A 55,439-nucleotide genomic window follows, 5' to 3' on the forward strand; every position below is an offset into this window, starting at 1 on the left:
GGCTTCTGGACCTTCAGTTGCACCTGGAACCTGGGCTCCATCTCGTTGCTCCTCTCGCTGGGGTTCGGCCGGACAATATGTTATAGAATTATAACATGTCGAGGGCGGAGCGGGATGACCTCATCTTCAAGGCGCTGGCGGACTCGCGGAGGCGGGCGATGCTGGACTTGTTGAAGGAGGCGCCGCGGACGACGGGGGACCTGTGCGAGCGGTTCGAGGGCTCGCTGGACCGGTGCACGGTGATGCAGCACCTGAAGGTGCTGGAGCGCGCGGGCCTGGTCATCGCGGTGAAGGAGGGGCGCACGCGCTGGAACTACCTCGACGTCACGCCCTTCCAGGAGATCCACGAGCGGTGGATCTCCCCCTATGCACGGGAGGCGGTGGGCCTCCTGTCGAAGCTGAAGCGGGACGTGGAAGACGACTGACGCCCGCTGGACTCGCGGCTACAGGCTCTTGAGGAACTCCACCAAATCACCCCGCTGCGTGGCGTCCTGCACGTAGACGGGGTGGGGTGCCTTGTCGCCGCGCGCGGGGTCCAGCAGCGAGTCCAGCCCGGCCACCTCGCTGTCGTGGAGGAAGCGGTCCTTGCGCCCCAGGTCCAACAGCAGGGGCAGGGCGGAGCCACGCGGCTCACCGCGGCGGCTGGCCTCCACGATGACCGTCTTGTCGTCGAAGATGGTGGTCGGGTCGTCCTGGATGGGCGCGAAGGCGATGGTCCGGATGCCGGGCTCCACGGGGCGCTCGGCGAGCACCGTCGGGTTGTAGCCCGGGTAGATGCTCTTCATCGGCACGATGAAGGACGGGACGCGCTTGCTCTGGTCCACGTTGTGGCAGTTGGTGCAGCGCGCGGTGAACTGCTCGCGCCCACGCGCGGCGCGGGTGGCGTCGAAGGCGACCGGCGCGGGCGCCTGGAGGCTGTCGGTGTACGCGTTGAGGTCCCTCAGCGCGCTCTCGTCCACGCGCAGGCCCACGGGCGCGGCCTCGGTGCCGACCTGGTCGGCGGGGACGGCCGTCGCGGTGATGTACGGGAAGCCCTCGCCGACCACGCCTCCCTTGCCCACCACCTGCGTCTCCTTGAGGATGGCCAGGTAGTCGTCCGCCAGCTCGGTGCCCGCGGCCTTGCCGCCCAGGGCCTGGAGGAAGGTGCGCCCCCCGGGCGTCACCAGGCTCGTGAGGTCCAGCAGCACGGTGTAGACGAGGTTGTTGAAGTTCTCGAGCCGCGCGATGTCGCCGGGCGTGCCCCAGGGCGCGGCCAGGTCCGTGCGGAAGAACGACGCGATGTGCTGCTGCGCGCCCGTGCCGTCCGGCGCGTCGTCGAACGAGCCCAGCGGGTAGAAGGCCGGGTTGCTGACGAAGGCGTCGACCTCCGCCTCCGTGGACTTCTCCGTGAGGCCCTGCTCCGAGGGCGCGCGGCCGATGGACTTGTCGCCGTTGGCGGTCAGCTTCACCTGGAGGAGCGGGTAGAGCGCGCGCGTGTTGGCCGCCACCGCGAAGATGCCGCCCACGTTGAGGTTGTGCGGCGTGGGGCCGTCGATCTGCTTGCCGACGGAGCCGCCGCCCAGGTTGTTCGGCGACTTCACCACCGAGCCATCCGTGATGGCGTGGCACAGCGCGCAGGACACGCCCACCTTGTCGCCGCTGGCGACGTCCAGCTTGCCGTCCCCGTTGGTGTCCTTGACCACGACGCCAATCACCGCGTTGGCGTTGATGAGCGCCACGGTGGTGGCCGGGTCATTGAGCAGCGGACCGCTGGTGCCCTGGGAGGCCAGCTCCGCCGCGACGGCGGCCTTGGTGGCGTCATCGAGCGCGTCCACGTTGACGCTGAGGCCCGCCTGCAGCGCCTGCACCGGGGTGAGCCGCGCGGCGACGATGCCCGCGGGCAGGCGCACCGCGTCCGTCCAGAAGCCCTCGTTGCCGAAGGTCTCGAAGCGGAACACCTGCTGGCCCCGGGTGCTGTCGCCACCCGTCAGGCGCGGCAGGTCCGGGCCCTGGTCCGCGGGGCCGTCCTTCGTCTGGTTCTGGTTGATGTTCGGGCCGCTGTCCTTGCTCTTCGAGCAGGCCCCCTGCGCCATGGCAAGACTGGTGGCCAGGAACACCCAGCCGACCTTCCCACGATTCTTCTTCATCCTTGTTCCTCCAATGCTGACGCGCTTCGAAGCGCGCAGCTATTGAGGTCACTCGGGCGCGCGTGGCACGTGCATTCCGCGCGGGAGTTGGTGCCTGTCGCTTCGGCGACACCCGGGGTGATCGCCTGTGCTCACTCGGGCGCGCGAGCGTCGGGCGCCGTGCTTCCGGGTGCGGGGCACTCAGCGCGAGACGCTGTCACGGGCGAGCGTGCACTCCTCGCAGCCGGCGTCTGGCCCGCAGAGGAAGACGAGCGGGTCCGCGGCGAGCTGCTCCAGCGCGACGGCGACGATGTCCCGCGCGTCCGCCAGTCGCGCGTCGGCGTGGCCCACCTTGCCTTCACGTTGCAGTCCCCGAGCCCGGAGCCACGCGTCGGCGCGGCGGAAGCCGATGCAGCAGTGGTCCGTCTCGGCGATGTCCACCGTGCTCGCGACACCGTCGACCTCGACGACGCAGGGATGGGAGATGGAGTAGGGCACACCCGCGAGCGACTCGGCGAGGTGCAGCGTGGTGTCCTCGCTGTGCGTCACGCCGAGGAGCAGGACCTGTCCACCCAGCGCGTGCACCTGACCCACGGGGCTGTCGGGGCCGTGCGGCGGAGACAGGGGCTGGGGACGGCAGATCTCCACCGCGTGGGGACCCGCCGCGGCGAACGAGCCGCCCGGATGCGTGCTGCGCACCACGCCCGGCTGGCGCCAGAACAGCTCCGCGGTGATGCCCATGTCCGTGGTGGGCGTGGAGCGCGGGTCGAAGACGGACTCGCCATCGGTCATCGTCGGCATCACCAACGTCCCGCGAGGTCCGAGGGCCGCGCGCAGGGCGGCCACCAGGCCGAGCGGACCGCCTTCCACGGGGCGCACGGCCCGGAAGGACGTGTGGACCAGGAGCACGCCCGCCTCGCGCACGCCGAGCGCGCGGAGCTGCTCCACCATCTGTTGCTGGGTGATCTCGTCGGACATGGGGCTCGAAGGCTCAATGGGGCTTCATCGTGAGCGCCGTCGGAACGTGCTCGATGAGGAAGTCTTGCATCGCGACCACGCGGGGCGCGAGGGGGCGCTCGGGGAGGGTGACGAGGGAGAGTGGGGTGCCGGGGAAGGTGAGGTCCGACAGCACCCGAACGAGCGTTCCCTGCGCCACGTCCCGCGCGGCGAGGAACGTGGGCAACAGCGCCACGCCGCCCGCGTTCCGGGCCAGCTCCAGCAGGGCGCCGAAGTCCTCGCACTCGACGGCCGCGGGAGGCGAGTCCTTCTTCGCGGCGAAGCTCTTGCGCCCCGGTTGGGTGGAGGGCCACAGGCCGTCATGCCGGGCCAGCTCGCTCATGGACTTCATGCTCCCGCGTGAGGCCAGGTAGCGGGGCGAGGCGAAGAAGCCCGCCTCCAGGGTGCCCAGCTTGCGTGCCTTGTACGGCCCGGGGCGCAGCGCGCCCACCCGCAGGGCCAGGTCCGAGCGCGTCGCCGCGAGCGCCACCACGGAGGACTCCAGGACGAGCCGCACCCGGACCAGCGGGTAGCGCGCGCGGAAGGCGGCGACCAGGGGAGCCACCACGGTGCGGCCCAGGTCCGGCGTCGTCGTCACCGTCACCAGCCCCGAGGGGGTCACGGGCCGGTCCTCCAGCGAGGTCGTGGCGGATTCGAGCGCGGCGAGGGGCTCGGCGATGCGCGAGAGGAGCTGCTCTCCGGCGACGGTCAGCGCCACCGCGCGGGTGGTCCGGGTGAGCAGGACCACGCCCAGCTCGGTCTCGAGCGCGCGGACCACCCGGCTCACGTGCCCCTTGTCCACGCCGAGCCGCTTCGCGGCCTGGGTGTAGCCGCGCGTCTGTGCCACCGCGAGGAAGACGGTCAGGTGGTTGAGGTTCATCGTTGTGGATTCTACAACGATGGGTTGCGTTTCCTCTCATTGTTGATGGGGGGAGGGCGGACGCATGGTGGGGCTCGCGCATGTCGCGCCATCGAGTCCGAAGAGGTTGCCTCCCATGAAGCGTTGGGTCGTCGTCGCGTGGTTGCTGTTCACCTTTGCTTGCGCCAGCACCGTTCCGGGCGCGTTGCCCTTGCGCGCGGAGAAGGGGCCGGAGCCGGAGGTCACGTTGTTGTGGGTGGGCGAGGCGCAGGCGGAGCGCTTCGAGGAGGGGGCATGGAAGCGGGTGCCGGCGTTCGACTACGAGTTCACGGTGGAGCAGCGTCGCTTCGGGAACCACTGGGAGTCGGTGAAGCACCTGCGTCGGCGGCACCCGGACTATGACGGGAGCGCGGGTCCGCGTGAGCAGACGATGTTCTTCCGGGTCGACCTGGGGGCGGTGGAGTCCTCGGGGAACGTGGCGCTGAAGCTGGTCTCCACGCTGGGCCCGGGCGAGGGGACGACCGACCGCGCGTTCCGGGAGGCGAAGCTGGTGTTCCACCCGGAGCTGAGCTCCTTCGCGCCCTTCGATACCTACCGCATCCAGCAGCATTACGAGTACGAGCAGGGGCTGTTGAAGGAGACGGTGTCCCTGGACAAGGGCGAGCGACCCTGGGTGCGCAACCACGAGCGGGCCGGGCTCTTCGCCCCCCACCGCTTCGAGTCGCCCCCGACGACGCGGTGACGAGGGGGGCGTCCGAGCCCTCCTGCGTTTCCCGTGCACGGGAGCGCGCCCTGCGTTAACGCAAGGGCTTTCCGGGGATGGCGCCGCCCGGGACGGGACGGGCCCGTCCCTCGTTGCGCGTGCGCGCCCTGAGGTCCTCCGATGATTCCCTTCTCCGTTCTCGACCTCTCCCCCATCCGCCAGGGCAGCGACGCGGCGGACGCCCTGCGCTCCACGCTGGACCTGGCCCGGCACGCGGAGCGCTGGGGCTACCGGCGCTTCTGGCTGGCCGAGCACCACAACATGACCGGCATCGCCAGCGCGGCCACCGCCGTCGTCATCGGCCATGTCGCGCAGGGCACCTCGAGCATCCGCGTGGGCGCCGGCGGCATCATGCTGCCCAACCACTCGCCCCTCGTCATCGCCGAGCAGTTCGGCACGCTCGAAACCCTGTACCCCGGTCGCATCGACCTGGGCCTGGGCCGCGCCCCCGGCACCGACCAACGCACCGCCTCCGCCCTGCGCCGCAGCCGCGTGGACACCTCCGACGCGTTCCCCCAGGACGTCGCCGAACTCCAGGCCTACTTCCAGGACCCCGAACCCCAACAGGCCGTGCGCGCCGTGCCGGGCATGGGGCTCAAGGTGCCCCTGTGGATCCTCGGCTCCAGCCTCTTCGGCGCGCAGCTCGCCGCCGTCATGGGCCTGCCGTACGCGTTCGCCTCGCACTTCGCGCCCCAGCAGCTCTTGTCCGCCCTGCGCGTGTACCGCGCCAACTTCCGCCCCTCCGCGGCGCTCGACAAGCCCTACGCCATGGTCGGCCTCAACGTCTTCGCGGCCGACACGGAGCCGGAGGCCCAGAAGCTGTTCACGTCACTCCTGCAGGCCTTCATCAACCTGCGCCGCGGACGCCCCGGCCAGCTGCCGCCTCCGGTGGACAGCATGGACGGGCGCATCACCGAGTACGAGCTGGCGGAGGTGGAGTCCATGCTCGCCTGCTCCATCGTCGGCAACCCACAGCAGGTCGAGGAGGGGCTGCGCTCCTTCATCGCGGAGGTCCAGCCCGACGAGCTGATGGTCACCTCGCAGATCTTCGACCACACCGCGCGGCTGCGCTCCTACGAGCTGCTCGCCCAGGCCCACGCCCGCCTCTCCAGCGGCGACGCGGCACAGCGCTCCGCGGGCTGAGCCGGGCTCCCTCCTTCGCGAGCGCTCCCCTGGATGCCTGCCCTCGGGCGTCCTCCCTGGGGGAGCGGGCGAGGAGGCTGTCCTTCCGGGCAGGGGCGCCACCGAGGGCGCGCATGGCCAATATCCCCTGGGACTTCCATGGGATGAGGACTGCGCGATGGTCTTGCCGGGCAAGGGCATGGGATGGCTGGAGTTCTTCAAGCTCCTCAAGGACGAATGGAAACGCGATGACGTGGGCGACGTCGCGGGAGCGTTGACGTTCCGCGCCATCCTCGCGCTGTTCCCGTTCCTGCTGTTCCTGGTGTCACTCGCGGGCGTCATCATCGACCCCAACCAGGCGCAGGTGCTCATCCAGGAGCTGGGCAAGGTGGCCCCCAAGGAGGTCACCGCCATCCTGAGCCAGCGCATCGAGTCGCTCGCCAGCAGCAACCCCGTGGGCCTGCTCACGGTGGGCGGCGTGGGCGCCATCTGGGCGGCGTCCGGTGGCATCGTCGCGTTGATCAACGCGCTCAACACCGCCTACGGCGTCGAGGAGACGCGGCCGGTGTGGAAGCTGCGGCTCATCGCTGTCTCCACGACGCTGATCGCCGCGGTGGTCGCCATCGTCGCGGCGCTGGCGGCGGTGGCCACGCCCGCGCTGGCGAGCAAGCTGCCCGGGCCCGTGTCCACCGTGGCGCTGTGGCTGCGCCTCCCGGTGGCGGGCCTGCTGATGATGTTCCTGTGGGCGGTGCTCTATTACGTCCTGCCCAACGCGAAGCAGAAGTTCCGGTTCATCACCCCGGGCTCCGTCGTGGGCGTGCTCATCTGGGTGGCCGCGTCCTGGGCCTTCTCCAAGTACGTGGCCAACTTCGGCAAGTACGACGTGAACTACGGCGCCATCGGCGGCGTCATCGTGCTCCTCCTGTGGATGTGGCTGTCCTCGCAGGTGGTCCTGTTGGGCGCCGAGATCAACGCCATCCTCGAGCAGCGCTCTCCGGAGGGGAAGGCGCCGGGCCAGCACGTGCCGGGGCAGGGCAAGGCCCTGACGGCCACCAAGACGGAGCTGGAGGAGGGCGGCGCGGGCCTGCCTGGCTCGCGCGACTTCCGCCCCCAGCTGGACCCCGCCACGGGCCAGCCCGTCGCCAACACGCCCCCGAAGCTCGGGCAGACCCCCCTGGCCGCCGCCGCCAAGTGGGCCGCCGGCCTGGGCCTGGGCGTCTTCTTCCTGCGCAAGACGTCTCGCTGAGGCCCGTCCGGAAGCGGGCGGACGCCCCGGGGCCGGGGTTTGCCGGGTTGCACGCCGCCAGGGCGGACGATAGGTAACCTGGAGGTGTCTGCATCCCAGCCCGGAGGGTGAGTGAACAGCCGATTCACCATGGCGGCGCACATCGTCGCGATGCTCGCGAAGTGCTCGGCGAAGGCGGAGGGTCCGCTCACGTCCGAGGTCATGGCGCGCAGCATCCAGACGAACCCCGTCGTGGTGCGGCGGCTCCTGGGCGACCTGGCGCGCTCGGGGCTCATCGAGACGAAGCGCGGCGCGCGGGGCGGCGTGACGCTGGCCCGCAGCCCCGAAGCCATCACCCTCCGCGACATCTACGAGTCGGTGGAGGAGGGCGAGCTCTTCGGCCGTCACCCCGTGGGCCCCGCGCCGGACTGCACCATCGGCCCGTGCGTGGCCGAGTACCTGGAAGGCGTCTTCGGCCGCGCGGAGGCCGCGCTGAAGAAGAGCCTGGAGGGCACCACCGTCGCCCAGATGTCCGAGGAGCTGGAGGCCCGCTTCCGCGCGCTCAATCCCTCCCTCGGGCAGTCCGGCTGAGCCTCAGTGCGGCAGCGCGCTCAGGTCCATGTGGATGACCTCCCAGTGATGGCCATCCGGGTCGAAGAAGCTCCAGCCGTACATGAAGCCGTGGTCCTGGGGCTCCCCCGCCGTCGAGCCGCCGGACGCCACCGCCGTCCTCACCATCCGGTCCACGTCCTCGCGGCTGGAGGCCGACAGCGCGAAGATGCCCTCGGCCGTCGTGCACGTGTCGCACAGGGCCTTCTTGCTGAAGTCCTGGAAGCGCGCCTCCGTGAGCAGCATCACGAAGGCCTCTTCGCTGACCACCATGCACGTCGCGTGGTCATCACAGAAGCGGGCATCGAACGTGAAGCCCAGCTTCGTGAAGAACGCATTCGTGCGCTTCAGGTCCTTCACGGGCAGGTTGACGAAGAGCTTGCGCGAGCCGGTCATGGCCATGGATGCCTCCACCTCGGGTGGGTTCCCTGGCATGGACGGACAAGGGGGCCCGGAATCATCGGTGCCCCCCAGAAAAAGGCCCGGGCCCTCAGCGCGCCGGCAGGAAGGGGGGCAGCCCGAAGCGCGGGAAGAGCGTCTTCGCGTCGAGGAAGTAGTTGAGCCCGACGATGCGCTCCCCCTCGATTTCGAGCACGTTGAGCGCCCACGGGGTGAGCGTCCCGTCCGGGCCGCCCGGCTTGTACTGGCCGAACGCGGGGGCCCCGTTGGCGGACACAGGCACCAGCCGCGAGCCCCGGCACGCCGCGCCCCGTCCCTCCATCCACAGGGCCACCTGCTCCGGGCCGCGCACCCAGAGCGCGAGCGGAGGCATGGACATGTTGACCTCCTGGTGGAGCAGGGCGGTGAGCGCGGCCATGTCGTAGCGCTCGAACGCGTCCACGTACCGGTCCACCAGCGAGGCCTGGTTCTCCGACAGCGGCGCCCTGGGCGTGCTCACGTCCTTGGTGGCCAGCGTGGCGCGGGCCCGCTGCAGCGCGCTGTTGACGGCGGGCACCGTCAGCTCCAGCGCGTCGGCGACCTCGGCGGCGGACCAGTCCAGCACCTCCGTGAGCAGCAGCGCCGCGCGCTGCCGGGGCGGCAGGTGCTGGAGCGCGGCGACGAAGGCCAGCCGGATGCTCTGGCGCATCATCACCAGCTCCGCGGGCGTGGCGTGGCTCGGCACCACGAGCGCGTCCGGCACGGGCTCCAGCCACTCCTCCCCGGGGCGCTCGCCCAGGGGCGCGTCCAGCGGGCCCGGCGGCCCCAGCTCCATGGGCCGCACGCGGTGGGCGCGCTCCTGGAGCACGTCGATGCAGCGGTGGGTGGCGATGCGGTACAGCCACGTGCGCGCGCTGGAGCGCCCCTCGAAGTGCTCCAGGTGGCCGAGCGCGCGCACGAAGGTCTCCTGGACGGCGTCCTCGGCCTCGGCGATGGAGCCGAGCATCCGGTAGCAGTGTCCGGTGAGCGCGGTGCGGTGCTCCTCCATCGCGAGGAGCGCGGCCTGCGGTGCGGGGGAAGGGCCTTCAGCCATGGCCGGGCCTCTATCAAGCCTCCGCGGGGCGGGCCAAGCGCCGGGGTGTGAGGGCCCCGGCGCTTCGACTCGAAGAAGCGGTGCGTCAGCGGCGGTGGGCCGTGACGTCCGCGTGCTTTTCGCGGAACTCCGAGTAGGGGCCGTTGAAGTCGAGCACCTCCTGGCCGGCCTGGAGCGACCAGATGCGCGTGGCCACCTCGGAGATGAGCTCCTGGTCGTGCGTCACGACGATGACGGTGCCCTCGTACTTCTGCAGGCCCTCGGCGAGCGCGGAGATGGACTCCAGGTCCAGGTGGTTGGTGGGCTCGTCGAGCACCAGGACGTTGTCCTGCATGATCATCAGCTTGGAGAGCAACAGGCGCACCGTCTCACCACCGGAGAGGGTGTCCGTGTTCTTCATGCGCTCCTCACCGGAGAAGAGCATGCGGCCCAGCACGCCGGAGATCTCCTCGTTGGTGAGCTTGTCGTGCAAGTCGCGCAGCCAGCCGAAGCAGGTGGTGCCCTTGCGCACGACGCCGTGGTGGTCCTGCGGCAGGTAGCCCACGGAGGCCTGGTGGCCCCAGCCAATCTTCCCCGTGTCCGGCTCCAGCTGGCCGGCGAGCATGCGCACCAGGGTGGACTTGCCCACGCCGTTGCGGCCGATGACGCAGACCTTCTCGCCCTTGCACACCAGCGCGTTGAAGGGCCGGATGACGGCCTGGCCGTCGAAGGACTTGCTGATGCCCTCCACCATGAGCGTCTGCTTGCCGCTGACGACCTTCTGGTCGAAGCGGATGAACGGGCGCGCGATGTTGGAGCGCTTCAGGTCATCGGTCTTGAGCTTCTCGATCTGCTTGATGCGGCTCTGCACCTGGGAGGCGCGGGTGCCGGCGTGGAAGCGCGCGACGAAGTCCTGCAGCTGGGCGATCTTCTTCTTCTTCTCCGCCGTCTCGGACTCCACGCGGGTGCGCAGCTGGGCCTTCTGCCGCACCATGTCGTCGTAGCCACCGTTGTACTGGATGATGGCCTCGTAATCGATGTCCGCGATGTGCGTGCAGATGGAGTTGAGGAAGTGCCGGTCGTGGCTGATGGTGATGAGCACGCCCTCGTACTCGTGCAGGAAGTTCTCCAGCCAGCGGATGGAGTCGATGTCGAGGTTGTTCGTGGGCTCGTCGAGCAGCAGCCCCTCGGGCTTGCCGAACAGCGCCTGGGCGAGCAGCACGCGCAGCTTGAGGCCGCCCGTCAGCTGGCGCATCTGGCCCTCGTGGAACGACTCCTCGATGCCCAGGCCCGCCAGCAGCGTGGCCGCGTCGCTCTCCGCCGAGTAGCCATCCTCCTCCGCGATGACGCCCTCCAGCTCACCCAGCCGGTTGCCGTCCTCTTCGGTGATGTCGGACTTGGCCAGGAGCTGGTTCTTCTCCGACATGGCGTCCCACAGGGGCTTGTTGCCCATCAGGACGACGTCGAGGACGCGGTTCTCCTCGTAGCGGAAGTGGTCCTGGCGCAGGATGCCCAGCTTGCGCGGGCGCACGACGTTGCCCATGTCCGCTTCCTCGTCTCCGGCGAGGATCTTCATGAACGTGGACTTGCCCGCCCCGTTGGGACCGGTCAGGCCGTAGCGACGGCCCGGGGAGAAGGTCACGTTGACCTCCTCGAACAGCTTCTTGGGCCCGTAGGCCTTGGAGACGTTGATGACGTTGAACATGGCGGCGGCGTTGTAGCGGAATTGACGCGCAGCGGCCAAGGAAGCGTGGAATCGCCTCCGGACCGTCTCGCGGTGACCTGAGGAAACGCCTGCCAGGTGACGAAAAATGCCCTGGAATGGCGGGGCCTTGGGGCCCCGTCCGGCCGGCAGGTGGGGGAACGGGCGACAGGGATGGACTGTCGGGCGGGATTGGCGGGTATAAGGCCCCGCCCATGGCCGTCCGTTTCGAGCTCGTCACCACCGACCCCACCGGCGCCCGCGCCGGCATCCTCCACACCCGGCGCGGCAGCTTCCGCACGCCCATGTTCATGCCGGTGGCCACCCACGCCGCCTTCCGGCACCTGGCCATGGAAGAGGTGAAGGAGACCGGGGCCAGCATCCTCCTGGCCAACACCTACCACCTGATGCTCCGGCCCGGCACGGAGGTCTTCAAGCGCTTCGGCGGCATCCATCCCTTCATGCAGTGGGATGGCGGCGTGCTGACGGACTCGGGCGGGTTCCAGATCTTCTCCCTGCCGGAGGACCGGCTCATCACGGAGAAGGGCGCGCACTTCCGCAGCTTCTACGACAACAGCCGGCAGCTGCTCAGCCCCGAGTCCAGCATCGCGATGCAGCAGTCCATCAACTCCGAAATCATGATGGTGCTGGACGTGTGCATCGACTCGCGCACGGACGAGGCGGGCACGCGCGAGGCGATGGAGCGCACCCACCGCTGGGCGGTGCGCAGCCTCGCGGCGAAGAACCAGGTGGACACCGGGCAGGCGCTGTTCGGCATCGTCCAGGGCGGCGTGTTCCCGCACCTGCGCGACGAGAGCGCGGCGTTCCTGACGCAGCTGCCGTTCGACGGGTTCGCCATCGGCGGGCTGGCGGTGGGCGAGACGAAGGCGGAGCGCGAGACGATGACGTTGCGCACCACCGCGTCGCTGCCCGCGGACAAGCCTCGCTACCTGATGGGCGTGGGCACGCCGACGGACCTCATCGAGGCGGTGCTGCGCGGCGTGGACATGTTCGACTGCATCATCCCCACGAAGATGGCGCAGCAGGGCTACGCGTACACGTTCCAGGGGCTGGTGCGCATCACCCGCACCGTGTACCGGCTGGCGGACGAGCCGCTGGACGCCGAGTGTGATTGCTACGTGTGCAAGCGCTACACGCGCGGGTACCTGCAGCACCTGATGCGCGGCAAGCACCACCTGGGCTCGCGCTTCCTGTCGGTGCACAACGTGCGGCACTACCAGAAGCTGATGGGCCGCATCCGCGAGGGCATCCTCTCCGGCACGTACGACCAGGTGGCGCGGGAGCTGAAGGCCGCCATCGCCACGCCGAAGGACCTGAAGGAAGAGGCGGCGGCGCGCGACGTGACGCTCAAGGAGGTCGGGTGAGCCAGGAGGCCAACCCGCGCGACGGGGACTTCGAGCTGGTCACGCTGCGCAACGGCTCGCGCGCGGTGCGGCACCTGGGCCATGGCGAGGTGATGCACCCGTCGGTGGGCCCGTGGAAGGAAGCGCTGGGGCTCTACGTCGAGCAGCCGAGGCTGGCGGAGCGGCTGTCCCAGCCGGGGCCCACGCTGGTCATCCACGACGTGGGGCTGGGCGCGGCGACGAACGCGGTGGCGGCGCTGACGTGCGCGCGGGAGCTGGGCGCGGCGCGGAGGCGGGCGCTGGAGGTGGTGAGCTTCGAGGTGGACCTGGCGCCCCTGCGGCTGGCGCTGGCGGACGCGGCGGGCTTCCCGTTCCTGCAGCCGTTCCGCGCGGCCGTCGAGACGCTGATGCGGGACGGGGTGTGGGAGGAGGAGGGCCTTCGCTGGCGGCTGCACCTGGGGGACGCGGTGCCGTTCCTGGACGGGGCGCTGCCGGTGGCGGACCTGGTGTATTTCGATCCGTTCTCTCCCGCGTCGAACCCGGACATGTGGACGGAGGGCGTGCTCGCGCGGGTGCGTCGGCACTGCCGCGAGGACGGCGAGGGTGCGCTGTTGCTCACGTACAGCGCGGCGACGCCCACGCGGGTGACGCTGCTGCTGGCGGGGTTCTTCGTGGGTGCGGGCTCGTCCACGGGGACGAAGGGTGAGACGACGGTGGCCTCCACGCGGCGCGAGTCGCTGGTGGCGCCGCTGGGGCAGCGGTGGGTGGAGCGGTGGACGCGCTCCTCGTCGCGGGCTCCGCACGGTGGAAGCCTGACGCCCGAGGTCGAAGCACGCGTGCTCGCACATCCGCAGTGGCGGTGAGCGGGCCCGCCCGGTCCCCAGGTGCGAGCGTGGCCCCTGGGACGAGGGTGCAATGGGTTGTGATGGACATTGGGGTTAGGTGTGGAGTCCCCGCGCTCAGGCCTGTCGCGGGCTGGGAGCTCCCTCATGTCTGCCATTCGCGCGCGGCTGATGTCGTTGTCCTCTCTTCTCGCGGCGCTCGTCCTGTATGCGGGGCCCGCGAGCGCTGAACCCGTCACCCTCAACTGCCCGGGCACCATGGCGGTGAACTACTCGCCCGGCATGACGAACACCCCGCGCTTCATGACCATCTCCGGGACGGGCACGTTCGGTCCGTGTGTGGGATTGCCGCTCGGCATCCTCTCCGCGGACTATTCCGGCGTGGCGCAGGGGACGACGAGCTGTCTGACCAGCTCGACGACGGCGAACCTGACGTTGACGTGGAACGACGGCACCGTGAGCACGCTCTCCATGACGCAGACCCTCAACACCCGGCCGACGGGACAGGTGGTGTCTGTCTATGCGGGCACGGTGACCTCGGGCCGCTTCCAGGGCGCCACCGCGACGGGGACGCTGACCCTCCTCCAGACGGACCTCCTGGGGTGCTTCACCGAGGAGGGGGTCACCGCCACGGCGGGTCCGGCCGTCATCACCCTCATCGGGCTGCTCTGAGGCTCCGTTGGGAGCCGGAACACGTCTGTCCTGGGAGGAAGCATGTCATATCGTTCGTGGTGTCGTGGTGCGTGGGGAAGTCTGTCTCTGCTGTGGGTCGTCGTCGCGCTGGGCTGGGCCTCGCCTTCGCGCGCCGAGGCGGTGCTGTTGACCTGTCCCGGTACGCTCCAGGCGCGGTACTCGCCGGGCATGACCAACACTCCGCAAACCATCGCGACGAGTGTGAGCGGGACGTTCGGCCCCTGTGTCGGTACACCGCTGACGCTCCTGTCCGCGTCGCTCCAGGGCGGTGGAACGGGGCAGCTGAGCTGTCTGGCCGGTTCGACGCAGTCCATGTCGACGCTCACGTGGAATGACGGCACCACCAGCACCGTCAGCGTGAGCATCCTCGTCTCCGCCCGGCCGCTCGGCGAGGTGGTGGTGACGTACTCCGGCACCGTGTCGAGCGGGCGGTTCGCTGGAGCCGATGTGCTCATGGTTCTCGTCCTGGCCCAGACGCAGGTCACCGGATGCTTCACGGACGAGGGCGTCACCGCCACGGCGGGGCCCGTGGTCCTCACCCTCACCGGCGCCTGAGGCCCGGCTCAGTGGGGCGGATGGGACGTGGGGTCCGCTCCCGGGGGGCGCCGCAGGGGAGGCTGCTCTCGCGGGGGCACCTCATCCGAGGAGGGGCGGGCCGCCCGCGCGAGTGCGTCCTGGCGTTGCTCGTCACGAATCTCCCGGCCGAGGAAGTAGTTGAGGGCGGTCCGGATGGCGGCCACCGCGGCGACCTGGCCGATCTGCTCCCACGTGGGCGCGACGGCCGTGCGCAGCAGGTCCGCGCCGAGCTGGAACTCCAGCCCCAGCGCGAGGAACCGGCCGAGGGTGAGGCGGATTCGGGTGAAGGAATCGGTCCGCTCCTTCTGGACCGCCGCCAGGATGAAGCGCACGAAGCCGATGGCGGCGCCGGTGAAGATGACCAGCGCGGCGGCGACCTCCACCAGACGCACCAGCAGCGTCACCACGCCGTGCAGCCAGGCTTCGTTGATGAGCTCGTCCATGGACCCGGGGCTCCTCCGTCTTGGAAGATGGACATCGCCAGGGGGCGCTGGTCCTGTTTCTCCGGATGCTCGGGCGGGCGCGCGAGGGGCCGCCGCCTGCCTGCATCTCGTGGACACCCTGGGGAGCTGTCGTCGAGGCAGACAACCGGGGCTGTTCGGGATATCCGGGAGGGGCATGAGCGAGGCCCTTCAACTGGATGACTGGGGCGGCACCGGCCCCGTGCTGCACCTGGCGCACGCCAACGGATTTCCCCCAGGCACCTATCGCCAGCTCATCGAGCGGCTGAAGCCTCGCTTCCACGTCGTGACGGTGCGCTCGCGGTGCCTCGTCCCCGGCTCGGATCCGCTGTCGATGCGGGACTGGAACGACATGGCGGATGACCTCATCGGCGCGCTCCGCGCCGCGAAGCTGGAGGGCATCGTCGGCGTGGGGCACAGCATGGGCGGCGTGGCGACGCTGCTCGCCTCCGTGAAGGACCCGAGCCTCTTCCGCGCCGTCGTCACCCTGGACCCGGTGCTGTTCTCCGGGATGCGCAAGCTGGTGTTGGACGTGCTGACGCTGCTCGGACAGCGAAGCCGTGTGCCTCCCGCGAGCCTGGCGCGCCGCCGTCGCGCGCACTGGCCCACGCGTGAGCTGGCCTACACCGTCTATCGCAAGAAGCCGCTGTTCGCGGCCTTCGACGAGGCGTGCTTCCAGGACTATGTGACGTATGGGCTCACGGAGGCTCCCGAGGGTGGTTTCCAGCTGACCATCCCGCGGGAGTGGGAGGCCCGCGTCTTCGAGACGACGCCGAAGGGGATGTGGCGGTCGCTGCGCTCCATCTCCGTGCCCACGCTCATCGTTCGAGGGGCACGCACGCGCACGTTGGCCGCCTCGGCCTTCGCCAAGGCCCGGCGGGTCATCCCGGGTGTCCGCCTGGAGGAGGCTCCCGGCGGGCACCTGTTCCCGTTGGAGGACCCGGCGGACTGTGCCCGGCGCATCCTCGCGTTCCTGGACTCACTCGAGGCTCCTGGCGAGCCGCTGCGTCAGGCGCGTTAGGGGGCGGTGTCGTCCGCCACGGGCGTCGGGAGCGCGTCGGGCGACTCCGAGGGCTGCTGGGCCTCGAGCTGGAGGAGCGCCTCGAAGGCCGCGGCCTTGGGGCTGGTGGTGGTGCTCTTGACGACGTGCTGCCAGGCGCCACCCGGGAGGCGGTGTGCGTAGCCGCCCCAGAGCAGCTTGCCCTGGAGCCCGACGAAGACCTCGTCCTTCTCGAAGCGCTGGTCGGCGGTCCGCTGCATCAACTCGAGGAGCTTCACGCGGTCCGGGTTGCTCACCTTCTTGAGGTGGGTGGAGCGCGCGGTGATGACCCTGATGCCCTGGTCCTTCACGGCCGCGGAGGCGGCGGTGACGGACATGGACGTGTGGCCCGCATCCTCGAACGCGGACTGAAGCGCCTCTTGGAGGGCGAGGTCCTCGGCCTGGGCGTGGAAGCGCTGGTCGAAGCCGTGGCGCTCTTCCTGGACCTCCGTGCCGTCCTGCGTGCCGGTGACGGCGGAGGTCACCGCGCCGACCACAGGGAATCCGACGCAGCAGAAGAGCAGGGCGCCAAGGGGGAAGAGACCTCCCAGGCGGTGCAGCACGGGCTTCGTCGGCACGTGGCCGATGGACTGCTCCGGCACCTCCGAGTGCAGGTTGCAGCGGGAGCAGGCGAGGACGTACTTCGTCCTCAGGGAGAAGAGCGGGAACCAGAAGACGTGGGCGACGCTGTAGTGCCGCTGGAGTCGGTGGGGCGTCTCCCGCTGGCAATCCCGGCAGAGGGCGGGACGCTCCCCGAGTTCCTGCTGCTTCGCCGAGCTTCCGTAGATGATGAACATGCCTGACTCCGCTCGGGGTGGAGTCCGTCCCATACCGCGACGTTGATACAAGCGTCCACCGTGACACTCTGTCTCGGTGGCCCCTTGTCCCCGTGACAGCCTGTTCGGGCGCGAGGTCCCGGGCCGCGCGGTGATTCCGCGCGGGTCCCTCTGAAGGCCGGGAGGTGGAGCCCTCCTGGCCTCGTGCTTGCTCAGTCCCTGCTTCACCCCTGGAGGGGAGGAGGTCGGGCCCGATGAGACATTGGTTGGAGCGGCACTCGTGGTGGTTGCATGGCGCATTCATCCTCGCGGTCGCGTTCCTGCTGTCGCGCATCGTCCACGTGTTCACCGAGTTTCATCTCAGCGCGCCTGTTCCTGGCTGGGAGGCGTCGAGCGCTCGCCCCATCCGGGTTACTCCAGGGGCGGCACGCGCACCGCTGAGTGAGGACACGCTGTCGAGGCTGCTGGGAGTGGCCCTGCCGACGCCCGGTGTCCCCGGGGGAGATGCAGGCCCGCCGCCTGGCGCACGGCGCGCGAGGCTGGTGGGGACGTTGATGTCACGCGAGGCGCACTGGTCGCTCGCGTCGGTGGAGGACCTGGAGAGTCGGCGGGTGCGCAGCCTGCGCGTGGGCGATGTGCTCCAGGACTCGGAGGTCGTCGCCATCGAGCGTGAGTGCGTCATCGTCACGGTCCAGGGGCGACGCGAGGTCATCGACCGGGGAGGCCCCTCGGGCGCCGCTTCGCCGATGCCGCGTCCGCCCTCGACCGGAGCCGCGGACATCCGGCGCGTGGGCGAGCACACCTACGAAGTCCCGGGGCGGTATCTGGAGCTCGACCGCTGGACGGGAGGCTCGACGCTCTCGGACGCGCGGATGGTGCCGGCGTTCAAGGACGGGAAGGCGCAAGGCTTCAAGGTCCTCTCCATCCGGAAGGGCTCGCTCTACGAGAAGCTCGGCCTCCAGAACGGGGACGTCCTCCAGCGCATCAATGGCATGCAGCTCGACTCGCTGGAGAAGGCCATGGAGACGTACATGCTGCTCAAGAGCCAGCGGCGCCTGGAGGTCGAACTGGAGCGGGGTGGGGGGCGGGTGCGCAACGTCTACGACGTCCAGCCCTGAATGTCAGGAGGCCGGGCGAGTCGCGTCCCCCCGCGAGCCATGACCATCCGCCCCTTCCAGCCCTCCGACACCGACGCGCTCGTGGACATCTGGAGCCGCGCGGTCCGCAAGACGCACGACTTCCTGAGCGACGCGGACTTCGAGGACATCCACCGCAAGCTCGGGCCCGTCTATCTCCCCGCCGTCGAGGTGCACGTCGCCTGTGAGGACACGCGGCCCGTGGCCTTCATCGGCATGAGCGGACACCACGTGGAGATGCTGTTCGTCGACCCCCAGGTCATTGGAGGCGGACTGGGGCGACGACTCCTCGCCCACGTCTCCACGCGCGGACCGCTCACCGTCGACGTCAACGAGCAGAACCCCCGCGCCGTGGGCTTCTACCTCCACTGCGGCTTCGTCCAGACGGGCCGCAGCCCCACCGACGGCGAGGGCCGGCCCTATCCGCTCCTCCACCTGGCCATGCCCCGTCCCGTGACGTCGTAATCGCTGGAATTTCAGACAGGCTGGAGCTTGCTCCGAGGTCCGTCTAACCTCGGGAGTCACCCGCGTTGCCTGGAGTGATTCCATGTCCGAGTCCAAGCCCCGCCTCAAGCGTCCCGTGGAGAACGTCCGCGCCGAGCTGCTCGCGGACCCCGACACCCAGCGCATCGCGAAGTCCGTGGGCATGGAGCTGGCCGCCTACGTCGAGCTCGTCCTCGACTACGCCCAGCACCCGGAGAAGGAGCCCGTCCTCCAGGTCGTCCCCGACGAAATCCTCAAGCAGTCCGGTTACGAGCCCGCCAGCATCGAGGAGGTCGGCGAGTTCTTCCTGGGCGCCGCCCGGGGCGAGCTCGGCCTGGGCCCCCCGCCGGCCTATTACAGCGGCTTCGAGTCCAAGCCCGCCCCCGGTGCGGGCAAGCCCTCCCTCCGCGGCGACGAGAACCAGTCCCAGGTCGAGGTCGACGAGGAGACCCGCAAGGCCCTCCTCAAGCACGTCCCCCGGGGGCCTGATCGCCTCTGAACCTACCTTGGAGGCAACTTCCTCCGTGCTCCTCCGATAATGGGGATAATCATTTCTACCGAGGAAATCCCATGTCTGTCGGCGGCTCCAGTGGCGCAGGTGGTAGCAACGGCACGAACGGTGCGAACAGCGCCAGCAACGCCGCGAGCAAGGCGGCGGACGCGGCGAGCAAGGCGGCCAACAGCATCAGCAACGCGCTGGGCGGCCTGGGCAAGGCGCTCGGTGGGCTGTCCAAGGGCCTGAGCGGCCTGGGTGGCCTCGCGCAGGGCCTCAGCGGCCTGGCCAAGGGCCTCAGTGATGTGGTGGGCAAGGTCTCCGAGGCGCTCAGCTCCGTCTCGGGCCTGCTGGACAAGGCGCTCAGCGCCATCTCCGGCCCCCTCAAGGACATCGTCGGCAAGGCGCTCGACAACCTCCCGTTCGGCCTGGGCCAGCTGGCCAAGCCCTTCGCGGACAAGTTCATCGACAACGGCCTGTCCATGGTGGCCGGTGGCCCCCTGGCCGGCGTCAGCAGCCTGTTCAACGGCGCCTCCAGCGTGGGCAAGCTCGCGGACACCGTCGACACGGTCCGCTCGGCGGCCACCGCGGTGGGCGACATCGCGCAGGGCAAGTTCAACACCCAGCAGCTCGCCGCCTTCGCCCAGTCGAAGCTGCTGCGCGGCCTGGACTGACCCGCCCCACGAAAACCCAGCACGAGTCTCGAGGACGTCCGCCCAGGCATCCGCTGCCCGTGGCGGACGTCGTCGTTTCCAGCCCCCGGCCCGTCACGCCCGCGTCACGACGGGGCGCCCCGCGTCAGTTCAGGTAGCCGCCGGAGAGCTGGAGCTCCGCGCGGCGGTTCTTCTCCAGCTCGGAGGTGGAGAGTGGCCGCTCCTCGCCGTAGGACAGGGTGGACAGCCGCGACGGCTCCACCCCCAGCCGGCGCAGGTAGTCGCGCACCACCGAGGCCCGACGCTGACCGAGCGCCAGGTTGTACTCCGTGGTCCCCAGCTCGCACGTGTGCCCGGTGATGCTCACCTTCGCCTGCGGCCGCTGGCGAAGGTCGTCCGCCAGCTGCGTCAGCGTGTCGCGGAACTCCGGGCGCAGCGTCGTGGAGTCGAGCTCGAAGTAGACGGGCTCCAGGCGGATGGGGTGCAGGTCCGTGTCGGGATTCGGGGTCATCGCTGAGGGACGCTCCGGCTCCGGACGCGTGGCCACCGGAGCATGGGGGGGCTGGGAGTCGGTGGAGACCGTGGAGATGGGCTGCTTCGCGGCACAACCCACCAGACCGAGGACGACGACGAGAAGCGAGAGGAAGGGGCGCATGGCCTCGTGCTGAGCATGCGCCGTGCCGGGGTGTCCTCACTCGGGACGTCCCCGGCGACGCTCAGCCGGTGTTGCGAAACGCCAAGCCGCCCATGGCTATTTGCCCTCCGAACGCTCGCGCCGGTGAATCGTGGAGACGTCGATTCCGAGCAGCTCCGCCGCCCGTGTCTTGTTCCCGCCACAGCGCGCGACGGCCCAAGAGATGTACTCGCTCTCCAGTTTGCGCAAGGGGATGACCTCGCGTTGGGCCTCCAGGAGCGGGTGGGGCTCCGGACCCCCCTCCGCCAGGTGCGGCCGCAGCTGCTCCAGGTCCACCACGTCCCGGGTCCCCAGCACCACCAGCCGCTCCACCAGGTTCTCCAGCTCGCGCACGTTGCCCGGCCAGCGCAGCGAGCACAGCGCCGCGAGCGACTCCTGGTCGAAGCGCTGCACCGGTGAGCGCGGGTTTCGCGCCCGGGCCTGCTCCAGGAAGTGCTCGGCCAGGGCGGGGATGTCCTCGGGTCGCTCCCGCAGCGGCGGCGCCCGCAGCGTCACCACGTTGAGCCGGTAGAACAGGTCCGCGCGGAAGCGGCCCTCCTTCACCCGGGCCTCCAGGTCTTGATGCGTCGCGGCCACCACCCGCACGTCCACCGTGCGCGAGCCATCCGCGCCCACCGCCCGCACCTCGCCCTCCGCCAGCACGCGCAACAGCCGCGCCTGGAGCTCCGGCGCCATGTCCCCGATTTCATCCAGGAACAGCGTCCCGCCGTCCGCCTCCACGAAGAGCCCCCGCCGCGCGCTCGTCGCGCCGGAGAAGGCGCCCTTCACGTGTCCGAACAGCTCGCTCTCCAGCAGGGCGTGGGGCAGGGCGGTGCAGTTGACGGCGACGAAGGGGCCCGCGCGGCGGGTGCCCTCGAAGTGCAGCGCCCTGGCCACCAGCTCCTTGCCGCTGCCGCTCTCACCCCGCACCAGCACCGGCGCGCTGGACCAGGCCACGCGCTCCACCAGCGCGTACAGGGCCCGCATCGCGCCGCTGCGGCCCACCATGGCGCCCAGCCGGCCCCGGTCCTCCGCCTGCTGCTTGAGCGTGCGGTGCTCGGCGCGCATGCGCCGCTGCTCCAGCGCCCGGCCCACGTACAGCCGCACCTCGTCCAGGCGGAAGGGCTTGGCGAAGTAGTGCCACGCGCCGCGCTTCATCGCCTCCACGGCGTTCTCCACGCCGCCGAAGGCCGTCATCATCAGCACGGGCAGGTCCGGGTCCAGCTTGCGCGCGGCCTCCAGCACGTCGAAGCCGTCCACGTCCTTCATGCGCAGGTCGCAGATGACCGCGTCGTACACGGCGGCGCGCAGTTGGGCGATGGCCTCCGCGCCCCCGGACGCCACGTCCACCGTGTAGCCGGCGTCCGCCAGCGGCTCCTGCAGCATCTGCCCCATCTCGACGTGGTCGTCGACGACGAGGACCCGGGCTCTAACCGACATGTTGCTCCTCTCGCGCGGGGGCCGCGGCGGGCCACTGCAGCATCACTCGCGTGCCTTGACCGGGCGCGCTGTCCAGCTCGATGCGTCCACCGTGGTTGCGCACGATGTGCGCCACCATGGTGAGTCCCAGGCCCGTGCCCAGGCCGCGCTTCTTGGTGGTGAAGAATGGGTCGAAGACCTGGTGCAGGTGCCGGGGGGCGATGCCGCACCCGTCGTCCTCGATGGTGATGCACACGCGCCCCCAGGCGCCGGACGTGTCCGCCTCGCCCGGCGTCGCGGTGAGGCGCACCTGGCCTCCGGGCTCGCACGCGTCGCACGCGTTGAGCAGCAGGTTGACGAGCACCTGCTGGAGCTGGTCCGCGTCCGCCGCCAGCGGAGGCAGGGGCTGGGACACGTCCAGCCGCAGGTCCACGTGGCGCCGCTCCGCCTCGACGCGCAGCAGCTCCTGCACGCTGCGGACGAGCGGCCCCAACGTCACCGCGCGCGACTCGGCGGGCTGCAGCCGGGAGAAGTCCAGCAGCTGGCGGATGGTGCGGCTGACGCGGTCGATCTGCTCGACGATGGCGCCCACGCCCGGGGACTGCGGGTGCTCCGGGCCCAGCTTGTCCTGCACGTACTCGGCCCGGCCGCGGATGACGCCCAGCGGGGTGCCGATTTCATGCGCGATGCCCGCAGCGAGCACGCCCACGGTGGCGAGCTTCTCCGCGCGCAAGAGCTGCCCCTCCAGCGCGCGCAGGTTGCTCAGGTCCTCCAGCACCAGCAGCGTGCGCACGTCGGGCTGGTGCGGCTCCAGCGGCACCGCGTGGACGTTGTACTGTCCCTCCGACTCGAACAGGCGCAGCGGCTCGGCGTGCAGGCTGCGCACGCGGTTGTCCTGGCCCGCGGCGTTGACCAGCTCCTCCAGCCGCTGGATGACGGGCGCGTGGGCCTGGGGGAAGGCCGCGGCGAGCGTGGAGCCCACCACGTCCTTCGGCATCCGCGAGCTGAGCGCCTGGTTGGCGGAGGTGATGCGGCCCGACGTGGACAGCGCCAGCACGCCCGTGGGGATGTGGTCGAGGATCTTCTGCGTCTTGTCGTGCAGGTGGGCCAGGCGGCTGGCGTGCCGCAGGCTCTCCTGGAGCGCCACCGCGCGGCTGCGCGCCAGCACCACGTACACGCCGAAGGCGATGAGGAACGACGAGAACAGGAAGGCCGCGAACGACAGCCGCAGCACCAGGCTCCGCTCGTGCGAGCGCAGCCCGCGCGTGGAGGACAGCGACGCCAGCGGCCACAGCGCGCCGTTCTTCATGCCCACCGGGGCGAAGCTCGCCACCACCTCCGCGTCGCCCAGCCCCAGCGCCATCGCCTCGGCGCGGTCGATGACGAGCGAGCCCGCCTCACCCTCGCGCAGGCGCTGGCTCAGCAGCGTGAGCCCGGGCGTGTCGGTGCCGGGCCGCTGATAGCGCGCCGCCAGCATCGGCGCGCTCAGCGCGGTGGGCGTGCCGTGCGCGCCCAGCAACAACAGGTGGGTGTCGCTCTCCGCGGTGAGCAGCTTGAGCGGCGCGAAGAGGGGCTCGGCGTCCACCAGCACCACCACCGCGCCCCCTCCGCCCGGCGAGTCTTCCGGCAGCGCGGTGGCGAAGGCCCGCAGCCACCCGGACACATCCCCGCTCAGCGGCGGTGAGGACGCGATGTGCCCCTCGGGCCCCTCGAGCGCGCTCTTCGCGGTGAGGGCCAGCGCCTGGGCGGGGTACTGCCGGGCGATGGACTCACCGGTGCGCCGGTCCAGCAGGCGCAGGCGCTCGTCACCCTCGGGGCCGAAGACGACGATGGCCTTGTACTGCCCCACCGCCTCCAGGAGCGCGCGCAGCTCCCGGCGGTGCTCCTCGGGCGAGCCCGGCTGGGAGAGCAGCTCGGCGGTGAAGCGCAGGTCCTCCCCCACGTCCTCCAGCGCCTCCGACACCCCGCGCGCGGCCTCGCGCAGCTGGGCCTGGCGCTCCCGGGCGAACTGGTCCACCAGCGCCTGCCTGTCCCGCTGGATGAAATACACGGCTCCGCCGATGACGCCGGTGAGCGCCGTGCACAACAAGAGGACGGGCAGGAGGGAGAGGCGCATGGGGGCAGATAGCAACATCCCGCGCCGAGGAGGGGGATGTTGCCCGCCGGGTCGCCCCTGCTCCGGGCGCCCGGACGTCGTTTCGGTGCCCGGCTCGGGCGGTAACGGAGGACTCAGGGCCTCGAGGCCTGCTGGTTGAGCTTCTGCGACACCTCGCGGACCTTGCCCTGGATGAGGCGCAGGTTGGCCGGGCCCATCCGCAGCAGGTGCTTCTGCGCGGGCGTGAGCGCCTCCAGCGCCGGGTCCACGTACACGTACAGCGCGCCCCGGGCCATCACCTCCACGTCACCGTCGAGCACCGGCACCGCGAGCACCTGCTCGAAGGCGCGCTGGAGCGTGGACTCGAAGGAGCTGCCCGGCGGCGCGCTCTCCTGGTGGAGGCGCTCGGCCAGCCGCCGCACCTCGCGGTACGTGTCCACCAGCAGCGTCGAGTCCAGGCTGCCCACCACCCGGCCCACCGCGTCATAGCGGCCGTACGTCCGCTTCGCGATGTGCGTGCGCCCCTCCTGGGCGCGGACCTGGAACTCACCGGCGGGGGCCAGGAAGCCGACCACCGCCCGAGGGCTCTCGCCGCTGGCCATGTTCGACACCACGGCGACGAAGCGGCGCAGCAGGTCCGCCTCGCGCAGCCACACGCCGAACTCACGCTGGGACGAGGCCCCCGCCAGCCGCGAGCGCAGGAGCGCGTCGATCTCCGTCGCGGGCGGCAGCGGCGCGTCCGGGCCCCGGTCCAGTGCCTTGGGTGCCTGGGCGATGGGCAGCGGCGCGGCGGGCGTATCCGGTGCGCCATGCAGCAGGCCGTGCCACACCCCGGCCCCCGCGAGCACCGCCGCCACCAGAATCACCAGGCCCCAACCCCAGAGCGCGCCACGCTCGAGCTTCCCCACCACATCACCGCCATTGCCGTCCATGAGTCCTCCACTTCGGGACTCAGCGATTGCAGCGCGGATGCCAGCGGGGGGACGTGGGGGAGGGCGGCGCGGCCTCACTCGGGAGCGCGTGCTCCCGGGGCCGTCGACGCGCCCGCTCGCAAGCTGCACGAGCATGGCGTTCCGCGCGCCACCCTGGCGGATTGCGACAGGGGGGCGCGCGGGACTCGGTTCGTTCAGGCGCGAGGACGCGACGCGCCCGCCGAGCCATCATCAGGAGGAGGCATGGCCGCCTCCGCCGTCACCTCCGCCCAGCGGATGTGGAACGTCGACGCGGTGCCGTCGAACTCCTCTGGCAGCACCACCACGCGGAAGCCTCCACACAGCTCCACCGCCCGGGCCAGGAGCCCCGCGGAGAACGTGGGCAGGTCCGCCAGCACGTCGTTCATCCGCAGCTCCAGGAAAGTGGGGCTGCGCTCGACGATTTCGACCACACTGAAGTTGTTGCCGGCGCGAAAGCCCATCCCCGCCCTCAGCAGCATCCTCCGGGGACCGGCGAGCCGGACGACGCCCAGCAGCGCGCGACCGAAGAAGGTCCCGAAGTAGGCGTCCATGAAGCGCTCGCCCAGCGAGTAGTACGCGGCCTCGGCGGGAACGCCGCCGTAGACGTGGCCCGCGGCGATGCGAAGGAACTCCTTCCATTGCTCCAACGTGTAGGTCCGCTCCAGCTTCTGCTCGAGGTCCAGCCCCGCACGACGCAGGTGCTCGCGGCACGCGGGCGTGAGCCGGTTCTCGAGAGCGCGAAGGAAGAGCGCTTCCACGGTTTGCGTGAAAATCAGCTTCTCGGAAGAAGTCATAGGGTCGCACCCTACACCGGTCGGCCCGTCGCATGCTCGCCCACAGGTGAATCGGCGTTCAGTGCCCCTGTCGGCGAGCGACAGCACGACTGCTCGCCGAGAAAAAGTCGTGGAGAGTCCAGGGGTTAGCGGTTGCTACGCGGCGCGGCGGCGGCGCGGAGCATCATCCCCCGGAGCCACCGGTGGGCCGGGTCGCCGTCGAAACGCTCGTGCCAGACCTGCAGGACGTCGAACGGGGCCAGCTCCACCGGGGGAGGGAGGATGCGCAGGTGGCCTGGCTCGACGAACAGCTCGGCGAGCCGGCGAGGCGCGGTGAGCACGTGGTTGGTGCGCGTCACCGCCAGCGCCGCGGTGAGGAAGTATGGCAGCCGCACGCCGATGCGTCGCGTGCGACCCAGCTTCTGCAGCGCGACGTCCACCGAGCCCACGCCCTCGCCGCGCGGGCTCATCAGCACGTGCGGCAGTCGCAGGAATGTTTCCAGGTCCAACCGTTGCTTCACCACGGAGTTGTCGCGGCGCACGACGCAGACGAAGTGCTCGGTGAAGAGTTTTTGCTGGCGCAGGACGGGGGACGGCTCCGGGTAGGCGCCGACGACCAGGTCCAGCTCACCGCTCTCCAGCTGGGCTTCGATTTGGGGGATGACGAGGGGGCGCACCACCAGGTCCACCTGGGGGGCCTCGGTGTCCATCAGCTCCAGGAGGGACGGGAGCAGCGCGGAGGCGAAGTAGTCCGTCGTGGCGATGATGAAGCGCCGCGAGGAGGCCTTGGGGTCGAAGACGGACTCGTTGCGCAGGGCGCGTTGGACCTCGAGCAGGCCCCGGTGGAGGGGCGCGGCGAGCTGCTCGGCGCGCGGGGTGCGCACCATGCCACCACGTCCCCGGATGAGCAGCGCGTCCCCGAGCAGCTCGCGCAGCTGCCTGAGCGCGTGGCTCATGGCGGACTGGGTGATGCCCACGCGGGCCGCGGCGCGGGTGACGTTGCCCTCGGTGAGCAGCGCGTCGAGCGCCACGGCGAGGTTGAGGTTGATGTTCGCCAGGTCCAGGTCGGGGCTCGCCGGCGGGCTCGGCTCGGGGGCGCGGGGGGCACGGGGCCGTCTGGGGGCGCGGGCCTTGCGGCGGGCGGTATGCATGGCGCTCATGGGCATATGAGTAACATGCGGTCGCCTCATGGTGGGACCGGGCGCATCCTTTGACCATCTCGAAGTCACTGGAGCCGCCCATGAGCATCGTCATCAACACCCCGAACGGAAACATTGGCCGTCCCCTCGCGCACGCGCTGCTCGACGCGGGAAAGCAGCTCACGCTCATCAGCCGGGACGCGCGCAAGGTGGAGGACCTGGTGAAGCGCGGCGCGAAGGTGGTGGAGGGCTCCACGGATGACGCGGCGGTGCTGGACAAGGCCTTCGCGGGCGCGAGCGCCGTCTTTTGGCTGACGCCCCCGGCGACGCGGCCGGACTTCATCGAGTGGGCGGAGGCGACGGCGCGGGTGGCGGCGGGCAAGGCGAAGCAGCACGGCGTGAAGCGGGTGGTGGTGCTGTCGAGCATCGGCGCGCAGACGGGCCGGGGCACGGGCCCGGTGGGCGCGCTCCTGGCGGTGGAGGAGGCGTTCAAGGCCGCCGTCGCGGACGTCACCATCCTGCGCCCGGGCTACTTCATGGAGAACCTGCTGCAGTCGGTGCAGACGCTGGCGAGCGCGGGCTCGTTGTTCGTGCCCATCTCCCTGACGCGCGCGCTGCCCATGGTGGCGGTGGCGGACATCGCGCGCAAGGCGGCGGACGTGCTGCTGGACGCGGGCTGGAAGGGCGCGCGCATCATCGGCGTGCACGGCCCCGCGCACCTGTCGTACACGGACGTGGCGCGCATCCTCACGGAGGTGTCCGGCAGGCCGGTGAGCGCGGTGCAGATCTCCATCGATGACTTCCGCAAGGCGATGGCGGGGTACGGCCTGCCCGACTTCCTGGTGGGGCTCTTGGCGGAGATGTACCAGGCCGTGGGCGAGGGGCGCATGGACCCCGCGGAGCCGCGCAGCGCGGAGACCACCACGGCCACGACGCTGGCCCAGTGGGCGAAGTCAGTGCTCCTGCCCGCGGTGGAGCAGGCGCGCGCGGCGGCGGCGTAGTCATGGAGCGTGCGAGGGAGGAGCACCGCTGGGGTGCTCCTCTCGCTCGTGGGGTGTACCCACGTCAGTTCGCGCGGCGGTGTCTTGCCCGGTAGAGGTCGTCGAAGAGGTTCATGATGAGGTGGGCGCCGAGCGCCAGCCCTTGCTCGATGTCCCTCGCCAGCTTCGGGTCCGATTCATAGGGGCCGTCGAGGAAGCGATAGAAGTCATCGGCGTGCTTGTTGTCGAGCGTGGAGTGGAGCGGGTAGTGGACCATCTGGTCCCGTGCGAGCCACCCGTGCTTGACGATGCTCTCGCCCGTGACGAGGGCGATGGTGCCGAACAGGTCTTCAATCATTCCGAAGACCGCCATGCCGAAGTGGACGGACTCGAAGCAGGCCGTGCCCGCCAGGGACGTGTTGAAGGCGAGGATCTCCGGCCAGGGGCGACACCGCTCCACCCGCGCGCGCGACGCGCCCAGGCGCTCCAGGAGCAGGCAGAAGGCGTTGTCGTGGGCATCGCGGGGGTTTCCGCTGCCGTGCTCGTCGTTCACGTTCTCGAGGAGGGGGAGCCTGTCGGAGACGTTCGGCAGTCGGCTGAGGAGCAGGGCCATGGGGCGCGAGAAGTTCGCGACCGCGGTGCGCATGTGGACCTGCGCCTCCACGAAGTCCTCGCGCTCGAAGTCGCCCGAGGTCAGCGCGTTGAGGTACTTGCTGGACTTGATGTGATTGCCGCGCTCCTTGAACGCGGCGATGTAACGGCGCAACTGGGGTGTCGCGCTGGGGGAAGCCAGAGACATGATGGACACTCCTGTGGGTGGGGTGTGACTTTTCGATGGTAATCAGAGGCCCCGGGTGTGGCCAGTTGGTTGTCTTTGAGTTTTTGACTGTCTTTGGTGCGGGGCGGCCTGGTTGTGATTGCGGGTCTCGCGTGGAGGGTTTGTTGAATCCACGGGGCGGGTCTTGGATTGCTGCGGGGAGCGCGTGGGCCCGCATGTGGGGATGAAGTGGTTGGCGTGGCCGCGGAAGCATCTGGCGCCCGTGCGGAAGCCTCGCTGCGGGCGGAAGTGTAGATACGCTGCGACCGTCTTTGACCGTTGGCCCGTGTCTGCGCTCGGCGCCAGGGATCATCCACTCCACTCGAGGCTCTCCATGCGTTCGTTGCGCCGTCTTTCTGCTTTGCTGCTCCTGTCGCTCGTCTTGGGTTGTGGTCAGGAGGGACTCCCCGAACCCGAAGCCGAGACGCTCTCCGCGCGGACAGATGCGGCCACCCGCGGCGGGTGGACCCTTCAGAATGCGTGTGGCAACGCGGGCACCACGCCGCAGATCTTCAGCAATACGCTGATGAGCCCCCAGGCCCTCCCCATGGGCGGCGGTGCCCCCGCGAACTGGAATCCGGAGAGTGGTCGCATCCGCCGAGGCGGCATCGAGTACGTCTCCGCCAATGGCCTGCGCTTCGACCTCATCACCGACAGGTGCACGTACATCAAGGAGGTCAAGGTCGGCACGCGTGTCCTGACGCCGGACTATACGGATGGCTATTGGTATTCGGCCACGGATGCTTCGTACCAGCCCGCGGACCCCAGCCGTTATGGCTACAACCTGTGGATCTTCTTCCCCTATCTGGGAGACGGCACCACGAACCAGGTCACCATCACCGTGGGGCGCACCTTCGGCAGCGGCGTCGCGACGTACAGCTTCCCGATGGTGCAGGTGGATACCGTCGAGGCGCGTGACGTCGCCGCGCCCATCGGCTTCTCTCGGACCGAGCTGTGGAACATGTTCGGCAAGGCGCTCTACACGAAGTTCAATGGCGAGACGAACTCAACGGTCATCATGTCGACGGATGGCTCCATGCGCCGCATCTACGACTACGACCCGAGCAGCCTCCAGCTCTCCGTCACCACGAATGGCGTGGGCTTCTCGTTCAAGTTCAAGACGGACATCAACAACTGGTGTGACCCGACGATTCGGGCCTATGGCACGTTCAAGCTGAAGGCGGACTTCACGGGTATCTCGGTGGACTGGGTGACGGCGCCCCAGGCAAGCCTCGACTGGCCGTTCCTCTGCAACGCGGTGCAGGTCGTTCCCATCCTGGGCCTCATCCCCAACCTCATCTACGACGTCATCGAGAGTGAGGCGGCGGGCAGCATGAGCTCCACCATCGAGGAGTCCATCATCGATTCGTTCCCGGAGGCGAGCTCCGTGCAGTTGTTCTTCGATGGCTCGACGACGCGCACCAACGAACTGCTCGTCAACCTCAGGCTGCCGGCGCCCTCCATCAAGATCAACGTCCCGTACGACGCGTTCGACATGAGCCGGGGCTCGACACTGTTCCCTTCGGGGGAGAACCTGACGCTGCTCGCGAGCGGCCTGGGCTTGAATGACTACGTCGCCGGCGTGACGCCCCAGACGACGCTCTACTCGGGCCCCAATGGTGTTCCGCGCTACGGCTCCACCACGTGGCCGAATCCGCAGACGTTGAGCCGTGCCTCCAACCCCGTCTGGTATGGCCAGCCCATCGCCCGCTTGCTGGCGCGCACATGGCCGACGGCGCTCACCACGTCGACGTTCCAATACACGCCGGGCTGTACGTTCAAGGCGAACAACATGTTCGGCAACGCGTCGGTGCGCTTCGGTGTGAATGACACGGCCACGGATGCGCAGCGCGTTCGCGGCGTCTTCGGCGCCGCCCCGGGCTACTCACTGCGGGTCGTCTTCTTGAACGAGTTCAACCCCACGACCGGGGATGGCGCTTCCCGCTGCGGTGTCATGACGTCCGGTCCCGTCGTGTCTTCGGACCTGGGCGTCCTGGCGAATCCGTAGCGGCTCGGGGTGCTATCGCAGCCGCGAAGCGCCTCCGCGACAAGGTGATGTACCGGGAGGGCGGCAACGTAGCGCCCTTCGCCGGGTACCAGGAAGTGCGGCTACTTCGCTGCGAGTGACGCTGCCCGTATACGCATGATGGAACTTCCCGAAGCTGCGTGCCTCTGTCGCGACGACGCCTGTGGCATGCCAGCGTTTGTTGCACTCGTGGAGGCCCAGGAACGGGTGGGCAGGAGATGCAGCGCATCGGCTGAACACTCTCATGTTGATGGCCTGTGGTAGCGGAGCGAGCCCGGGACGACCGTCGAAACGACGCCCTGACACAGGCTCGTCGCGGTGAACGGAATGGCGCCGTTGGGTGGCGCAGCTCGACAAACGTGTCTCCTCTCGTATCATCCATCGATGAGCGATAATCCGGTCTCGGACCGATTCCATGCTTGTATCGCGCCCCTCGCGGCTTCCTCGGTGGCGAAAGCGGGTCGGTGCGTGCTGACGTATGGCCACAATGGCGCCGAGCTCGCCCGCGTACGACAGACTCTGACACTGCCCCCGGCACTCGAGCGCTTCTACGCGCAGGCTGACTTCATGCAGATCCGATGGCGCTTGCAACAAGGCGCCGCAATCGAGTATCTCGACCGCGAGATCGACATCGTTGGCGGAGAGGCGAACGTCCTCCCTGTTTCCACATGCGTCGACGGCATCGACGGCCGACGTGGAGCGGAACTGCTCGACCCGTACGGTTCCTTTCCGGAGGCGCGTGAGTTGCTCGACCGCCTCGTGCCCTTCGATTACTGCGAGGGCGAGTTCGCGGTCTGCCTCGAAATGGAATCGGGCCGGGTCCTAGACCGGCTGCATTTCGTGCCACTCGACGGAGTCGGAGAGATCCGGCCGCTGCCCGTGGGCGTCGAGGACTATTTGCAGCGCGGCTTTGCCATGCGTTTCATACACCACTGGGTCGAGGCAGCATTCTTCGACAATCCTGAATGGGCGGCGTGCTCGAAGCACTATCTCGCGCAGGTCTTTGGTTCGGCGTAGGAGATTGATGACTCGTGTACCGCACCGGATTCTCGAGACACCAGGTGGGTCGTCACCGGGCCGCCTGCATTGACTGCCTCAGCTCCCGCCGGGCCTGACATGGCGAAAGGTGCGCACGTCCCGCGCGCGCAGCCGAACCCATACCTTGCAGGGCTCCCATTCCGCCGATGCTCCACAGAAGGAGTAGGCTTCATTCATGTTTGCTCCAAAGACGACCAAGGGACTTGCAAGCCCAGCCCGTCAACCGACGGCCCAGCCCTCGCCGCTTGCGTCGCTGGCATCGGGCGGTGCAGGCAAGGCGGCGAGCCTGCTTCAGGAGCAAGCGCCGCGCGGCGCTTCGTGGGATTTCAGCAAGATCTCAATATCTGCGCCTCGCCCAGCGGACCGACCCCAGGTGCGATCTCTGCCAGACATCGTGCCGTCAAAGCTTGTTGTCGGCGCATTCGATCATCCTCTCGAGCATGAGGCGGATCGCGTTGCCGAGAGCATTCAGCCGCGCCCAGGCGCATCCTCAGCCTCCGGGGCTCGCGTCGAATCAGGCGCAGCACCCGGCTGTGTGGCTGAGGTTCTGCGCTCACCCGGGCGGCCACTGGACGCTACCGTCCGCGCCGAGTTCGAGCCGAGGTTCGGCCAGGATTTCAGCAAGGTCCGTATCCATGCCGATGCGCAGGCTGCTGACGCCGCTCGTTCGGTCGACGCGGTTGCCTTCGCGTTCGGCCACCACATTGTCCTTGGCGAGGGGCGAACAGTCTCGGACCGGCGACTTCTGGCCCACGAGCTGACCCACGTGATGCAGCAGTCCGGGACAACGGGCGGTTCCGGCTCGGCGCCCGTGAGGCGGCCAGGCGGGGCTCCACTCGCCATCGCGCGCGCGCCGGCTCCCCCAACTCGCCAGCTCAGCTCCGGCCCTCAGCTTCCGGCCGATGCGCAGATGGTCGAGCTCGCCAGGATCGAATACACCCAGGCTGACATCAGCTTCAAGACAGGTGACGGCGTAAGCCTCGGCCGGATGGCAGCCCAGATGCGCCAGCGGGGGTGGGACATCTCGCGTCCTGCGGACGTCGTGAAGATGAGTGACGGGCGGCTGGTATCGCTCGATCACCGGCGCCTGTGGGCGGCCGACAGAGCGGGGCTCACAACGGTCTCTGCGCGAATTCACTCGGAGTCGGATGTGCTTGCCGCCGATGCGGCCGCGCGTTTCAAGATTGACAAGGACAGAGTTCCTCAAGGCACCAACCCGAGAACGGGCGCACCATGGAAGGCTGGCGACGTGCCGCGCACCTGGGGTGACGCAGTCGCCTTTCGCAGCGCGGGCCAGGGCTTCTCAAAGGTGGTCCGCGGGAGCAACAGCGGTTTCGCTCCCACGGCACTTCCCGGCGGCGGCGTCCGCGACCCTTCGTTCCCAGCCACCGGGAGCAGGAATATGCCGATGCGCGTGCAGCCTGGGCGTCTCGAACAGCGGATCGACCCAGGCGCCGGCGGGTCCATCATCAAGAGCGGCGGTGTGCGCAGGAATGTGCCCACAGGGAAGGTCGTAACCGGTGCGATCGACGGCAAGACCGGCGGAACCGGCCCGACTGGCGGCGGACCTGTGTCCGGCCCCGGAGGCACCAGGACGCCGATCGAGGGGCGCAGGCCACCAGTCAGCAAGGTCGTAACCGGTGCGAGCGACGGCAAGACCGGCGGAACCGGCCCGACTGGCGGCGGACCTGTGTCCGGCCCCGGAGGCACCAGGACGCTATTTGAGGGGCGCGGGCCACCTGTCAATGCGATCACAGCCTCGCCGCATGCGCAGAGAGTCAATGCCACCCGTGCCAGGATGGGCAGCGCCTGGTCGATGCTCCTCGCTGACCAGCTCAGCTATGTGCGGGGCGCGGAGCTGAAGAAGGCAAGTGCGGCCTACGCGTCGTTGGAGCGCACGATCGAGCAGCATCGCGAGAAGGGTATCGACGTCACAGTCACCGTCATCGCAGAGGTTCCTGCGCATCCGGACGTGATGGCCCTGGTTTCCGGTACCGGAGATCTGGGCCAGATTGTGCGGTTTCACGACATGTTCATCAGCAAGCTCTCGTTGCCGGCATCTGCGGCGACCTCGAAGGTTGCGACCATGTACGACGCCGGTGGCCACTCACGCGACCATGTGGGCCTGGGCGACATGACCCTGACTCAGCAAATCAGAGCCCAGCTCGGTGACAAATACCCTGTCCCCGGTACCGGGCCGCGTCCCGACTTCTATTTTGTCGAGGGCCGACAGTTTCTCCCTGGCTACGCGCAGTCCGACAACACGCAACCGGCTTCGCCGATGGCGAAGCGCGCCACCACCAAGGGCCTCGCCGGCGCCTGGAGTCCAGAACTGCGCGGGGTCTTTAGTGGGCACATCAGCCAGATGATGCTTCTCACGACGCGCGCGTTGAATGTGGACGTTGACGCCAGTGGTATGGCGACACCGAGGATGACCTTGGTCAGCCGCCCCTACGCCTTTGAAAACGGTGGACCCACTGCGACGATGGTCATGACCGGACGTTTCAAGATGGGCGAGGGTTATCCGCCGCAAGCGCAATGGTTCTGGAGCTCGTTCGAGTTCATTCCGGGCAAGGACGTGCTCCTGGAATGGGCGCACGGACAAGACATGACCCATGACAACCTGTGGGACGCCCTCTTCCTATGGCGCCGCCACTAACAGCTCCTCACGGATGCGCCAGGATTGACGGGAACCCGCCTCCTGGTACCCGGGCGTCAACGTCTCGGCCCTCTCCTTTGGCCGCTTTCAGGGGACCTTCATTGGCCGGTTTTGAGTGACCACTGAGGGTTCTCGACGCTTCACACTTCTTCATCTGAGCGTCATCTCTGTTCATCCGCGAGGCGGCGCGAAGGAGGAGAATGGCCTCTCGGAAAGACGTCGTGCTGGAGAGCGAGTCATGGCTTCGGGGCAGGGAATCATCGGCGGATTGTTGGGGCGGTTGTTCTTCCGGGAGGCGACGGTGGAGCGCGTCCGCGAGGTGTCACCGCACTTCCGCTGGGTGGAGTGGGTGGGGGATGGCCTCCGGGACGTGGCGTGGAGCCCAGGCGACAAGGTGCAGGTCTACCTCGCGGGCGAGGGCATGCGGACCTACACGCCGCTGGGCTGGGACGCGGCGCTGGGGGCCACGCGCTTCCTCGTCTATCTCCATGGTGACGGTCCTGGCGCGGCGTGGGGACGTGCCCTCAAGCCCGGGGACCGCTGCCAGTTCTTCGGGCCACGCGGCTCCATCGACCTGAAGTCCCTGCGTGGCCCCGTGGTGCTCTTCGGCGACGAGACGTCCTTCGCCGTCGCGCACACGCTGCGCAACCTGCGGGCAAGCACGGCCGACGTCGAATACGTCTTCGAGGTCTCCGCGCGCGCCGAGTCGGAGTCCGTGCTCACGGAGCTGGGGCTCACCGGTGCCTCGGTGGTGGAGCGGCAGACCTCGGACGCACACGCGAAGGAGGTGGCCTCGCGGGTGCGCGCGGCGCTGGAACGCCACCCTGGCGCGCAGCTCGTCCTGACCGGGCGTGCCCGCTCCATCCAGGCCCTGCGAGCCACGCTGCGCGACAGCGGCGCGCCCCACGCGGGGCAGAAGGTGAAGGCCTACTGGGCCGACGGCAAGCGCGGCCTCGACTGAGGCCCACAGGGGGCTCCCTTCTCGCCGGGACGGATGACGGGTGCCACACGCTTTTCACGCAAGAGCCTTGCGTGGGGCCCCGCGTCGCGTGAGACACGGACGTATGGACCCGCGTGCCCCAGGCTCCCGGAAGTCGGACCCTTCCTACGACGTGCTGCACCAGCAGCAGCGCACACGTCAGCCCCTGGACGTCCTCTTCAAGCCCCGCAGCGTCGCGGTGGTGGGGGCCAGCGAGCGTCCAGGGAGCGTGGGGCGCACCGTCCTCTGGAACCTCATCAGCAACCCCTTCGGCGGCACCGTCTATCCCATCAATCCCAAGCGCCCCAACGTGCTGGGCATCCGCGCTTGGCCGTCCCTGCGCGCGCTGCCGGAGCCGGTGGACCTGGCCGTCGTCGTCACGCCCGCGGCCGCCGTGCCCGACGTCATCCGTGAATGCGCGGAGGTGGGCGTCCAGGGCGCCATCATCATCTCCGCGGGCTTCAAGGAGACGGGCCCCGAGGGCGCCGCCCTGGAGCAGGAGGTGCTTCAGATTGCCAGGGCCGCCGGCATCCGCATCATCGGCCCCAACTGCCTGGGAGTGATGCGCCCCCCCACGGGCTTCAACGCCACCTTCGCGGGCTCCATGGCCCGGCCGGGCAACGTGGCCTTCATCAGCCAGAGCGGCGCGCTCCTGACGGCCATCCTCGACTGGAGCCTGCGCGAGTCGGTGGGCTTCAGCGCCTTCGTCTCCGTGGGCTCCATGCTGGACGTCGGCTGGGGCGACCTCATCGACTACCTGGCCGATGACCCGATGACGCGCTCCATCCTCATCTACATGGAGTCCATCGGCGACGCGCGAGCCTTCCTCTCGGCCGCGCGCGAGGTCGCGCTCACCAAGCCCATCATCGTCATCAAGGCCGGGCGCACGGCCCAGGCCGCGCAGGCCGCCGCGTCCCACACCGGCACGCTCACGGGCAGCGACGAGGTGCTCACCGCCGCCTTCCGCCGCTCCGGCGTGCTGCGCGTGGAGTCCATCTCCGACCTCTTCTACATGGCGGAGACGCTCGCCCGGCAGCCCAGGCCCGCGGGCCGTCGCCTCACGGTGCTCACCAACGCGGGAGGCCCCGGCGTCCTCGCCACCGATGCGCTCGTGGCCGGCGGAGGCGAGCTGGCGGTGCTCGGGGACGACACGCGCGCCGCGCTGAACACCTTCCTTCCGCCTCAGTGGAGCCACGCCAACCCCGTGGACGTGCTGGGGGACGCGGACCCGGAGCGCTACGCGCGGGCGCTCGAGGTCGCGGGCAAGGACCCGAACAGCGACGGCCTGCTGGTCATCCTCACGCCGCAGGACATGACGGAGCCGACACAGACTGCGGACCGGCTCAAGCCCTACGCGAAGCTCGGGCACAAGCCCGTGCTGGCGAGCTGGATGGGAGGCTCCGAGGTCGCCGCCGGTGAGCGCATCCTCAACGACGCGGGCATCCCCACCTTCGGCTACCCCGACACGGCCGCGCGCATCTTCAATTACATGTGGCGCTACGCGTACAACCTCGCGGGCCTGTACGAGACGCCCACGCTCACCGAGGAGCCCGCCGGGCGTCGCGACGTGGCCCGTGGGCTCGTGGATGCCGCGCGGGCCCAGGGCCGAACGCTGCTGACGGAGTACGAGTCCAAGCAGCTGCTCGCCGCCTACGGCATCCCCACGGTGGAGACGCGGCTCGCCACGACCGAGGACGGCGCGGTGGCCGAGGCCCAGTCCCTGGGCTTCCCCGTCGTGCTCAAGCTCCACTCCTTCTCGGTGACGCACAAGACGGACGTCGGGGGCGTGCGGCTGGACCTGCGGGACGTGGACGCCGTGCGCGCGGCGTTCCGGGGCATCCGAGAGCGACTGGTGGAGCTGGGACAAGGGGACGCCTTCGCGGGAGTGACCGTGCAGCCCATGGTGCGACTCGGCGGCTACGAGCTCATCGTGGGCAGCAGCCTGGACCCGCAGTTCGGCCCGGTGCTGTTGTTCGGCGCGGGCGGGACGCTGGTGGAGGTGTTCAAGGACCGGGCGCTGGGCTTCCCGCCGCTCAACACCACGCTGGCGCGCAGGATGATGGAGCAGACGCGCATCCTCCAGGCGCTCAAGGGCGTGCGCGGGGCGAAGCCCGTGGACCTGGCGGAGCTGGAGCGGCTGCTCGTGCGCTTCGGCCAGCTCGTGGTGGAGCAGCGCTGGGTGAAGGAGGTGGACATCAATCCACTGCTCGCCTCATCGGAGCGACTGCTCGCACTGGACGCGCGCGTGGTGCTGCATCCTTCGTCCGTGACGGAGGCCGAGCTGCCCCGGCTGGTCATCGAGCCGTATCCGCAGCAGTACGTGGCGCCCTTCCGGATGAAGAACGGCGAGGAGCTGATGCTGCGCCCCATCCGCCCCGAGGACGAGCCGGCGATGGCGCGCTTCCACAAGACGCTCTCCGAGCAGACGGTGTTCCTGCGCTACGCGGGGCTGATGCAGCTGAGCACGCGCGTGGCGCACGAGCGCCTGGCGCGCATCTGCTTCAACGACTACGCGCGGGAGCTGGCGCTGGTGGCCGAGCGCAAGGGCGGGGAGCTGTTGGGGGTGGGGCGCCTGACGCGCCTGCGAGGCACCGAGGACGCGGAGTACGCCATCCTCATCAGCGACGAGGTGCAGCACCAGGGGCTGGGGACGGAGATGCTGCGCCGGCTGGTGGAGGTGGGCCGCGCGTGGGGTGTGCGGCGCATCGTCGCGGACATCCTCGCGGGCAACCGGGCCATGCAGAACGTCAGCAAGCAGCTCGGGTTCTCCATCCTGCCGCACGAGGAGCTGGCCCCGGACATGGTCAAAGCGGTGAAGGTGCTCTGAGCCACATCCGGGGCCGGTGACGCCCCGGGTTCAGCGGGCCTCGAGGTCCAGCTCGAGGTCGAACGCGACGTCGCTCGACTCCGCGTTGGCCTGCTTCACCATCACCGCGATGATGTTCTCCCCCTCGACGAAGACGGAGCCGTCGAAGCTGAAGGTGCTGAGGACCGCGTCCTTCACCACGCCGCTGGCGAAGGCGCCGTGCTCCACGCCGTTGTCCATGTAGCGCGAGAAGACGAGCCGCCCGTTCACCCAGACGGCCACGCCGTCATCATGGAGCACCTGGAGGTGCGCGGTGCGGATGGCCTCGTCCAGGGTGAGCTTCTTGCGGAAGTACACGCTGGGCTGCACGGGGTTCGTCTTGGTGAGCACCGTGTGCTCGTCACCGTCGCCATAGCCGAGCCGGCCGGGCCCCTGCCGCCACGCGCTGTCGTTGAAGCCCAGGGAGGTCCACTGCGCGCCAGGGCTCACGTTGCGGTCGTCGAGCTTCCAGTACTCCCCGAAGGCGATGGCCTTGAACCGGGGCGTGGCGGTGATGGTGAACGGCAGGTCCGTCTTGTCCTCGATGTCCGGCCGGGCGCCATCCTGGATGCGCAGCACGCCCTGGGACGTCTCCGTGCGCGGCACCTTCCACTCGTAGAAGCCAATGTTCGACACGCCCGTCTCCACGGTGCTCCAGCTGGCGCCGTTGTCCTGGGAGAACTGCACGTCGACGGTGTCGACGCCCGCGCCGTGGGTCATCCACTGCACCGTCTGCAACTGGCCCGGCCGCAGCGTCTCTCCGCCGTTGGGGCTCTCCAGGAAGAGGGCGTCGTGCTGCATGCCGTCCGTCGTCACCTTCAGCTCCAGGTCAAAGGACAAGTCGCTGGAGGTGGCGTTCGCCTGCTTCACCATGACGGCCAGCGTGTTCTCGCCCATCGCGAAGCGCATGCCGGGGATGGTGGTCTGGCTCAGGTGGTTGTCGGAGCTGGCGCCCTGGGCGTAGGCCGCGTGGGCGGGGTTGGGAATCAGGCTGTTGAACACCTGCGTCCCGTTGAGGAACACCGCCACGCCGTCATCGTGAATCACCTTGAGCGTGGCCTGCTCCACCATGCCGTGCAGGGTGAACTTCTTGCGGAAGTACACCGTCGGCTGCACAGGCGTCGTCTTCGTCAGCACGGTCCGCTCGTCCGCCTCGCCATAGCCGAGCTGCGCCAGGCCCTTCTTCCACGCGCTGTCGTTGAACGTCGCGGTCTTCCACGTCGGGCCCGGGTCGACGTTGCGGTCGTCGTACTTCCACTCGGCGCCGAAGGCCACGGCGGTGAAGCCCGTGTTCGGCGGCGGCTCCGTGGGCGGCGGCGTGGTGCCATCCCCGCCGATGCGGATGATCTTCGCGACGGACGGCACCTTGCGCCCGTTGAGCAGGAACAGCATGTAGTGCCCGGGCGGCGCCACGTTGGGGTTGGGGGGCGCGACGACGTTGAGCCCGCCGCCGCTCGCGGTGAAGCGCAGCTTCATGAAGCGCTGGTTCTCGTCGAACGCGTGTGTGACGGAGCCCAGCCGCACCCAGGACGCCATGGTGATGTTGGCCGCGTCCGGCGTGTTGACGCGGAAGGTCTCCCCATAGCTGATGGCCGCGGGCGCGGAGGAGATGGTGGGACGCGGGCCCTTGAAGAGGTACGGCGGCGAGTAGACCTGCATCGTCTTCACGTTGCGGCTGCCGGCGGACAACAGGCGCCCGTCGGGCAGGAGCACCGTGGTGGAGTGATAGCCGCGATAGGTCCCCAGCGGGGCGAGCAGCGACCAGGTCTCCTTGACCGGGTCCCACAGCTCCGTCTCCAGGCGGGGGTAGTTGGGGTTGTCCGTGCCGGGGCCGCCGTGGCCGCCGGTGACGAGCACCGTCCCGTCCGGGAGCACGGTGCTGTTGTGCTGCCGGCGCACGTAGCGCATGGGGGCGACGGGGCGCCACGCGGGCTTGGTGACGTTGAGGTCCAGCACCTCCACGTTGTTGGTGGGCGGGTTGTCGCCGCCGGTGATGAGCACCTTGCCCTCGTCGTACATCACCGCGCTGCCATAGTTGCGGCTGGCGGTGTAGGTCGTGCGCGGGCCGCTGGTCCACGCGCCCACGCCGTCCGTGTCCAGATAGCGCGAGGGCCTCCAGTAGCCGGACATGAGCGTCTTGCCCGAGGGCATGACGAACATCCACGGGTAGTACATGAGCTCCAGGCTCGCGCCGGTGAGCGTCCGCCAGGAGCCCTTCGACGTCTGCCACACCTGGGGAATGAGGTTCTTGGTGCGGTCCTCCTTGGCGCCACCAATCACCAGCATGTCGCCGTTGGGCAGGGTGGTGACGGTGGGGTACCAGCGGCCCGCGTTCATGTTGGGCAGCCGCGTCCAGGTGAGCTTGAAGGGGTCGAAGATGGCGGCGTACGGCAGGCCCGAGTCATCCGCGATGTGGCCTCCGGCGATGAACAGCCGCCCGTCCGCCATGAAGGCGTGGCCCGAGCAGAAGATGTTGAAGCCCGCCTTGGGCAGGGGGGTGAGCGCGTCGGTGGTGGGGTCCCAGAGGTAGGGATTGTCTCCATCCGCGAACTCGGAGAAGAACATCACCTTCCCGGTGGGAAGCACGTGGGTGTGGACGGCGGAGTAGGGCCACTTCTTGACGGGCGTCCATTGGCCGACGACGGCCGGGTCCGTGGACTGCGCCTGGGCGACCGCGACCGAAACCCAGACGGAAAGCAAGGCGAGACGCCATCGATGGAACATCATGCTGCCCCTTTGTTGGCCGGAGGTCGCGCAACGGTAGGCATGCGCTCGGGCCCCCACATCGTTCCGGCGTGCGTGGCCAATGACGCGCGGTGGACCGTGCCATGGGCCCCTCGTCGTGGCTCGTACGGGGGGGCGCTCCGGGATTTCACAGCGGACGGGAGGCGGGGGCTGCTCTAGAGTCCGGCGGTGATGGCCACCCCTGAATCCCAAGCGCCGCTCGCAGCCCTGCTCCCCAAGAAGGGAGAGCCCGCGCTCGACCCGGACAGCATCCTGGACCGTTTCGTCGGCTATGTCGCATCGAACGGGCTCAGCCTCTACCCCGCCCAGGAGGAAGCCATCCTGGAGCTGCTCGCGGGCAAGCACCTGTTCCTCAAGACGCCCACGGGCTCCGGCAAGTCGCTGGTCGCCACCGCCCTGCACTTCAAGGCCATGGCCGAGGGCAAGGTCTCCTTCTACACGTGCCCCATCAAGGCGCTGGTGAACGAGAAGTTCTTCGCGCTGTGCGACGCCTTCGGCGCGGAGAACGTGGGCATGCTCACCGGCGACGCGAGCATCAACCGCGACGCGCCCATCATCTGCTGCACCGCCGAAATCCTCTCCAACCTCGCGCTGCGAGACGCGGGGGCGAAGGTGGACTACGTCGTCATGGACGAGTTCCACTACTACTCGGACCGCGACCGCGGCGTGGCGTGGCAGATTCCGCTCATCGCGCTGCCGCAGGTGACGTTCCTGTTGATGTCGGCGACGCTGGGCCCCACGCACATCATCGAGGAGAGCCTGCAGCGGCTCACCGGCCGCGAGGTGGCCACGGTGCGAAGCGCGCAGCGCCCGGTGCCGCTGGACTTCGACTACCGCGAGTCCGCGCTGCACGAGACGATTGAAGACCTCATCGCGCGCAAGAAGTACCCCATCTACCTGGTGAACTTCACGCAGCGCGCCGCCGCCGAGCAGGCGCAGAACCTCATGAGCGTGGACTTCTCCACCAAGGAGGAGAAGGAGGCCATCCGGCTGGCGCTGATGGACGCGCCCTTCGACACGCCCTACGGCAAGGACTTCCAGCGCTTCCTGCGCCACGGCATCGGCATGCACCACGCGGGGCTGTTGCCGAAGTACCGGCTCCTGGTGGAGAAGCTGGCGCAGGGCGGGCACCTGAAGGTCATCAGCGGCACGGACACGCTGGGCGTGGGCGTGAACATCCCCATCCGCACGGTGCTCTTCACGCAGCTGTTCAAGTTCAACGGCGAGAAGCTGGCGACCCTGAGCGTGCGCGACTTCCAGCAGATCGCCGGGCGCGCGGGCCGCAAGGGCTTCGACAACGAGGGCAGCGTCGTCGCGCAGGCGCCCGAGTACGTGGTGGAGAACATCAAGCAGGCGGCGAAGGAGGCGGCGGGCAAGAAGAAGGCGCCCAAGCAGAAGCCTCCGCAGAAGAACTTCGTGCAGTACGACAAGAACACCTTCGATCGACTCCAGACGGGCATGCCCGAGCCGCTGGAGTCACGCTTCGCGGTGTCGCACGGCATGATTTTGAACCTGCTCCAGAGCGACCACGTCCGGGGCACGGGGGGCTACCACCGGCTGGTGCAGCTCATCCAGCGCTGCCACGACTCGGACTTCCTGAAGCGCCGGCACCTGAAGGAGGCGGCGCGGGACTTCCGCACGCTGCGCGGCGCGGGAATCGTGGAGGTGCTGCGAGGGGAGGGCGGCTCGGGGGCCTCGGTGAAGGTGGCGCAGGAGCTCCAGCACGACTTCAGCCTCAACCACACGCTGTCGTTGTATCTGCTGGAGACGCTGGAACTGCTGGACCCGACCACGGAGACGTACGCGCTGGACGTGGTGACGCTGGTGGAGTCCATCCTGGAGAACCCGGAGGTGGTGCTCTACGCGCAATTGCACCAGCTCAAGGGCGAGAAGATTCAAGAGATGAAGGCGCAGGGCGTCGAGTACGACGACCGGATGGAGCAGCTGGAGAAGCTGGAGTGGCCCAAGCCGAACCGGGACTTCATCTACGGCACGTTCAACGCCTTCGCGCGCAAGCACCCGTGGGTGGGCGAGGAGAACATCCGCCCCAAGGCGGTGGTGCGGGACATGTTCGAGCGCTTCATGTCCTTCCACGACTACGTACGCGAGTACGGGCTGCAGCGCAGCGAGGGTGTGCTGCTGCGCTACGTCAGCGACGTGTACAAGACGCTGGCGCAGACGGTGCCGGAGCGCTTCCGCACGGAGGAGGTGGAGGACATCATCGACCACCTGCGCGCGACGATTCGTCAGGTGGACTCGAGCCTGGTGGACGAGTGGGAGCGCATGCGCAACCCGGACGCCGTGGTCGAGGCGAAGCCGGCGGTGGAGCTCAAGCCGAAGGAGCTCACCGAGGACCCGCGCGCCTTCGCGGCCCGCGTGCGCGAGGAGCTGCACCGGCTGCTGCGCGCGCTGGGACAGAAGCGCTACACGGACGCGCTGACGCTCTTGGACAACCCGCTGGGCGAGTGGACGGCGCCGAAGCTCGAGCAGGCGATGGTGCCGTACCACGAGGAGCACAAGGTAGTGGTGCTCACGCCGCAGGCGCGCAAGCCGGCGAACACGTTCCTGAAGGAGACGGGCCCCCGGCTCTGGGAGGTGCAGCAGCGCATCATGGACCCCGAGGGACATGGGGACTGGATGATCGACTGCGAGATTGACTTGCGAGATCGGCGGCTGGACGAGGGGGCCATCCTCATCCTGCGGCGCATCGGGCCGTAGGCTTCAGCCCTGGGGGCCGGGCTTCACGGGCTCGGCCTGGGCGTGCTCGGTGGGGACGGGGGTGACCTCGCCGTCACCGAGGACGGACTCCTCGACGTCGAAGTCGCCCTTGCCGTCGGGGACGAGGACCATCTTCCAGTCGAAGGTGGAGAGGATGATGCGGTCGGCGTCGCACTGGACCTCGACCGTGGTGTCCTCGACGGTCCAGGAGCCGACCCACACTGTCGTCTTGTCGATGCACTCGGTGTCGCCGCACTCCTCGGTGGACGCGACCCAGAGGCGGCCCTCGGGCGCGGAGGCGCAGGCGACGGGCTCGACGTGGCGCAGGCGCGGCGGGGCCATCTCGTCGGGGGCGCCGGAGAAGAGCTCCTCGGGCGACGGTGGAGTGAGGCTCGGCTCCAGCGTGGTCATGTCTGGCTGCTCGGTGGGCTCAGCAAGCGTCGTCGACCGCGCGAGCGCCCCGGACGCGGCCAGCGAGCCGCACATCACCGCCACCTTCCACCACCCTGTCGTCCACATGACCTTTCACCCCTGTGCGGCACCGTGGGCCGCGTCGTGTGCACAGGGGTTCTGCAAGGCGCGGACCGGGCCTGAGTGCGGTCGATGGGCCACAGGGGCGTGGCGTGTGCTCACGCGAGGCGGGAGGCCAACGCCGGTCATGGGTGGGATGCCGCGCCATTCGTCTGTGCCGGGGCTGATGCGCCGCTCGTGCACGGCGAGCCCGGTACATGAGGGCGTCATGGCTGGCGCACAGAGTGTACCGGGTGCGGCTGCCGCGCCGCGAAGCCAAGGCGCGTCGCTGACGGTTCAGGAGGCCTGGCGGAGCGAGTTGCTCGCGGAGAGGGCGGGTGCGGCGCCGAGTCACGAAGCCAAGGCGCGTCGCTCACGGTTCAGGGGGCGTGGCGGAGCGAGTAGCTCGCGGAGAGGGCGGTGGCGGAATGGGGATACCGGAAGGTCGGGCCTGGGCCAGTTCCTGGGCGATTCGCGCGAGGTTCTTGTCCTCGGGGGCGAGCTTGCTGGCGCGAGCGGCGAGGTCGCGAGCCAGTTCCAGTCGTCCCGCGCGGAGGTGATGCTCCGTGGCCACGCTCAGCACCCCAGGAGCCTCGGCGGCTTCCGCGAGCGCCATTGCCACGGTGTCCTCGAGCGGACGGGTCGCGAAGTTGTGCCCCGGTAGAAGCTGGAGGGCGCGCGCATAGGCGCGAAGCGCCTCGGCATGGCGACCGAGTCCCGTGAGCGCGGCGGCGCGCAGGTGGTGGGTGACGGCCACGTCGGGAATGGCGGCGAGGACCGCGTCCGCGTCCTGCAGCGCACCGGTGAAGTTCCCCCAACGCAGGCGCGCGAGCCCCCGCGCGTGTCTGGCGCTCAACAGGTCGTGGATGGCGAAGAGCTTCGCGTCCCAGCGGGCTCGCTGTTCCTCCGCATCGGTGGCGAGCGACTCCGTGCCAGCCACCGCGAAGGCGAGGGCGTCCAGCGTGCCGCCTCGTTCATTCAGCGACGCCTCCGCGGCCTTCAACGCGCCGGCGCGGTCGCCACGTGACAACAGGCAATCCGCCACCACCAGGGCGGGGTCCAGCGAGGTGTCATAGAGCGCTCCGCGATAGCCCGCGTCCTGGGCCGCGTGTGCGGCGGGGAGGGCCTGGTCGCAGTGGCCGGCGCGCCGTGCCAGCTCCGAGGCGAAGTAGAGGTCCATGGGTGTCTCCAGGCCCAGCTTCTCCACGGACATCGCTCCCGAGCGCTCGGCGACCACGGGCGATTCGAACGGCACGCCGCGCAGGGGCCTCGCGAGCGCGGTGAACGGATGCGCGGCCTGGAGCTGCTCGAAGGCCTGCGTCGCCTCGTCATACCGGCCCTGCTGGAGCGCGGTGTTGAGCGCCGTGCCCGGACTGCCCACGGCTTCTGTCCGCGCGAGCATCCGCTCCACGTCGCGTACAAAGGGGAAGAACGTGGGCAGCGCGAGACAGAGCGCGAGGCCGACGGTCAGCAGTCCGAGGACCCGGGGCTCGCGCCGTGACTCGAAGGCCATCACCGCGAGCGCGCTCGCGAACAGCGCCCAGGCGGGCAGCGCGGCCAGTCGGTATCGGCTCACCACGTAGAAGCCCACGGCGAGCGCGGTGCTCGCGGCGAGGTAGAGCACGATGAGCCCGACGCTTCGTCGTCGCGCGAGCAGGGCGCCGAGTCCGGCCACGCCGAGCAAGCCCAGGACCTGGGCATCGAGGAGAGGGAGCCCCGCGAGGTGCGCTTCGGCGCGGCGCACCTCGACCAGGTCGTGGCCTTCCGGGCCGAAGAGGAAGAACGCCAGCTTCCGGCCGAACAAGCCGAGGACGGTTGTCGGCTCCTCCAGCGCGAAGTTCAGCGTCTTGCGCATCCAGTACAGCTCGGTGCGGGAGGGGGACAGGTCTTCGCCCGCCTCGGCTCGGGCGAACTGTCGGTAGAGGCTGTGCGCGTGGTCGGGGCGCTCGGGGGAGCGCAGCTGCGCCTCGTACTGCTTGATGAGCGTGGGCGGTTGCGCGCCCAGTCCTGTGCCCTCGGGGCGGTTGCCCATGTGCAGCACGGCGCCCGCGCTCATGGTCGCGCCGAGGTGTGAACCCACGGTCGCGCGGATGATTTGAGCGGGCAGCCAGGATGAGAACATCCCCGTGCCCAGCAACAGCGCTCCGGCGAGCAGGCTCGCGCGTCGTGCCTCGCGGCGACGCTCCCAGAGCATCCAGCCCGTCGCGAGGACGAGGATGGCGAGGCCCGTGGGACGTGTCGCTCCCGAGAGTCCGAGCAGCACGCCCGCGAGGACCAGCCAGTGTTTCTGGAAGTGGGGCCGTGCGTGGGCCAGCAGCGCGAGCGCTCCCAGATTGAGGACCATGACCAGCAGGTCCGGCTCCAGCGTGGCCTCGTAGAGGAGGACAGGCGTCGTCACCGCGACGAGCGTCGCGGCGAGCAGTCCCACGGGGCGCGACAGCAGCCGGGCGCCGAGCACATAGACGGCGATGAGCCCGAGCGCGCCCGCGATGCTCTGGACCCAGCGCAGCGGAGTAGGGGAGAGGGCCACGTTGAGGATGAGGTACAGGGGGCTGAAGTCCGCGCCCTGCTCGGGGAGCATCCGGCCCGACGTCAGCAGCCGCGCGCTGTCGGGGTACTTTGCGAACATGGCCCCGGGTAGGAGGACGAGCCCGAGCGCGACGTGCGCGACGCACAACACCAGCAGGACGATGGGGACAAACCCACGGGGGAGGGGCCGACTCATGCTCACGGAGGGCACCTTACCGGATGTGCCCGCCCGGAGCGTCAGGGCCCGCTCGAACGCGTGCAGGGCGGGAGGTATCGACCCGAGCAGGCGACCTTGAACAGGCTCCCCTCGGCAACAGGCTCACGTCAGGAGGTCCTTGCTCCCGAGCGTCGGGCCCGCAGGAAGTCGACGAGCGCGCGCAGCTTGAGGGGGAGCTGGGTCCGACTCGGGTAGTAGAGGAAGAGGCCGGGGAAGGGCGGACAGTAGTTGGAGAGCACCCGGACGAGGCGCTTGTCGGCCAGCTCCTGCTCGACGGTGTGCTCCATGACGTATGCGAGCCCCACGCCATCGAGCGCTCCACGAACCATCAGCTCGTTGTCGTTGACGATGAGCCGCCCCTCCACGGCGACGGTGAGGTCGCGACCCTTGTCGCTGAACTCCCAGCGGTACACGGTGCCACTCCTGAGGTGGCGGTAGTTGATGCAGTCGTGCGCGTGCAAGTCCCTCGGATGCTTCGGCCGTCCGCGCGCGCTCAGATACGCGGGTGAGCCGACCACCGTCATGCGCAGGTCGTCGGTGAGTCGCAGCGCCACGACGTCCTTGTCGAGCATCTCGCCGAGTCGGATACCCGCGTCGAAGCCGTGCTCCACGATGTTGGTGATGCCGTCGTCGACGACGATGTCGAGCCTGAGCTCCGGGTTCGCCGCGAGGAAGCCCCCCAGGATGGAGTCGAGCACCGCCGCGATGGCCAGCCGGGGCACATTGAGTCGCAGCGTGCCGGAGGGACGCCCGCGGACCGCGTCGAGTGACTCGAAGGCGGAGCGGATGCTCGCCATCGCGGGCCTGAGCTGCGATAGGAAACGCTCGCCTGCCTCCGTCAGACCGACGCTCCTCGTCGTCCGCTGGAGCAGCCGCACGCCCACCCGCTCCTCGAGCGCCCGGATGCTCTGGCTGAGTGCCGACGGCGTCACGCTCAACTGGGCCGCCGCGGCCGTGAAGCTGCGCTTGTCCGCCACCGCCGCCAGCGCGTTCAGCCCCGAGTAGTCGTCTCGCATGTGCATCTTTTAGCGAAACTTAAAAAACCATCGCAATTCCACTGCTAATCACGAGGTCCCCGGACTCCTATTCTGAACTGCGTCAACGAACTCGCAGTCGAAGGAGTCCACCATGGGCAGCCAAGGTTCTTCAGCGTCCACCTCCAACAAGGTCTGGTTCATCACGGGAGCGTCCTCGGGACTGGGGCGTGCGCTCGTCGAGGAGGTGCTGCGGCGAGGCGACAGCGTGGTCGCCGCCGCGAGGCAACCGCAGGTCCTCGCGGAGCTGGCGTCGTCGGCCTCGGGGCGGCTGCGCCTCGCCGCACTGGACGTGACGCAGCCCGAGAAGGTGCGCGACGCCGTGACGACCGCCATCTCCCGCTTCGGCCACATCGACGTGCTGGTCAACAACGCGGGCTTCAGCATCCTCGGCGCCATCGAGGAGACGAGCGACCGGGACCTGCGCGCGACGATGGAGTTGATGTTCTTCGCCGCCGTCACCACCACGCGCGAGGTGCTGCCTCACATGCGGGCACGGGGCTCCGGCACCATCGTGCAGGTCTCGAGCGTCGCGGGGCTCTCCTCCGCGCCGGGCTTCGGTGCCTATTGCGCCGCGAAGCACGCCCTGGAAGGCATGTCCGAGAGCCTCGCGCAGGAGGTGAAGCCGCTGGGGATTCGCGTGCTCGTAGTGGAGCCGGGGACCTTCCGCACCTCGCTGTTCGGCGCTTCGTTCCGGCACATGCCCGCGATGAGCGCCTACGAGGGAACGGTGGGGCAGTTGCGCACCTGGGTGCGCCAGACGGACGGCAAGCAGGGCGGAGACCCGGTGAAGGCAGCCCGGGTCATGGCGGACGTCATCGCGCGACCGAGCGCGGAGCTTCCGTTGCGGCTGCCCTTGGGCGGTGACGCCGTGGAACAGATTCGCGCCAAGTTGTCCCTCGTCGCCACCGATGTCGACCGGATGGAGCTTCTCTCGCGCTCCACTGCCTTCGACGCGAAGACGTAGCCGCGAGGTGCCCGGTCAGCTCCCGCCCGTTCGCGCCGTCGGCGCGCTCGACCCGCGTCGAACCCAACGAGGAGCCGGCCCCATGGGCTACAGCATTCAACGACCGTCGGAGCTGTTCGAATCCGTTCGCTACAACACCAAGACCACCCCCGACCTTCGGGTGGCGATGCAGAAGAAGGTCAAGGAGCTGGTGGCGCGCATCGAGGACCGCGAGGGCCGGATGCGTCGCATCCGCGCGGAGTACCAGATCGACTCCGAGCGTCTGGCCGCGCTGGTCATCCAGTTCCAGAACAAGAAGTCCGAGTTCGTCTCCTATCAGAACCAGGGCGGCGCCCCGAGTGAAGCCATCGTGCCCGCGGGCGTCATCGCCAACCTCATCAAGGAGGGAGAGATGATCGACTCGGAGCGAGGGCAGATCCGAAAGCTGGAGCTGGTGCTGCGCAACCTTCCGGACTCGGAGCTGTACAACCACCCGGAGACTGGCGAGGTCCTGAGCCGGCAGCCGTTGCACCAGCTGACCGATGACGAGCTCGAATACCTTGGGTTCTGAGGTGGACGAGAAACGACGGGCCCGCCGACATTGCCCGCGCGGCCCGTGGCGGAAGGCGTTACCTTCCACGGCATATGGCCCGTGTCCGTGCCGTGGATCAGCCCCTGCGTCGTGATGTCCGCCTGCTCGGGCGACTGTTGGGAGAGGTGCTCGTCGAACAGGAAGGCCAGGACCTGTTCGACCTGGAAGAGGAGGTCCGTCGGCTCGCCATCCAGCGACGACGCGGCCCCGTGGCGGGAAGGCGCGCCTCCGCGGCCGAGCTCGCGGAGATCCTCAAGCGCCTGCCTCTGGAGCGCACCGAGCCCGTGCTCCGCGCCTTCTCGGTGTACTTCCAGCTCGTCAACCTCGCCGAGCAACACCACCGCATCCGCCGCGCCCGCGCGCACTCCAGCGCCGAGTCCACGACGCCCCAGCGTGGCTCGCTGGAGGCGACGATGCTGTCGCTCAAGGACGCGGGCATCCCCGCGACCCGCGTCCGCGAGGCGCTGCGCCAGATGCACGTGACGCTCACGCTCACCGCGCATCCCACGCAGGCCGTGCGCCGCACGCTGCTCGAGAAGCTCTACCGCATGGCCAGCCTGCTCGAGGAGCGCGACCGGTGCGAGCTGACGCCCCGCGAGAGCGCCGCCAACGTGGAGTCCCTCCGCGAGGAGATCACCACTCTGTGGCAGACGGACGAACTGCGCCGCGAGCGGCCCACCGTGGGCGACGAGGTGAAGAACGCCCTCTGGTACGTCGAGGAGGTCATCGCCGAGCAGCTCTCCGAGCTGCCCGAGCTGCTCGACTGGGCCTTCGAGCGCGCCTACGGAGAACCCCTCGGCCAGGTGGACACGCCCGTGCGAGTCCACTCGTGGGTCGGCGGAGACATGGATGGCAACCCGCTGGTGACACCGGAAGTCTTCGCGGACACGCTGCGGGCCCACCGTGCACGTGGGTTGCGCCTGCTGACCCAAGGCCTGGAGCGCCTGGGCGGAATGCTCTCGCAGTCGGAGCGCCATGCGAAGCCGTCGGCGGAGCTCGTCGCCTCCCTGGAGCGCGACGCGAAGGAACTCCCCGAGGCCGAGCAGCGCCTGGGGCCGCGCACCATCGGCGAGCCCTGGCGTCGCAAGCTGCGCTTCATGGAGGAGCGGCTGAATCAGGCCCTGCGCCATGTGCTGGCCCAGCGCACCGGTGACGCGGGCCCCATGCCGGCCAGCGCCTATCGCACGCCCGAGGCCCTGCTCGCGGACCTGGACCTGCTGTCCCGCTCGCTCGAGGAAGCGAAGGCCGCGAAGTCCGGTCTGCGCCAGGTGCGCCGCATGCGCGAGCGGGTCCTCGCGCTGGGGCTCTCCCTGGCCGAGCTGGAGGCGCGCGTGCCCGCCGAGGACGCGGTGAGCGCGGCGGCCTCGCTGGACGCGGGAGGGCCCGCTCCGTCCGAGGGTGGCAAGCGGCTGCTCGCGGTGCTGGAGAAGCTGCGCGAGGCGCAGGCCGAGGCCGGTGAGCCCGCCTGTCGCACGCTCATCCTCAGCATGGCCAGCACGGCCGAGGATGTCCTCGCGGCCTTCAAGTGCCTCAGGCTCACGGGCCTGTGGGATGAGCAGCGCGGCTGCGCCACCGTGGACGTCGTCCCGCTCTTCGAGCAGCTCGGCGCGCTCGACGGTGGCCCCGACGTGCTGCGCACGCTCTTCGCCAACGCCGAGTACCGCAAGCACGTCGACGCGCGCGGCTTCCAGGAGGTCATGGTCGGCTACAGCGACTCGGGCAAGGAGGTGGGGCTGCTGGCCGCCAGCGCCGCGCTCTATCGCGCCCAGGTCGCGCTCACCGAGGCGGCCGCCCAGTCCGGTGTCCCCCTTCGCCTGTTCCACGGTCGCGGCGAGTCCGTGGCCCGCGGTGGTGGCCCCGCCCAGGAGGCCATCCTCGCGCTGCCTCCCGGTGCCGTGGCCGGTGGCTACAAGGCGACGGAGCAGGGCGAGGCCCTGGACCACAAGTACGCGCGCCCGGAGCTGGCTCGCCGCACGCTGGAGCTCATCCTGGGCGGCGTGCTGCCCCACCTGCTCGACGCGCAGCCTCGCCCGACGCCGGAGGACGAGAAGACCTTCCGCGCCACGTTCGACACGCTGGCGGAGACGGGGCGCAAGGCCTACCGCGCGCTCGTGTGGGAGGACCCTCGCTTCCTGGAGTTCTTCACCACGGCGACGCCCGTGGAGGAGATCTCCGCGCTGCCCATCGGCTCGCGCCCCAGCAAGCGCAAGGCCGGAGGGCTCGAGTCGCTGCGCGCGATTCCCTGGGTGTTCGCCTGGACGCAGAACCGGGCCATCGTCCCGGGCTGGTACGGCGTGGGCTCCGCGCTGGAGGCCTTCTCGAAGGAGCCGGGCGGGCCCGCGCTGCTCAAGCGCATGTACCGCCAGTGGCCCTTCTTCAAGGCCGTCATCGACAACGTCACCATGGTGCTGGCCAAGTCGGACATGGCCATCGCCGGGCGCTACGCGGCGCTCGCCCCCGCGTCCACGAAGGCCCTGTGGCGTCGCATCCAGCAGGAGCACCGGCGCACGCGTCGGCAGGTGAAGCGGCTGACGGGGGAGGGGAAGCTGCTCGACAACAACCCCCAGCTCCAGCGCGCCATCGCCCTGCGCAACCCGTACGTGGATCCGATGTCCTTCCTCCAGGTGGAGCTGTTGCGCCGCAAGCGCGAGAGCGACTGTGACTGCGACAGGCCGCTGTTGCTCTCGCTCAACGGCATCGCGGCCGGCATGCGCAACACCGGTTAGAGTCCGCGCCATGCCCGTCTCTGTCTGCGAAGGCGACCTGCTGGACCAGCCGGTGGAGGCCATCGTCAATGCCTGGAACCGGAACATCATCCCCTGGTGGCTGCTGTTGCCGCAGGGGGTGTCCGGCGCCATCAAGCGACGAGGTGGCGTCGGCCCCTTCCGCGAGGTGGCGAGAGCGGGCCCCATGCCGCTGGGCTCGGCGGTGGTGACCTCCGCGGGGCGGCTGCCCTTCAAGGCCATCATCCACGTGGCGGGCATCGACATGCTGTGGCGCGCCTCCCAGCGCTCCATCCAGGACTCGGTCCGCAACGCCCTGGAGAGGGCCCGTGAGCAGGGCCTCCACTCCGTGGCCTTCCCCATCATCGGCGCGGGCTCCGGCAGCTTCGACGAGACGCGCGCGCTCGAGCTGATGAGGCAGGTCCTGGACGCGGAGGCGGGGGACCTCGACGTGCGCGTGGTGCGCTTCCGGCGCTGACGACTTAACCTTCAGCGCTCCAATACAGACGTCTTCAACGGCTTTCGAGACGAGGTCGGGATGGCTAGGGACGCATTCACGGTGGAGGACGTCAACGCCCAGCACGGCTTCGCGCTCTTGCGGCCGGACTCGGGAGAGGGGCCATTCCATGCCCCGCTCTATCCGGAGCCGGAGTCCGACGCGCCTCCCTTCCAGCTGCGCAAGGGAGACCGGGTGACGGGACAGCGTCGCGGGCAGTCCGTGACAGAGGTGGCGTGGGTGACGCGCGTGGAGCCGCCGTACGAGCTGGTGGAGCGCATGGCGGAGCTGCTCGCGAAGCTGGAGCAGTGGGAGCTGAAGGTCCCCGCCACCGCGCTGGAGCTCGCCGAGCACCACTGGCGCCAGAGCCGTGAGGACCCGCTGCGCAGCGAGCTGACGTCGCAGTTGCCCACCTTCTTCGACTGGGAGCTGTCCCACCCGTACAAGGATGGCGCGCTGCTGGAGCGACTGGAGGCGGCGCTGCAGCCCTATCTGCCGGGCTTCGCGGTGCGGCCCCTCCAGGGGCGCGAGGCCTTCGTCGTGGACCCCGGAGGACACGAGGTCGAAGCGGGCGAGGGGGACTGGGACGCGCCCGCCACCACCTTCGAGCCGCTGCTCCAGCGGGTGAACGCCGTGCTGGAGCAGGCGGGGGCGCCCGTGCGCTGGGTGCCCACGGGCAACGACTGGGTGCTGGCTCCGCCAGCACTGGCGGAGCTGCTCGTCCTCAACAACGTGCTCGGACCCCGCTGAGCCACAGCGGGGCTACAGCTCGCCCCGCTCGCGCAGCGTGCGCACCACCTCGGCCGCCATCACCCGGTGGCCCTCGGTGCTTGGGTGGATGCCGTCGATGCCCAGGCCGTCGAGGTAGAGGTGCACGTTGCTCGTCTGCCGCATCACCGACTCCAGGTCGATGACGTCCGTGCTCGTGCCGCCGCCGCGCAGCCACGCGTTGAAGCCCAGCCGCTGCGACTTCACGTAGTCATAGGCGCCGTAGTTCGTCTTCTCCTTCGGCAACAGCGTGCTCACCCACACGCGGCAGAAGGGCTCCAGCCGCTGTACCAGCAGGAGCATCCGCGTCTCCATCTGCTCCTCCGCGCCCGCGTCGCCCAAATCATTGGTGCCCAGCAGCACCAGGCAGTCGGTGACGCCCTTCACCGCGAGCACCTCGTCGGACAAGAGCCTCAGCGCGTCGTAGAAGCCCTGGCCGCTGACGCCCGCGTTGACCACGGGCACGCCCAGCTGCGCCTCCACCAGCGCCGGCCAGGCGTTGCGCGTGTCGTTGCGCAGGTCGACGTAGCCCTCGGTGATGCTGTCACCCAGCGCGATGAAGGCGCGGCCCGTGGGGCCCTCCACGTGCACCGAGGCCACGCCCACGGAGCGCTCGAAGGGCTCGCCGCCGATGGCGCCCGTCACCAGCGCATGCGTGCCCGCTCGCGCGAAGCTGCCCGGGAAGGCGTTGATGGCGCTGGCGGCCAGCGCCCCGCGCACCTCGAAGGTGATGGCCACGTCCTCGCGGAAGCCCACGGGGAACACCACCGGGTCCGACGTCACCAGCGCGCGCGCGCCGACGTTGAAGCCCGGCTTGCCCTCGAAGCTCAGCGCCACCGGCGCCGACACCAGCGAGCCGTCCACGCCCGCCTTCGCCACCGTGGCGCGCTGGAGCATGAGGTTCCCGTCGCCCGCGCGGAACGTCACCTGGAGCCGCTCTCCGGCGCGCGCCACCGGCACCCGCAGGCGGAACGTGGTGACACCGCCCACGTAGTGGGACCAGCGCAGCGCCTGATGGAAGCCCGGCTGGAAGCCGATGCTCGGCAACGGCGGCTGCGGCGCGGGCGGCGGCGGTGTGCTCACGTGCCCGTCGTCGTTGAGCACCAATGGCGGCGCCACGTCCACGGAGGCATCCGGCGCGTTCGTGGACTCACCCTGCTCTTGAGAAGGCTCTTCCGACAACGGGTCCTCGGGGCTGCTGGGAGTGCACGCCAACTGCGCGCCACCCACGCATGCGAGGACACCGAGCCACGTCCGCCACATTCGCATCGTCGCTCCCTCCCGACGACGCACGATGTACACCGCTCATTCCCGCGACGACCACCGAACATGCGCGCAAGTCCCGAGGCTCGCGGCGCACGCCCCCTTGGTCTCCGGGCGAGATGGAGACACCGCTTTCCCTGTCACTCGAACCCGCGGCGCTTGCGCGAGTCCGGAACGCACCCACGTGGTGGCGGACGTTGCCCCACGTGGGTAACGCGCTTCATGGGATGCAGGCTCCCACCCCAGGATTGTCATTCAGTGGACGGCATGTCCCGGCGGTGCATGCGGGCGAGCTGGAGGGCCTGCACAGCGGCCGGCAGTTGAGCCCTTGCCCCGTGTTCACACAGGCGCTCCCCGGCGCGCACTGGTTGCTGAAGTCGCACGGCTCACCCGTCGCGCGAGTCCCGCTGCCCGCGCACACCGGACCCGACGAGGACGGGTAGCAGCTGAGCGGCGCCGCGCAGCCCTGCGCGAACGGGTCGCACGGCTGCGAGCGCGGTCCGCACAACAGCGGCAGCTCCGACGTGCCCGCCAGCCGCAGCACCGTGTTGCACTCGCGCGAGTCCGTGCACTGGCTGCTCGTGTGGCACAGCTTCCGGCAGAAGAAGCCCACGCCGCCGTCGTCCTGCCGCTCGTCCTTGCAGAACAGGCCCGCCGCGCACGTGTCGAACTCCGGCCCACCGTCCGTGGGGGACAGCGTGCACCGCGCGCCCTCGGCGACGGTGCCCGCCTCCACGCACCGGCGCTCCGTCACCGCGCCCGTGCTCACGTACGTGCAGCGCTGCCCCTGCGCGCAGTTCTGCAGCACCACGTCACACGCCGCCGCGAAGCACCGGCTGCCCGTCTTGCCGCCCGACAGGTCCGCGAAGTGACAGCTCTGGCCGGTTCCGCAGCCTTCCTGTCTTGCGACGTTGCACGCGAAGTCGGGACTCACGCCGCCATCGCCCGCGCCGCCTCCGTCCGGGTCTCCGGGCACCCCGGAGTCACCCTGGCCGGGGCCCGGCTGTTTGTCGTCGTCATCACACCCAGGCGTGACGAGCGCCAGGAAGAGGGTCCCCGTCAACACCGCGAGCCACGCACGCATCCCGAACTCCCGAATCGAACTGTGTGAGGACTTACCTGATGGCGCCCATTCGTGGGGGCCCTCTTGAATCG

The 55,439-nt window shown here is 69.6% G+C and carries 48 protein-coding genes and 1 pseudogene (1 of these 49 cut by a window edge); 27 read left to right on the forward strand and 22 right to left on the reverse strand.

Annotation, left to right across the window (positions count from 1 at the left end):
* Nucleotides 1-41: the start of an SRPBCC domain-containing protein gene (locus tag VZQ01_RS35465; protein WP_141324597.1), read on the reverse strand. The gene continues 400 nt to the left of window position 1, outside the view; 41 of the gene's 441 nt are visible here — the first part of the coding sequence; the start codon lies at nt 39-41; the stop codon falls past the left edge of the window.
* 54 nt (nt 42-95) lie between these two features.
* Here VZQ01_RS35465 and VZQ01_RS35470 point away from each other — a divergent pair, with 54 nt between their 5' ends.
* On the forward strand, nt 96-425 hold the full coding sequence (locus VZQ01_RS35470; protein WP_046714711.1) for an ArsR/SmtB family transcription factor: 330 nt from the start codon (nt 96-98) through the stop codon (nt 423-425).
* 18 nt (nt 426-443) lie between these two features.
* On the opposite strand, the gene VZQ01_RS35475 is transcribed toward VZQ01_RS35470, so the two are convergent.
* From VZQ01_RS35475 to VZQ01_RS35485, 3 genes are all read right to left on the reverse strand, one after another.
* Nucleotides 444-2,126 carry a hypothetical protein gene (locus VZQ01_RS35475; RefSeq protein WP_223785374.1) on the reverse strand — a complete coding sequence of 561 codons (1,683 nt, stop codon included), beginning with the start codon at nt 2,124-2,126 and terminating at the stop codon, nt 444-446.
* Between the two features lie 180 nt (nt 2,127-2,306).
* Nucleotides 2,307-3,083 (reverse strand): AAC(3) family N-acetyltransferase, encoded by a 777-nt coding sequence (locus VZQ01_RS35480; RefSeq protein WP_267700381.1) that lies wholly within the window; start codon nt 3,081-3,083, stop codon nt 2,307-2,309.
* Nucleotides 3,084-3,096: 13 nt separating this feature from the next.
* On the reverse strand, nt 3,097-3,981 hold the full coding sequence (locus VZQ01_RS35485; RefSeq protein WP_426745862.1) for a LysR family transcriptional regulator: 885 nt from the start codon (nt 3,979-3,981) through the stop codon (nt 3,097-3,099).
* A 115-nt stretch (nt 3,982-4,096) separates the two neighbouring features.
* On the opposite strand from VZQ01_RS35485, the gene VZQ01_RS35490 reads away from it, so the two are divergent.
* From VZQ01_RS35490 to VZQ01_RS35505, 4 genes are all read left to right on the forward strand, one after another.
* Nucleotides 4,097-4,702, forward strand: a complete 606-nt coding sequence (locus VZQ01_RS35490) for a hypothetical protein (protein ID WP_223752185.1) — start codon at nt 4,097-4,099, stop codon at nt 4,700-4,702.
* Nucleotides 4,703-4,843: 141 nt separating this feature from the next.
* Nucleotides 4,844-5,866: an LLM class flavin-dependent oxidoreductase gene (locus tag VZQ01_RS35495; RefSeq protein ID WP_223752184.1), complete on the forward strand. Its 1,023-nt coding sequence runs from the start codon at nt 4,844-4,846 to the stop codon at nt 5,864-5,866.
* A 157-nt stretch (nt 5,867-6,023) separates the two neighbouring features.
* On the forward strand, nt 6,024-7,091 hold the full coding sequence (locus VZQ01_RS35500) for a YihY/virulence factor BrkB family protein (RefSeq protein ID WP_426745863.1): 1,068 nt from the start codon (nt 6,024-6,026) through the stop codon (nt 7,089-7,091).
* 111 nt (nt 7,092-7,202) lie between these two features.
* Nucleotides 7,203-7,661 (forward strand): RrF2 family transcriptional regulator, encoded by a 459-nt coding sequence (locus VZQ01_RS35505; protein WP_141324591.1) that lies wholly within the window; start codon nt 7,203-7,205, stop codon nt 7,659-7,661.
* A gap of 3 nt (nt 7,662-7,664) precedes the next feature.
* Here VZQ01_RS35505 and VZQ01_RS35510 read toward each other — a convergent pair whose 3' ends face one another.
* The 3 genes from VZQ01_RS35510 to VZQ01_RS35520 form a co-directional block, all read right to left on the reverse strand.
* Entirely contained in the window at nt 7,665-8,081 is a 417-nt protein-coding gene (locus VZQ01_RS35510; protein ID WP_426745864.1) for a VOC family protein, read from the reverse strand.
* Nucleotides 8,082-8,169: 88 nt separating this feature from the next.
* The gene (locus VZQ01_RS35515; RefSeq protein WP_408889922.1) at nt 8,170-9,150 is read right to left on the reverse strand and encodes a sigma-70 family RNA polymerase sigma factor; all 981 of its coding nucleotides are present in this window, start codon (nt 9,148-9,150) and stop codon (nt 8,170-8,172) included.
* A gap of 85 nt (nt 9,151-9,235) precedes the next feature.
* The gene (locus tag VZQ01_RS35520) at nt 9,236-10,834 is read right to left on the reverse strand and encodes an ABC-F family ATP-binding cassette domain-containing protein (protein ID WP_223752199.1); all 1,599 of its coding nucleotides are present in this window, start codon (nt 10,832-10,834) and stop codon (nt 9,236-9,238) included.
* Nucleotides 10,835-11,046: 212 nt separating this feature from the next.
* Here VZQ01_RS35520 and tgt point away from each other — a divergent pair, with 212 nt between their 5' ends.
* The 4 genes from tgt (at nt 11,047) to VZQ01_RS35540 (ending at nt 14,285) form a co-directional block, all read left to right on the forward strand.
* Nucleotides 11,047-12,216, forward strand: a complete 1,170-nt coding sequence (gene tgt / locus VZQ01_RS35525) for a tRNA guanosine(34) transglycosylase Tgt (protein WP_141324588.1) — start codon at nt 11,047-11,049, stop codon at nt 12,214-12,216.
* Entirely contained in the window at nt 12,213-13,058 is an 846-nt protein-coding gene (locus tag VZQ01_RS35530) for an MnmC family methyltransferase (protein ID WP_267700387.1), read from the forward strand. Before tgt ends, VZQ01_RS35530 begins: the two co-directional genes overlap by 4 nt.
* Nucleotides 13,059-13,184: 126 nt before the next feature.
* Nucleotides 13,185-13,709, forward strand: coding sequence for a hypothetical protein (locus VZQ01_RS35535; protein WP_223785369.1), 525 nt, complete (start codon nt 13,185-13,187; stop codon nt 13,707-13,709).
* Nucleotides 13,710-13,751: 42 nt separating this feature from the next.
* On the forward strand, nt 13,752-14,285 hold the full coding sequence (locus VZQ01_RS35540; RefSeq protein WP_223785368.1) for a hypothetical protein: 534 nt from the start codon (nt 13,752-13,754) through the stop codon (nt 14,283-14,285).
* A gap of 8 nt (nt 14,286-14,293) precedes the next feature.
* On the opposite strand, the gene VZQ01_RS35545 is transcribed toward VZQ01_RS35540, so the two are convergent.
* Nucleotides 14,294-14,749, reverse strand: a complete 456-nt coding sequence (locus VZQ01_RS35545) for a DUF1622 domain-containing protein (RefSeq protein WP_223752177.1) — start codon at nt 14,747-14,749, stop codon at nt 14,294-14,296.
* 175 nt (nt 14,750-14,924) lie between these two features.
* Here VZQ01_RS35545 and VZQ01_RS35550 point away from each other — a divergent pair, with 175 nt between their 5' ends.
* Complete coding sequence (locus tag VZQ01_RS35550) at nt 14,925-15,788, forward strand: alpha/beta fold hydrolase (protein WP_267700388.1); 864 nt, start codon at nt 14,925-14,927, stop codon at nt 15,786-15,788.
* On the opposite strand, the gene VZQ01_RS35555 is transcribed toward VZQ01_RS35550, so the two are convergent.
* Nucleotides 15,785-16,603, reverse strand: coding sequence for a zinc ribbon domain-containing protein (locus VZQ01_RS35555; RefSeq protein WP_408889925.1), 819 nt, complete (start codon nt 16,601-16,603; stop codon nt 15,785-15,787). The two genes, VZQ01_RS35550 and VZQ01_RS35555, sit on opposite strands and share 4 nt — an antisense overlap.
* 233 nt (nt 16,604-16,836) lie before the next feature.
* On the opposite strand from VZQ01_RS35555, the gene gspC reads away from it, so the two are divergent.
* From gspC to VZQ01_RS35575, 4 genes are all read left to right on the forward strand, one after another.
* Nucleotides 16,837-17,700, forward strand: a complete 864-nt coding sequence (gene gspC / locus VZQ01_RS35560) for a type II secretion system protein GspC (RefSeq protein WP_426745865.1) — start codon at nt 16,837-16,839, stop codon at nt 17,698-17,700.
* Nucleotides 17,701-17,739: 39 nt separating this feature from the next.
* The gene (locus tag VZQ01_RS35565; RefSeq protein ID WP_426745866.1) at nt 17,740-18,183 is read left to right on the forward strand and encodes an acetyltransferase; all 444 of its coding nucleotides are present in this window, start codon (nt 17,740-17,742) and stop codon (nt 18,181-18,183) included.
* 82 nt (nt 18,184-18,265) lie between these two features.
* Nucleotides 18,266-18,700 carry a hypothetical protein gene (locus VZQ01_RS35570; RefSeq protein WP_046714694.1) on the forward strand — a complete coding sequence of 145 codons (435 nt, stop codon included), beginning with the start codon at nt 18,266-18,268 and terminating at the stop codon, nt 18,698-18,700.
* 71 nt (nt 18,701-18,771) lie between these two features.
* Nucleotides 18,772-19,368, forward strand: a complete 597-nt coding sequence (locus VZQ01_RS35575) for a hypothetical protein (protein WP_426745867.1) — start codon at nt 18,772-18,774, stop codon at nt 19,366-19,368.
* Nucleotides 19,369-19,492: 124 nt separating this feature from the next.
* On the opposite strand, the gene VZQ01_RS35580 is transcribed toward VZQ01_RS35575, so the two are convergent.
* The 6 genes from VZQ01_RS35580 to VZQ01_RS35605 all read right to left on the reverse strand — a co-directional run bounded on the left by VZQ01_RS35580 (nt 19,493) and on the right by VZQ01_RS35605 (nt 26,420).
* Nucleotides 19,493-20,002: an OmpA family protein gene (locus VZQ01_RS35580; protein ID WP_141332159.1), complete on the reverse strand. Its 510-nt coding sequence runs from the start codon at nt 20,000-20,002 to the stop codon at nt 19,493-19,495.
* Nucleotides 20,003-20,098: 96 nt separating this feature from the next.
* Complete coding sequence (locus VZQ01_RS35585) at nt 20,099-21,460, reverse strand: sigma-54-dependent transcriptional regulator (protein WP_426745868.1); 1,362 nt, start codon at nt 21,458-21,460, stop codon at nt 20,099-20,101.
* Entirely contained in the window at nt 21,450-23,555 is a 2,106-nt protein-coding gene (locus tag VZQ01_RS35590) for a two-component system sensor histidine kinase NtrB (RefSeq protein ID WP_426745869.1), read from the reverse strand. Before VZQ01_RS35590 ends, VZQ01_RS35585 begins: the two co-directional genes overlap by 11 nt.
* A gap of 113 nt (nt 23,556-23,668) precedes the next feature.
* Entirely contained in the window at nt 23,669-24,466 is a 798-nt protein-coding gene (locus tag VZQ01_RS35595; RefSeq protein WP_223785360.1) for a DUF3014 domain-containing protein, read from the reverse strand.
* A 194-nt stretch (nt 24,467-24,660) separates the two neighbouring features.
* Nucleotides 24,661-25,281: a DUF2378 family protein gene (locus tag VZQ01_RS35600; RefSeq protein ID WP_223785359.1), complete on the reverse strand. Its 621-nt coding sequence runs from the start codon at nt 25,279-25,281 to the stop codon at nt 24,661-24,663.
* 125 nt (nt 25,282-25,406) lie between these two features.
* Nucleotides 25,407-26,420: a LysR family transcriptional regulator gene (locus VZQ01_RS35605; protein WP_223785358.1), complete on the reverse strand. Its 1,014-nt coding sequence runs from the start codon at nt 26,418-26,420 to the stop codon at nt 25,407-25,409.
* 80 nt (nt 26,421-26,500) lie between these two features.
* Here VZQ01_RS35605 and VZQ01_RS35610 point away from each other — a divergent pair, with 80 nt between their 5' ends.
* Nucleotides 26,501-27,400: an NmrA family NAD(P)-binding protein gene (locus tag VZQ01_RS35610; protein ID WP_426745870.1), complete on the forward strand. Its 900-nt coding sequence runs from the start codon at nt 26,501-26,503 to the stop codon at nt 27,398-27,400.
* A gap of 64 nt (nt 27,401-27,464) precedes the next feature.
* Here the strand turns inward: VZQ01_RS35610 and VZQ01_RS35615 are convergent, their stop codons facing one another.
* The gene (locus tag VZQ01_RS35615) at nt 27,465-28,178 is read right to left on the reverse strand and encodes an iron-containing redox enzyme family protein (protein WP_223785356.1); all 714 of its coding nucleotides are present in this window, start codon (nt 28,176-28,178) and stop codon (nt 27,465-27,467) included.
* Nucleotides 28,179-28,530: 352 nt separating this feature from the next.
* Here VZQ01_RS35615 and VZQ01_RS35620 point away from each other — a divergent pair, with 352 nt between their 5' ends.
* The 6 genes and pseudogenes from VZQ01_RS35620 to VZQ01_RS35645 all read left to right on the forward strand — a co-directional run bounded on the left by VZQ01_RS35620 (nt 28,531) and on the right by VZQ01_RS35645 (nt 37,725).
* A complete protein-coding gene (locus VZQ01_RS35620; protein ID WP_426745871.1) occupies nt 28,531-30,204 on the forward strand; it encodes a hypothetical protein in 1,674 nt (557 codons plus the stop codon).
* 486 nt (nt 30,205-30,690) lie between these two features.
* Nucleotides 30,691-31,239, forward strand: a complete 549-nt coding sequence (locus VZQ01_RS35625; RefSeq protein WP_426745872.1) for a hypothetical protein — start codon at nt 30,691-30,693, stop codon at nt 31,237-31,239.
* A gap of 196 nt (nt 31,240-31,435) precedes the next feature.
* Nucleotides 31,436-31,987 (forward strand): annotated as a pseudogene (locus VZQ01_RS35630) (eCIS core domain-containing protein); the annotation flags it as partial.
* Nucleotides 31,988-32,170: 183 nt separating this feature from the next.
* Nucleotides 32,171-33,919: a hypothetical protein gene (locus VZQ01_RS35635; protein ID WP_426749046.1), complete on the forward strand. Its 1,749-nt coding sequence runs from the start codon at nt 32,171-32,173 to the stop codon at nt 33,917-33,919.
* 238 nt (nt 33,920-34,157) lie between these two features.
* Nucleotides 34,158-34,880: a siderophore-interacting protein gene (locus VZQ01_RS35640; protein WP_426745873.1), complete on the forward strand. Its 723-nt coding sequence runs from the start codon at nt 34,158-34,160 to the stop codon at nt 34,878-34,880.
* Nucleotides 34,881-34,983: 103 nt separating this feature from the next.
* Entirely contained in the window at nt 34,984-37,725 is a 2,742-nt protein-coding gene (locus tag VZQ01_RS35645) for a bifunctional acetate--CoA ligase family protein/GNAT family N-acetyltransferase (RefSeq protein WP_426745874.1), read from the forward strand.
* Between the two features lie 30 nt (nt 37,726-37,755).
* On the opposite strand, the gene VZQ01_RS35650 is transcribed toward VZQ01_RS35645, so the two are convergent.
* Nucleotides 37,756-40,443 (reverse strand): galactose oxidase-like domain-containing protein, encoded by a 2,688-nt coding sequence (locus VZQ01_RS35650; protein ID WP_426745875.1) that lies wholly within the window; start codon nt 40,441-40,443, stop codon nt 37,756-37,758.
* Between the two features lie 216 nt (nt 40,444-40,659).
* On the opposite strand from VZQ01_RS35650, the gene VZQ01_RS35655 reads away from it, so the two are divergent.
* Complete coding sequence (locus tag VZQ01_RS35655; RefSeq protein WP_223751611.1) at nt 40,660-43,206, forward strand: DEAD/DEAH box helicase; 2,547 nt, start codon at nt 40,660-40,662, stop codon at nt 43,204-43,206.
* 3 nt (nt 43,207-43,209) lie between these two features.
* Here the strand turns inward: VZQ01_RS35655 and VZQ01_RS35660 are convergent, their stop codons facing one another.
* The 3 genes from VZQ01_RS35660 to VZQ01_RS35670 all read right to left on the reverse strand — a co-directional run bounded on the left by VZQ01_RS35660 (nt 43,210) and on the right by VZQ01_RS35670 (nt 47,478).
* Nucleotides 43,210-43,725: a hypothetical protein gene (locus VZQ01_RS35660; RefSeq protein ID WP_223751612.1), complete on the reverse strand. Its 516-nt coding sequence runs from the start codon at nt 43,723-43,725 to the stop codon at nt 43,210-43,212.
* A gap of 364 nt (nt 43,726-44,089) precedes the next feature.
* Nucleotides 44,090-46,441: a glycosyltransferase family 39 protein gene (locus tag VZQ01_RS35665; protein ID WP_426745876.1), complete on the reverse strand. Its 2,352-nt coding sequence runs from the start codon at nt 46,439-46,441 to the stop codon at nt 44,090-44,092.
* Nucleotides 46,442-46,569: 128 nt separating this feature from the next.
* The gene (locus tag VZQ01_RS35670; RefSeq protein WP_426745877.1) at nt 46,570-47,478 is read right to left on the reverse strand and encodes a LysR family transcriptional regulator; all 909 of its coding nucleotides are present in this window, start codon (nt 47,476-47,478) and stop codon (nt 46,570-46,572) included.
* Between the two features lie 112 nt (nt 47,479-47,590).
* On the opposite strand from VZQ01_RS35670, the gene VZQ01_RS35675 reads away from it, so the two are divergent.
* From VZQ01_RS35675 to VZQ01_RS35695, 5 genes are all read left to right on the forward strand, one after another.
* Nucleotides 47,591-48,463 carry an SDR family NAD(P)-dependent oxidoreductase gene (locus VZQ01_RS35675; protein WP_223751615.1) on the forward strand — a complete coding sequence of 291 codons (873 nt, stop codon included), beginning with the start codon at nt 47,591-47,593 and terminating at the stop codon, nt 48,461-48,463.
* A gap of 82 nt (nt 48,464-48,545) precedes the next feature.
* Nucleotides 48,546-49,013, forward strand: a complete 468-nt coding sequence (locus VZQ01_RS35680) for a hypothetical protein (RefSeq protein WP_426745878.1) — start codon at nt 48,546-48,548, stop codon at nt 49,011-49,013.
* A 74-nt stretch (nt 49,014-49,087) separates the two neighbouring features.
* The gene (locus tag VZQ01_RS35685) at nt 49,088-51,760 is read left to right on the forward strand and encodes a phosphoenolpyruvate carboxylase (RefSeq protein ID WP_426745879.1); all 2,673 of its coding nucleotides are present in this window, start codon (nt 49,088-49,090) and stop codon (nt 51,758-51,760) included.
* 10 nt (nt 51,761-51,770) lie between these two features.
* Nucleotides 51,771-52,235, forward strand: coding sequence for a macro domain-containing protein (locus VZQ01_RS35690; protein ID WP_223751618.1), 465 nt, complete (start codon nt 51,771-51,773; stop codon nt 52,233-52,235).
* 60 nt (nt 52,236-52,295) lie between these two features.
* A complete protein-coding gene (locus tag VZQ01_RS35695) occupies nt 52,296-53,003 on the forward strand; it encodes a hypothetical protein (RefSeq protein WP_223751619.1) in 708 nt (235 codons plus the stop codon).
* Between the two features lie 12 nt (nt 53,004-53,015).
* On the opposite strand, the gene VZQ01_RS35700 is transcribed toward VZQ01_RS35695, so the two are convergent.
* On the reverse strand, nt 53,016-54,290 hold the full coding sequence (locus VZQ01_RS35700) for an SGNH/GDSL hydrolase family protein (RefSeq protein ID WP_426745880.1): 1,275 nt from the start codon (nt 54,288-54,290) through the stop codon (nt 53,016-53,018).
* Nucleotides 54,291-54,504: 214 nt separating this feature from the next.
* Complete coding sequence (locus tag VZQ01_RS35705; RefSeq protein WP_223751621.1) at nt 54,505-55,368, reverse strand: hypothetical protein; 864 nt, start codon at nt 55,366-55,368, stop codon at nt 54,505-54,507.
* Nucleotides 55,369-55,439: the final 71 nt, after the last annotated feature.

The sequence above is a fragment of the Myxococcus faecalis genome (assembly GCF_050039385.1).
Taxonomy (GTDB): domain Bacteria; phylum Myxococcota; class Myxococcia; order Myxococcales; family Myxococcaceae; genus Myxococcus; species Myxococcus fulvus.

Excerpts from the sequence above, each read along its gene's own strand:
- VZQ01_RS35500 (WP_426745863.1), top strand. The coding sequence starts at position 6,024 with ATGGTCTTGCCGGGCAAGGGCATGGGATGGCTGGAGTTCTTCAAGCTC.
- VZQ01_RS35510 (WP_426745864.1), bottom strand. The coding sequence starts at position 8,081 with ATGGCCATGACCGGCTCGCGCAAGCTCTTCGTCAACCTGCCCGTGAAG.
- VZQ01_RS35700 (WP_426745880.1), bottom strand. The coding sequence starts at position 54,290 with ATGCGAATGTGGCGGACGTGGCTCGGTGTCCTCGCATGCGTGGGTGGC.
- VZQ01_RS35495 (WP_223752184.1), top strand. The coding sequence starts at position 4,844 with ATGATTCCCTTCTCCGTTCTCGACCTCTCCCCCATCCGCCAGGGCAGC.
- tgt (WP_141324588.1), top strand. The coding sequence starts at position 11,047 with ATGGCCGTCCGTTTCGAGCTCGTCACCACCGACCCCACCGGCGCCCGC.
- VZQ01_RS35605 (WP_223785358.1), bottom strand. The coding sequence starts at position 26,420 with ATGAGCGCCATGCATACCGCCCGCCGCAAGGCCCGCGCCCCCAGACGG.
- VZQ01_RS35545 (WP_223752177.1), bottom strand. The coding sequence starts at position 14,749 with ATGGACGAGCTCATCAACGAAGCCTGGCTGCACGGCGTGGTGACGCTG.
- VZQ01_RS35705 (WP_223751621.1), bottom strand. The coding sequence starts at position 55,368 with ATGCGTGCGTGGCTCGCGGTGTTGACGGGGACCCTCTTCCTGGCGCTC.
- VZQ01_RS35570 (WP_046714694.1), top strand. The coding sequence starts at position 18,266 with ATGTCCGAGTCCAAGCCCCGCCTCAAGCGTCCCGTGGAGAACGTCCGC.
- VZQ01_RS35595 (WP_223785360.1), bottom strand. The coding sequence starts at position 24,466 with ATGGACGGCAATGGCGGTGATGTGGTGGGGAAGCTCGAGCGTGGCGCG.
- VZQ01_RS35695 (WP_223751619.1), top strand. The coding sequence starts at position 52,296 with ATGGCTAGGGACGCATTCACGGTGGAGGACGTCAACGCCCAGCACGGC.
- VZQ01_RS35610 (WP_426745870.1), top strand. The coding sequence starts at position 26,501 with ATGAGCATCGTCATCAACACCCCGAACGGAAACATTGGCCGTCCCCTC.
- VZQ01_RS35555 (WP_408889925.1), bottom strand. The coding sequence starts at position 16,603 with ATGTTCATCATCTACGGAAGCTCGGCGAAGCAGCAGGAACTCGGGGAG.
- VZQ01_RS35675 (WP_223751615.1), top strand. The coding sequence starts at position 47,591 with ATGGGCAGCCAAGGTTCTTCAGCGTCCACCTCCAACAAGGTCTGGTTC.
- VZQ01_RS35680 (WP_426745878.1), top strand. The coding sequence starts at position 48,546 with ATGGGCTACAGCATTCAACGACCGTCGGAGCTGTTCGAATCCGTTCGC.
- VZQ01_RS35620 (WP_426745871.1), top strand. The coding sequence starts at position 28,531 with ATGCGTTCGTTGCGCCGTCTTTCTGCTTTGCTGCTCCTGTCGCTCGTC.
- VZQ01_RS35615 (WP_223785356.1), bottom strand. The coding sequence starts at position 28,178 with ATGTCTCTGGCTTCCCCCAGCGCGACACCCCAGTTGCGCCGTTACATC.
- VZQ01_RS35485 (WP_426745862.1), bottom strand. The coding sequence starts at position 3,981 with ATGAACCTCAACCACCTGACCGTCTTCCTCGCGGTGGCACAGACGCGC.
- VZQ01_RS35640 (WP_426745873.1), top strand. The coding sequence starts at position 34,158 with ATGGCTTCGGGGCAGGGAATCATCGGCGGATTGTTGGGGCGGTTGTTC.
- VZQ01_RS35590 (WP_426745869.1), bottom strand. The coding sequence starts at position 23,555 with ATGCGCCTCTCCCTCCTGCCCGTCCTCTTGTTGTGCACGGCGCTCACC.
- VZQ01_RS35660 (WP_223751612.1), bottom strand. The coding sequence starts at position 43,725 with ATGTGGACGACAGGGTGGTGGAAGGTGGCGGTGATGTGCGGCTCGCTG.
- VZQ01_RS35515 (WP_408889922.1), bottom strand. The coding sequence starts at position 9,150 with ATGGCTGAAGGCCCTTCCCCCGCACCGCAGGCCGCGCTCCTCGCGATG.
- VZQ01_RS35535 (WP_223785369.1), top strand. The coding sequence starts at position 13,185 with ATGTCTGCCATTCGCGCGCGGCTGATGTCGTTGTCCTCTCTTCTCGCG.
- VZQ01_RS35645 (WP_426745874.1), top strand. The coding sequence starts at position 34,984 with ATGGACCCGCGTGCCCCAGGCTCCCGGAAGTCGGACCCTTCCTACGAC.
- VZQ01_RS35635 (WP_426749046.1), top strand. The coding sequence starts at position 32,171 with ATGGTCGAGCTCGCCAGGATCGAATACACCCAGGCTGACATCAGCTTC.
- VZQ01_RS35585 (WP_426745868.1), bottom strand. The coding sequence starts at position 21,460 with ATGTCGGTTAGAGCCCGGGTCCTCGTCGTCGACGACCACGTCGAGATG.
- VZQ01_RS35470 (WP_046714711.1), top strand. The coding sequence starts at position 96 with ATGTCGAGGGCGGAGCGGGATGACCTCATCTTCAAGGCGCTGGCGGAC.
- VZQ01_RS35475 (WP_223785374.1), bottom strand. The coding sequence starts at position 2,126 with ATGAAGAAGAATCGTGGGAAGGTCGGCTGGGTGTTCCTGGCCACCAGT.
- VZQ01_RS35540 (WP_223785368.1), top strand. The coding sequence starts at position 13,752 with ATGTCATATCGTTCGTGGTGTCGTGGTGCGTGGGGAAGTCTGTCTCTG.
- VZQ01_RS35685 (WP_426745879.1), top strand. The coding sequence starts at position 49,088 with ATGGCCCGTGTCCGTGCCGTGGATCAGCCCCTGCGTCGTGATGTCCGC.
- VZQ01_RS35600 (WP_223785359.1), bottom strand. The coding sequence starts at position 25,281 with ATGACTTCTTCCGAGAAGCTGATTTTCACGCAAACCGTGGAAGCGCTC.
- gspC (WP_426745865.1), top strand. The coding sequence starts at position 16,837 with ATGAGACATTGGTTGGAGCGGCACTCGTGGTGGTTGCATGGCGCATTC.
- VZQ01_RS35665 (WP_426745876.1), bottom strand. The coding sequence starts at position 46,441 with ATGAGTCGGCCCCTCCCCCGTGGGTTTGTCCCCATCGTCCTGCTGGTG.
- VZQ01_RS35575 (WP_426745867.1), top strand. The coding sequence starts at position 18,772 with ATGTCTGTCGGCGGCTCCAGTGGCGCAGGTGGTAGCAACGGCACGAAC.
- VZQ01_RS35520 (WP_223752199.1), bottom strand. The coding sequence starts at position 10,834 with ATGTTCAACGTCATCAACGTCTCCAAGGCCTACGGGCCCAAGAAGCTG.
- VZQ01_RS35690 (WP_223751618.1), top strand. The coding sequence starts at position 51,771 with ATGCCCGTCTCTGTCTGCGAAGGCGACCTGCTGGACCAGCCGGTGGAG.
- VZQ01_RS35550 (WP_267700388.1), top strand. The coding sequence starts at position 14,925 with ATGAGCGAGGCCCTTCAACTGGATGACTGGGGCGGCACCGGCCCCGTG.
- VZQ01_RS35580 (WP_141332159.1), bottom strand. The coding sequence starts at position 20,002 with ATGCGCCCCTTCCTCTCGCTTCTCGTCGTCGTCCTCGGTCTGGTGGGT.
- VZQ01_RS35480 (WP_267700381.1), bottom strand. The coding sequence starts at position 3,083 with ATGTCCGACGAGATCACCCAGCAACAGATGGTGGAGCAGCTCCGCGCG.
- VZQ01_RS35670 (WP_426745877.1), bottom strand. The coding sequence starts at position 47,478 with ATGCGAGACGACTACTCGGGGCTGAACGCGCTGGCGGCGGTGGCGGAC.
- VZQ01_RS35655 (WP_223751611.1), top strand. The coding sequence starts at position 40,660 with ATGGCCACCCCTGAATCCCAAGCGCCGCTCGCAGCCCTGCTCCCCAAG.
- VZQ01_RS35565 (WP_426745866.1), top strand. The coding sequence starts at position 17,740 with ATGACCATCCGCCCCTTCCAGCCCTCCGACACCGACGCGCTCGTGGAC.
- VZQ01_RS35490 (WP_223752185.1), top strand. The coding sequence starts at position 4,097 with ATGAAGCGTTGGGTCGTCGTCGCGTGGTTGCTGTTCACCTTTGCTTGC.